The organism is Methylobacterium endophyticum, assembly GCF_050591105.1.
Lineage (GTDB): Bacteria > Pseudomonadota > Alphaproteobacteria > Rhizobiales > Beijerinckiaceae > Methylobacterium.
This window is the reverse complement of the sequence record NZ_JBNHES010000014.1, coordinates 1-57,671: the sequence shown is the minus strand read 5'-3', so window position 1 is coordinate 57,671 and position 57,671 is coordinate 1. Positions and strand designations below refer to the sequence as shown.

The window sequence follows — 57,671 nt, the reverse complement described above, 5'->3', positions numbered from 1 at the left end:
GGGGCGCGGCGGCGCTCGTCGGGCCGACGGGGGCGGGCAAGTCGACGATCTTCGATGCGGTCGGCACGGTGCTCGCCGGCAACAACGCCAGCCGGCTGGCGCTGAACGCGTCCGCCTCCGGCCGCAGCGCGCGCACCGTGCGCGACTACTGCCTCGGCTGGATCAGCGACCCCGCCGAGGGCGGCCGCCCGACGCGCGAGGCGTGCGAGACGGTCCTGGCGCTGGTCTTCGAGAACCCGGCGAGCGGGCGCGTGGTCTCCTTCGGGCTGGCGCTCGCCGCCCGCTCCGACGAGCAGAAGGAAGAGGTGCTCTCGCGCTTCCTCGCGGTCGGCCACCGCTTCGAGATCGCCGACTACGAGCGGGTGACGCCGGAGGGCAGCTTCACCGCCCCCTGGAGCGAGATCGCCGCCGATCTGCGCCGTAAGGCCGAGCGCTTCGAGGAGTTCCGCACCTCGGGCGAGCGTTTCACCGCCGAGGTGCTGGCGACCTTGCGCGAAGGCTCGCCGGTGCCCGATCCGCGCCATTTTCTCAGGAGCTTCGCCAACGCCGTCGCCTTCAAGCCGATCTTCGATTCGAGCGCCTTCGTGCGCACCTTCGTGCTCGACCCGGAGCCGCTGGACGTCGCCCGCATCCGCACCTCGGTGGAGAACTGGCGCCGGCTGGTGGAGACCATCGGCGAACTGGAGGGCAAGCTCGCGCGGCTGAAGCGCCTGGTGCAGCGCTACGAATCCTGGGGCGACGGCGTCATCGCTGCCGCGAGCCACGAGCTGCGCGCGGCGACCGCCGAATTGCGGCGCAAGATCCTCGACCTTGTCGCCATCCGTACCCGCCTGCGCGAGACCGCCGAGGCGCTGCGCATCGCCCGCGAGAGCGTGACGGCGAGCCAGGGCTTCGTGCGCGACATCGACACCGACATCGCCGAGCGCAAGGCGCTGATGGCGGGCAGCGGCACGCAAGGGCGGCTGGCGGCGGCCGACGCGGCGCTCGCCATGCTGGAGCGCGACCGGCGCGACCTCGCGACCCGCGTCTCCGATCTCGTCGGGTTGACGCAGGAGATGGGCAAGCTCCAGGCGGTGGCCGGCCACCTGCGCCAGATCGCCCCCGAAGCGGCGCGGCTTGCCGACCGCTGCGCCCGCTCGGGCCTGCGCAAGGACGCCCCCGCCGTCGAGACGCTGCGCGCCGACGGGCCGCTGGGCGGTCTCGTCGACGGGCTGCTGCGCCTCCCCGATGACGGCGACGCCCTCGACCGCGCCGCCGAGGACGTGGCGCTGAAGGCCCGCGCCCAGGAAGCGGAGGCCGAGCGCCTCAGCCCGACGCTCTCGGCAGGGCAGGCGGCCCGGCTCTCGCCGGACACCATCGCGTTCCGGGCGGAGCTGGCGCGGCTCGGCATCGACGCCGTGCCGGTCTGCGAGCTCGCCGACATCGCCGACCCGATGTGGGGCCCGGCGCTGGAGGGCCTGCTCGGGCGTGCCCGCGAGGCGCTCGTGGTGCCACCGGACCGGCTGGAGGAGGCGTTCTCCGTGCTCCAGGCCCGGCGCGCCCAGTTCTACCGCTGTCTCCTCGTCAAGACGACGGACACCGCCGGCCGTTCGTCCCGCCGCTTCGACGACGGCGCCATGTCGGTGATCGAGACCGACGACCGCCATGCGGAAGCCTTCCTCGCCGCCCGTCTCGGCGGTTTCGACCTCGCCCCGAACGACGCGGCGCTCTCGCGCATGAGCCGCGCCGTGGCGCCGAGCGGACGCTCGACCGCCGGCATGGCCTATTCCGTGGTCCGACCCGTCGACCTCATGATGACCCGCGGCCAGCGCGGCCCCACCGCCGAGAGCCGGCGCGGCCACGAGATCGCCGTCACCGAGGCGCGCCGCCTGCGCCAGGAGGCGACGCTGTTGCGGGAAGCCTCACGCGTCGCCGCCGGCATCCGCGCCCGCATCGCCCGCGACCCGCCCGATGTCGACGCGCTGCGGGCGGAGGCGGACGGCATCGAGGGCCGCCGCCGGACGCTGACCACCGAGCGCGAGGCCGTCGAGACGCGCGACACCGATGGAATCGCCGCAGAGATCAAGGAGCTCACCGCCGAGCGCATCGCCTATCTGCGCGAGCTCTCCGAGGTGCTCCAGCCCAAGCAGGACAAGCTCCTCAGCGAGGAAGCGCAGCTCGACGCAAGGCTGACATCGGCGCGGGAGGCGGTGCGCGCGGCGCTCGCCGGCCGGCGCGGCGCCCTGGCGCGGCTGCGCACGGGAGATGCCCAACGCATCCGCATGCTGCGCATGGTGGGTTTCGAGGCGGCGGAAGCGGCGGGCGGCCGGGCCGAGCTGCGCGGGCTGGAGCCGCGCGAGGTCTCGGCCGTCGCGGCGTCTGAAAAAATTCTCGCCCAGGAGGCCGCCTCCAACGCCCGCTCGCACGGGCGTGCCGCCGAGCGCGACCTCGCCGAATACTGCGCCCAGTGGCGGATCGAGAACCCCCTCGGCCGCGTCGATTCGGCCAAAGGCGAGGCGCCCGCGACCTTCGGCTACGACTGGGCAAGGCGCGAGCACGACGATGTCGAGGGCCATGCCCTGCGCCGGTATCGCGCCCAGGCCGAGCGGGCCGAGGCCGAGATGCGCCGTCTGATGACGGAGGACCTGCTGACGCGCCTCGCCGACAAGTTCGAGCGCGTCCATTCCCGGCTGGAGGCGTTGAACGAGCGTCTCGGCTCGCAGACCTTCACCGGCCAGACCTACGCCTTCGAGGCGACCGTCGACCGCCGCTACGCCGCCGTCCACGCGCTCGCCACCGAGGTGGCGCGCTCGCCCGACGCCGCGCAGTCGGTGCTGCCGGGAGAGGGAGAGGGCCCGATGGGCGCGGCGCTGGAGGAGATCTCGGCGCTCATCGCCGGCTCGGAGGACGCGGCGCGGCTCGCCGACTACCGCAACTACTTCTCCTACGAGATCGGCATGAAGGACGGGGCGGGCAACCGCACCACCATGTCGAGCCGGGCGCTGCGTGGCTCCGGCGGCGAGGCGCAGGCGCCGTTCTACGTCGCCATCGCCGCCTCGCTCGCGAGCGCCTACTATCCGGGCGACCGGCCGGGCGACGAGAATCCGGGGCTCGGCCTCTGCCTCCTCGACGAGGCGTTCTCCAAGCTCGACGTGAGGAACAGCCAGGCGCTGGTCGATCTCTACCGGGCCTGGGGTCTGCAACTTCTGATCGCGGCGCCCGAGGACAAGCGCACGACCCTCACCGAGGTGATGGACACCGTCGTCACCGTCTACAAGAGCCCGGACCTCGCCTCGGTGCGGATCGAATCGGAGCATCCGCTGGAGGCGGCCAAGCGCGCGCTCGCCGCCATCAACCCCGAGCGCGTGGGCATCGAGGGATTTCGCGGTCGCGACGCGGCGGAGTGAGAACGGGCCGTGATCGGCCGGATCGCGCGAAAAAGACGTCGCCGGCTGGCGCGATCGGGAAGACGCCAGCCGGCGAAGACGGCCGGAATGGGCGGAGGACCGCCGCTGGCCATGAGCCAGATTAGCGGGAGCAGAGCGCCGGGGCACTTGGACAAGCCGAAGATATGCGCGTCCGGCGGGGGATAGGGCGTTTTCGCCGGCCGAGCGTGGCATTCAGCACACGCTCCGCGAGCAGAGGGCCGGCGAGGAGCGGGGATCTCCGCGCGGGCTGTCCGCGCGATCCGTCCCCGCAATCCCCGCAATCGGCGTCAGTTGAGGTAGGTGCGGATCCAGTTCGGGGAGAGGATCTCGCCCTCTTCCGTGATGATCCAGGGTTGCTTGGCCGGATCGGTCAGCGCGCCGGCGGCGGCGGCGATCGCCTCGCGCAGGGTGTCGAACCGCGTGGGCTGGGCCAGCGGGGAGCTCGCCGGCACGGTGCGCCAGATCGTCAGATCGGCGGGACGTTCGAGAGCCTCGGTTTCCATAACGATATGTTCCTTCCGAACAGTGGTGGTCCGCTCAGGCGCGGCTCGCAGGCCGATATGCCGTGCGAGCTCGAGCGGCCCGTACTTGAAAGCGAATGGAAGCATCTCTGGGGCGGCTTTGCGATTTTTCCGGTCGCATCGCTGCGCTCGGACATGGTTTCGACGCAAACAATACGCGGTGCGCAGCGTGCCTGGGACACAAAGCGCCTCGCGGCCGCTCCGGGATGCTCTCCGTTGACGTACGAAGATTGTCTCCCTGAGGGATGACCATTTCGTTAGCTCGGCTACAGCTGCCCTACCGTGCGTTGCCGCACATCGGCCGGTCATCGCCTATACGGTTGCCGGTCTCATGCTGAACGACCAATTAAGAGCGGCGTCCGCATGCGGACGGGCGTGCCCGCCGTGTCGGGCGGATCACAGGGGGCGGGCGGACGTGAGGGGATCGAACCGGGCGGGCCGCCTCGCGGCCGGAGCGGCGGCGGGCATCGCCGCCTGTCTCGCGGTCGCCTGCGCGACGGCGGCCGAGGGGCCCCGCTCCCGCCTCTGTCCGCAGGACGCGCCAGAGGGCGTGCGCCTGCCGCCCCGTGCCGGCTGCGACACCGTGACCGATCGCCAGCGCGCCGAGGCGAGCGGCTTTCGCGACCTCGGCAACGGCGTGACGCTCCGGGTCGGCGGCCGCAGCCGACTCGACATTTATACCGGGCGCTAGGGCATGGCCCTGCTCGCCGGCCTCGCCGCCTGTTTCGCGCTGTGGTGGTATTGGACGCGGCGCGGCTTGGCGTTTCCCGCCGGGTTCGCGCGGCAGGCCCCCGGCTGGATCGCGCTCGCCCTCGCCGGAATCTGCCTGATGCGTGGGCGGCTCGATCTGGCCCTCGTCCTCGGGCTTGCCGGGGCCTGGCTCATCGACGAGCCGGCCGGGCTCGCCCGACGGGTGAAACGTCTGCTCGCCCCGCCCCCCGGCGTGATCGCCTGGTCGGCCGGGCCGCCGGGGGCGCCCCCGGCGGGGACGGTGAGGGCGGGTCCGTTCGCGGGAGCCCGGCTCGACGCGCTCGGCCTTCCCGCCCTGCGAGACCTGCTCGCCCTTTGCAGGTTGCGCGAGCCCGCCTCAGCGGGGCCCCTGGAGGCTTATCTCGACCGCCGGTACCCCGGCTGGCGTGTAGACGCTCAGCGAGATGCCGACCCGCGGCCGGGCCGTCCGGCGAAGCCAGGGGCGATGTCGGAGCAGGAGGCCTATGAGGTCCTGGGGCTTGAGCGCGGGGCGTCCCCAGAGGAGATCCGCGCGGCGCACCGGGCGCTGATGAAGCGCCTCCACCCCGACCAGGGGGGCAGCGCCGAACGGGCGGCGCGGGTCAACGCGGCTCGGGACAGGCTGACGGACCGACATCGCTGATACTCCACGCGCGTGCCAGGGGACGAATGCTGGTGACGGCGAAAGCGGGCGCTCTCGATGCCCTCCGCGTCACGGAGGAGCACCCGGCCTTCGTCGTGGTTCGTGCTTGTCGGATCGCCGGGGCGGGGACGGCCTGAACGAGGCCGACGCCGGACCGGCGGAGGGCGTCAACTCCGCGTGGCGAAGCAGTTGAAGCCGCGTCCTTTCAGGACCTTGCAGGCGTCCTGGGCGGAATCCTGCTCGGTGAAGCCGGAGAACCGCGCCCGGAACAGCGTGGCGCCGCCATGCTCGACCTTCACGGTGTAGGGGGCGGCCTTGGCCAGCGTTCCGCCGGCCTGCGAGCGGGCTTCCGCCAGCATCGACTTGGCCTTGCCCTCGTCGTCCATGGCGCCGAGCTGGATCACCCAGGGGGTCGGCACCACGCGCGGACCGCTGGCGGCGAGCGGCTTGGGGGCCTCCGCGCGGGCGGGCTGGCTGTCGACGGAGGCGAGCCGCGCCTCGGTCTTGCCGGAGGCGGAGGTCGGGAAGGGCGCCTGCGCCGGGGAGGGCGCGTAGGCCTGAGCGGTCTTCGGAAGCGAGGCGTTGCCGCGCTGGCCGGCGCTGCCCGGCGTCGTCGTCGCGGCGCGGGCGGGCATGATCTGGAGCGGCTGGCCTGCATCGGTCGAGTTCGTGGTCTCGACCTCGTCGTCCTCGGCCGAGGCGACCTGGGTGCGGGTGCGCGAGAGCCCGTCTGCGACGACGGCCGGGCGGGTGCGCTCGGCGATCTCCGTCGCAGGCGCCGTCTGGCGGGCGCCGGCATAGGCGCGCGGCAGGCTGGAGCGCACGAGATCGGCCATGATCCGGTCGCGGCTGGCGCCCGACTTGCCGCCGAGCACGATGGCGACGATCTGGCGGTCCTCGGATTTCGCCGCCGTCATCAGGTTGAAGCCGGAATCGCGCGTGTAGCCGGTCTTGATGCCGTCCACGCCCTCGACATTGCCGAGCAGGTGGTTGTGGTTGCCGATGACCCGGCCGCGGAAGGCGAAGGAGCGGGTCTGGAAGTAGCGGTAGTAGCGCGGGAAGCGGTCCTGGATGGCGCGGGCCAGGATGGTGAGGTCGCGCGCCGTGGTGATCTGCTCGGCATCCGGCAGGCCCGAGGCGTTGGCGTAATGCGTGCGGCTCATGCCGAGCGCGCGGGCCTTGGCGGTCATCATCTCCGCGAAGCGCTCCTCCGAGCCGGCGATGTTCTCGCCGATGGCGCAGGCCACGTCGTTGGCGGACTTGGTGACGATGGCCTTGATCGCGTCCTCGACCTCGATGGTCGAGCCGGGGCGAAGGCCGAGCTTCGAGGGCGCCTGCGCGGCGGCGTGCGCCGAGATCGTGAGCTCCGAATCGAGGGCGAGCTTGCCCCGCTCCATCTGCTCGAAGAGCATGTAGAGGGTCATCACCTTGGTGATCGAGGCCGGGTGGCGTAGCGCATCCTCGTTGACCGCGTGCAGGGTGCGGCCCGACTTCACGTCGACCACCATGGCGGCGTAGGGCGGGTTGTAGCCGCCGCTCGAACGGGCATGGCCGTGGCCGTGGTGCCGGCCGCGCCGGGCGTCGGCGGGGGAGGTGATCGCGGCGAGGATCGCGGCGGCCGCCAGCGCGGCGGGAAGAACGCGGGACGCGGCCTTGGAGCCCGGAGCGGCGTCGGAGCAGCTCGATACGCTACGCATCACCACAGACCGCCCCCGCCCGCCATTCCGACCTTCGCCGGACCGCATCGCACCATCCCGGCGGAGCGACGCATGAAGGGCGTCGTGGCCCCGCCACGTCTGTCAAATACCGTAGGTCGGCGCGGTTACGTGGGGGTTAACGGATCGCGGCGCTTTCGAGGCATGTCGGGGCCGGCGCCCCCTGGACAGGCGATGCTGCGCTGCACACATCTTGCATGGACGATGCGTGAGGGCCTCGCGGGCCCCGCCGCAGGCGTTCCAGCCCGGCTCCGAACGGAGAGCAGCCATGACCCGTCCCATCGCGACGACCGCCGACCCGATGAAGGCCGCAGGGGCCGGTATGCAGGCGATGCTGAAGAGCGCCGGCTCGGCCGCCCGCGTGAGCCAGGCCATCGGCATCGAATGGGTCTATTTCGTGCGGCAGTCCGTCGAGCAGTCGACGGCCGCCGCCAAGACGCTCGCCAAGGCCGACAGCCTCCCCAAGGTCCTGGAGATCCAGGCGGAATACGCGAAGGGCTCCTACGAGCGGTTCGTCGCGCAGGCGGCCACGTTCCAGGACCTCTTCACCGGGCTTGCCGCCGAGATGGCCAAGCCCTTCCAGATGGCATCCGCCAGGGCGGCGTGACACCGTCGCGGCGCCGGGCATGGGTGGCAGGGCATGGGCGTTTGCGCGCAGCCGACTGGCGAAGCGGCGGGGCGCCCTATAGATTGCCACGATGCGGACACGGCTCACGATTACGCCGAACGTGCGCCGCCGCGAAACGGGGTCGGTTCGATTAAGATGTCACAGGTTCCGATGCGGAGCGGGGCGGGCCTCGGTGAGGTTTCGCGTCACTCCGCCGAACGCAGGATGCCGCGAGGCCCGGTCCCGGTGACGGCGGCGGGGAACCCGCGCGTGCCCAACGGCGACGACCGCGCCAACACGGCGATCATCACCCGCACCAAGCCGCGCACCAAGCGGCCGAGCCTCTACCGGGTGCTGCTGCTCAACGACGACTACACGCCCATGGAGTTCGTGGTGCATGTGGTCGAGCGGTTCTTCAACAAGTCCCACGACGACGCCTACCAGATCATGATGCACGTCCATCAGAACGGCGTCGGCGAGTGCGGGGTCTTCACCTACGAGGTGGCGGAGACCAAGGTGACGCAGGTCATGGACTTTGCCCGCAAACATCAACATCCTCTCCAGTGCGTCATGGAAAAAAAGTAGGCCGCCCGCTCCGAACAGGCCCTCAAGCAAAGGCTCTTCGCATTGCCCAGCTTCTCCCGCAGCCTGGAACAAGCCCTTCACCGAGCCCTCGCGCTCGCCGGCGAGCGCCGGCATGAATACGCGACGCTCGAGCACCTGCTGCTCGCCCTCGTGGACGATCAGGACGCCGCGGCCGTCATGCGGGCCTGCAACGTCGAGATCGACGCGCTGAAGCGCAGCCTCGTCGAATACGTCGACACGGAACTCTCGAATCTCGCCGGAGACGGGCGCCAGGACGCCAAGCCCACGGCGGGCTTCCAGCGCGTGATCCAGCGCGCGGTCATCCACGTCCAGTCCTCGGGCCGCGAGGAGGTGACGGGCGCCAACGTGCTGGTGGCGATCTTCGCCGAGCGCGAGAGCCACGCCGCCTATTTCCTGCAAGAGCAGGACATGACCCGCTACGACGCGGTCAACTACATCAGCCACGGCATCGCCAAGCGGCCCGGCGCATCCGAGTCGAAGCCCGTGCGCGGCGCCGAGGAGGAGAGCGCCTCCGAGCGGCCGAGCGGCGAGGAGGGCGAGAACCGGCCCAAGAAAAAGGGCGACGCCCTCGATGCCTATTGCGTCAACCTCAACAAGAAGGCCCGCGACGGCAAGATCGACCCGCTGATCGGCCGTCACGCCGAGGTGGAGCGCACGATCCAGGTGCTCTGCCGCCGCCAGAAGAACAATCCGCTGCTCGTGGGCGATCCCGGCGTCGGCAAGACCGCCATCGCCGAGGGCCTGGCGCGCAAGATCATCCAGCACGAGGTGCCCGAGGTGCTGGAGGACGCCACCGTCTTCTCCCTCGACATGGGCACGCTGCTCGCCGGCACCCGCTACCGGGGCGATTTCGAGGAGCGCCTCAAGCAGGTGATGAAGGAGATCGAGGCCCACCCGAACGCGATCATGTTCATCGACGAGATCCACACCGTGATCGGCGCGGGGGCGACCTCGGGCGGTGCGATGGACGCCTCGAACCTGCTGAAGCCCGCGCTCGCGTCGGGCACGCTGCGCTGCATCGGCTCGACCACCTACAAGGAGTACCGCCAGTACTTCGAGAAGGACCGCGCCCTGGTGCGCCGCTTCCAGAAGATCGACGTCAACGAGCCGTCGGTGCCGGACGCCATCGAGATCGTGAAGGGCCTGCGCCCCTATTTCGAGGAGTTCCACAAGCTCAAGTACACCACCGATGCCGTGAAGGCGGCGGTGGAGCTGTCGGCGCGCTACATCAACGACCGCAAGCTGCCCGACAAGGCCATCGACGTCATCGACGAGACCGGCGCCTCGCAGATGCTGCTGCCTGAGAACAAGCGCAAGCGCACCATCGGGGTGAAGGAGATCGAGGCCACCATCGCGACGATGGCGCGCATCCCCCCGAAGACCGTCTCGAAGGACGACGCCGTCGTCCTCAAGAACCTCACCGAGAACCTCGAGCGGGTGGTCTACGGCCAGAACGGCGCCATCGAGGCCCTCACCTCGGCGATCAAGCTCGCCCGCGCCGGGCTTCGCGATCCCGACAAGCCCATCGGCTCCTACCTGTTCGCGGGTCCCACCGGCGTCGGCAAGACCGAGGCCGCCAAGCAGCTCGCCGCCTCGCTCGGCGTCGAGATGCTGCGCTTCGACATGTCGGAATACATGGAGCGCCATACCGTGAGCCGCCTCATCGGCGCGCCTCCCGGCTATGTCGGGTTCGACCAGGGCGGCCTGCTGACCGACGGCATCGACCAGCATCCGCATTGCGTGCTGTTGCTCGACGAGATCGAGAAGGCCCACCCGGACCTGTTCAACATCCTGTTGCAGGTGATGGACCACGGCAAGCTCACCGACCACAACGGCAAGTCGGTGGATTTCCGCAACGTGATCATCATCATGACCTCGAATGCCGGCGCTTCCGACATGGCGCGCTCGGCCTACGGGTTCACGCAGGCCAAGCGCTCGGGCGACGACGTCGAGGCGATCAACCGGCTGTTCGCGCCGGAATTCCGCAACCGCCTCGACGCGATCATCTCCTTCGGCCACCTGCCGAAGGAGGTCGTCGCCAAGGTGGTCGACAAGTTCGTGCTCCAGCTCGAGGCGCAGCTCGCCGACCGCAACGTCACCATCGAGCTCTCCGACGAGGCGCGCGACTGGCTCGTCGCCCATGGCTACGACGACGCCATGGGTGCCCGCCCCATGGCCCGGCTCATCCAGTCGACCATCAAGACGCCGCTTGCCGACGAGGTGCTGTTCGGCCGTCTCAAGGACGGCGGCGCGGTCAAGGTGGTCGTCCGCAAGCCCGAGGATGCCGAGGCCAAGGCCGGCAAGAAGGACACGCTGGCCTTCGAGTTCCCCGCCGGCCCCGTCACGCCGAAGCCCGAGAAGGATGTCGAGAACGCCGAGCGCAAGCGCAAGCGCGCCAAGCCCCGCACGGCCTCCCGCAAGAAGACGCCGAAGGACAAGGGCGGCGGCTCGGAGGGCAACGGGCCGGGCGGCGGTCCCTCGGGCGGCTCCGGCGGGGTGCGCACGGTGCCGAAGGTGCCGCTGGTCCGGGCCTGACGCGGGGGCAGGGCGGCTGCGTCGTCGGCGCCACGCCCGCGATGCAATCGACCGGGGGCGCTTTCGCCAGGGCTCTCCGGCGGTTAGACCGTGCGCCACATCGTCCTCTCGGCTCGCGCGGCGGGGAGGGCGCGGCGGCACGGTCCCCGCGGCGGCGCGCCGCCCGCGGGCTTGAGGGAGGGGCATCGTGATGAGCGAACTGCATGAGGGCCCCCTCACGCCCGTCGCCCAACATCAGAACGGCCCGCTGATCGCCCCGCCGCAGAAGCCGAGCCGGCGCGAGGAGCGTCGCCGCCGGCGCAGGCGGCGTAAGCGCGGCGAGGAGATCCTGGCCTGGGTGCTGGTGCCGTTGATCGTGTTCGGCATCTATCTGGCCGTCACCACCACCCTCGACTTCCTCGGCACCTCCCCCGGACAGGTCTGGGACCAGCTCATGCAGGTCAAGGCGATGATGGAGAAGCGCCGCCCCTCCTGAGCGTCGCGTCTTGATCTGGTCCCGTTGGCGGTTTGTTAAGCACCCTGCGGTTTAGTCGTCCCGATCAATCGGGAGATTTTTGGCGTGCGCGCGATCAGCTCATTCGGACTGCCCGTCCGCGGCCTGCGGGCTGCCCTCACCCTCTCGCTGCTGCTGGCAGCGGGCAGCCAGGGCGCGCTCGCCCGCGACGGCGCCAATGCCGCCCTGATCGGGGGCCTGGCGGGCGGCGTGCTCGGCGGCGTCGCGGCGGGCGCCATCATCAACGGCGCGCAGCCGGCCCCGCCGCCGCCGGTCTACCGTGCGCGCCCCGTCTATGTGGAGGAGCAGCCCGAGGTGATCGTGCGCCGTCCCCGCGAGCCGGTCTGCCACTACGAGCGCCGCAAGGTCTGGCTCGACGATCAGGAGTTCACCTTCAAGCGCGTCGAGGTCTGCGAGTAGGTTTTTCGCAGGCACCCGGAGAGTATCGGAGCCGTCCCCTGGGGACGGCTCTTTTCGTTCGGCGGTCCGCCTTCACACCGGCGGGCGCGCCGGGCTCCGTCCCTTCGCGGCGAGCAGGACGACGGCGCCGGCGAGTCCCGAGAGCAGCGAGCCCGCCAGCACCCCGAGCTTGGTCTCGGTCTCGTGCAGGCCCGGCGCGAAGGCCAGCCCGCCGATGAACAGGCTCATGGTGAAGCCGATCCCGCAGAGCAGGGCCACGCCGTAGACCTGCCCCCAGGAGGCGCCCGCCGGCCGCGCGGCGATGCCGGCCGCGACCGCGAGCCGCAGGCAGGCGAAGATGCCGATCTGCTTGCCGAGGAACAGGCCGGCCGCGACCCCGAGCGTCACCGGATCGCGCAGCGCGCTCGGCGAGAGCCCCCTCAGATCGACGCCGGCATTGGCGAAGCCGAAGACCGGCACGATCAGATACGTCACCCAGGGCGTCAGCCCGTGCTCGAGGATATGGAGCGGGGAGGCGGCATCGTCGGGCGCGCCGGGGCTCGGGCGGATCGGGACGGTGAGCGCCAGCAGCACCCCGGCGACGGTGGCGTGAATGCCGGAGCGCAGCACCAGCACCCACAGAATCACCCCGAGGATCAGGTAGGGGGCGAGCCGCGTCACTCCGAGGCGGTTCATCGCCACGAGGGCGGCGAGCACGGCGGCGGCGAGCCCGAGCATCAGCGGATCGAGCCCGCTCGTGTAGAACAGCGCGATGATGACGACCGCGCCGAGATCGTCGACGATGGCGACCGCGCTCAGAAAGATCTTGAGCGACACCGGTACCCGCCGGCCGAGCAGCGCCAGCACGCCGAGGGCGAAGGCGATGTCGGTCGCGGCCGGAATCGCCCAGCCGCGCAGCGTGTCGCCCCCCCGGTTGAGCGCGACATAGACCAGCGCCGGCACCGCCATGCCGCCGAAGGCCGCCAATCCCGGCAGGATGCGGTCGGGCCAGGTGCGCAGGCGCCCGTCGAGGGCCTCGCGCCTGATCTCCAGGCCGACCAGCAGGAAGAACGCCGCCATCAGGCCGTCGTTGATCCAGTGCAGCAGGCTCAGCGGGCCGAGAGACAGGTGGAGCGCGTGGGCATAGGCGCCCCCGAGCGGCGAGTTCGCCACGATCAGCGCCAGCGCCGCCGCCGCCATCAGCACGAGTCCGCCCCCCGCCTCGCTGACGAGGGCGGTGCGGATGGCGGAGAGCGGACGCTTCATGACCGCCCGGTTGCCCGGCTTTGCCGGGGAGTTCAAGCCCGGACGCGGGCCGCCGGATCGATCATGCCTGGAAGGAAGCGGTCAGGAGCCGGCTCCGAGCGCGGCGCGGATCAGGCGCTTGGCGTCCTCGCCCGACCATTCGGCCGGGCCCTTCATCACGCCGAGGGTGCAGCCCTTGGCGTCGACCAGCATCGTCGTCGGCAGGCCCGGCGAGCCGGTGTCGCGCTGGACGATGGGCAGCACGCGCCCGCCGGGGTCCGCGTAGAAGGCAAGCCGCGCGATGCCCGCCTCGGCCAGCCATCTCGGCGGCTTATCCAGATTGCGGGTGTCGACATTGATCGCGACGACGGCGAAGTCGCCGCCGCCGAGGGCGCCCTGGAGCCTGTCGAGGGCCGGCATCTCGGCCTTGCAGGGCGCGCACCACGTCGCCCACAGGTTCACCAGCAGCAGCTTGCCCTTCAGGTCGGCGAGCGCGATCTCGGCGCCCTCGCGGTCCTTGAAGGAGAGGGCGGGGGCGGGCCTCGGCTCGGCCAGCGCCTGCATCGCGGCGACCTCGCCGCGCGCGGCGGCGTCGACCCGGCGCGCGGCCTCCGCCGAGCCGGCGCAGGGGGCGGCGGCCTGCGGGGCGTTGCCGCCGGTCGGCCGTGTCCCGTATAGGGCGAGGCCGGTGCCGATGGCCGCGACGACGCAGGCCCCGGCGGCCAGGACGATCCTGCGGGACGGCATCATGGCTGCGGTTCCCGGAATGGATGCGGCGGAAGGGTTCGTGACGACATGAGCAACCGGATGTGGGGTGGCCGCTTCGCCAGCGGACCGGCCGAGATCATGGAGGAGATCAACGCCTCCATCGGCTTCGACAAGCGGCTCGCGCCCCAGGACATCCGCGGCTCACTGGCGCATGTGGCGATGCTCGGCAAGGCCGGCATCCTGCCTCCCGCCGACGTGGAGGCGATCACGGCCGGGCTGAAGGCGGTGGAACGGGAGATCGAATCCGGCACCTTCGCCTTCCGGCGCGATCTCGAAGACATCCACATGAACGTCGAGAGCCGGCTGACCGAGATCGTCGGGCCGGGGGCGGGACGTCTCCACACCGCGCGCTCGCGCAACGATCAGGTCGCCACCGACATGAAGCTGTGGGTGCGCGACACCCTCGACAGCCTCGACGCCCAGGTCGCCGACCTCCAGAAGGCGATGGCCGAGAAGGCGCTCCTGCACGCCGGCACGGTGATGCCGGGCTTCACCCATCTGCAATCGGCCCAGCCCGTCACCTTCGGCCATCACCTGATGGCCTATGTCGAGATGCTCGGGCGCGACCGGGGCCGGTTCCGCGATGCCCGCGCCCGCCTGAACGAGTGCCCGCTCGGCGCCGCCGCGCTCGCCGGCACCTCGTTTCCCATCGATCGGCATGCCACGGCGGCGGCGCTCGGCTTCGACCGGCCCACCGCCAACTCCCTCGATTCCGTCGCGGACCGCGATTTCGCGCTCGAATCCCTGTCGGCCGCCTCGATCTGCGCCGTGCATCTCTCGCGCTTCGCCGAGGAGCTGGTGGTCTGGACCTCGGCGCAGTTCGGCTTCGTGCGGCTGTCGGACGGCTACACCACCGGCTCCTCGATCATGCCGCAGAAGCGCAACCCCGACGCGGCGGAGCTCGTGCGCGCCAAGGCGGGCCGCGTCATCGGCGCGCTCACCGGGCTTCTCATCGTGATGAAGGGCCTGCCGCTCGCCTATTCGAAGGACATGCAGGAGGACAAGGAGGGCACCTTCGACGCGCTCCAGGCGCTCTCGCTGTGCCTCGCCGCCATGACGGGCATGGTGCGCGACCTCGAACCCGTGCCCGAGGTGCTCGCGCGCGCGGCCGGCTCCGGCTACGCCACCGCCACCGATCTCGCCGACTGGCTGGTGCGCGAACTCGGGTTGCCCTTCCGCGAGGCGCATCACGTCACCGGCCGTCTGGTAGGGGTCGCCTCGGCCAAGGGCGTGGGGCTGGAGGAGCTGTCGCTGGCCGAAATGCAGCAGGCGGAGCCGCGCATCACCGACGCGGTCTACGCGGTGCTCGGCGTCGGGAACTCGGTGGCGAGCCGCACCAGCTACGGCGGCACCGCACCCGGCAACGTCACGGCGCAAGCCGAGCGCTGGCTCGCCGCGCTCGCTGGGGACAAGCCCTGAAATCCTGCGGAGAAACTTTGGCCCGCATCGTGCGTTCATGGTCCAGCTAGGTGAGCTTGGCTAAAGCTCCGTTCCAGCACATCGGAGAGCACTGGGATGCCCGTCGAAAGTTGGATCGCGCCGGACGATGCGCCGGCCATGGCCGCCGCGGCCTCGGAGATGATCGACGCGGTTCTGGCGAACCGCGGCGCGCTCACGCAAGCCGTCTTCTGGTCCACCATCCGCAAGGCCTACAACACGCCCTACAACCCGCCGCCGCCGCGCAAGCGCCCGCAGCCGGCACCCGTCGCCCTGCCGGATGCCGTCGCGGTCGTCGTCGACGACACGCCGCCGCTGCCCATCGCGGCCATGGCGATGGCGGTCCAGGCCGGCCAGATCGAGTCCCACGCCGGCTGATCCCGGCGCCGGGTTTTCCGGCCGCGCCAGCCCCGAGCCTTGCGGAAGGGGCGCTCACGCTTCACACAGGGCGCGCCCGGCCCGGCCGTTCGCCGAGGATGCCGGAGTCGGGACTATTCGTCGCCCGGCGCCTTCAGGATGTGCCGATGCATCGCATCACCCGTCGCGGCCCCGCCGCGCTCGTCGCCCTGTCCGTCCTCGCTTCCGCCGGGCCCGTGACGATGGCCGGTGCCGGCTTGTGGCCGGGCCGTGCCGTCGCGCAGGAGGCCGAGCCGGAGGCGGCGCCCGCCGCCAAGTCCCGGCGCGGCCGCAGGCATGCCGAGCGCGCTTCGAAGACGCCCGCGACGCCCCCCGGCATGCAGCAGGCGACGCCCCTGGCGATCTTCGGAGACTGGAACGTCTTCGCCAGCGGCCAGGGCAGGACCCGGCTCTGCTACGCCATCGCGCAGCCGCAGACCCGCAGCCCCAAGACCCTGAAGCGCGACGGCGCCTATCTGTTCGTGACCGTCCGCAAGGCCGAGAACGTGCAGAACGAGGTGGCCGTGATGCTCGGCTTCCCCTCGAAGCCCTCGGCGGCGCAGGCGAAGCCCGGCTCGCCCTACAAGCCCACCGACCCGACGCTCAGCTTCGGCAACAGCCGCTATCCGCTGGTGATCAAGGACGGCAACGCCTGGCTCCAGAACCCGGCGGAGGAGGCGAAGGTGGTGGCCGAGATGAGCGCCGCCGCGCGCAACCCGAAGCTCTCGATCACCACCACCTCGATGCGCGGAAACCCGACCAGCGACGAATACGCGCTGGCCGGGTTCGCGGAGGCGATGAAGCGCACCCGCGAGGAGTGCAAGTAGACGAGGCGTACAAGTAGACGAGGCCCGCGCGTCAGACCGCTTCGAGCAGGCGCTGCGCCGGCACGTCGCGCCGCCGGTCCGTCCGGGCATGGTTCTGGAACCGGGCGCGCGCGGCCTTCGCCGCCTGCTCGACGCTGCGGAACATCGTCCCGTCGAGGATGTCGACCTCGCGGGTCGAGGAGAAGAAGCGCACGCCGCCATGCTCCGGCACGGCGATGCCCGCCGCGATCTCGCCGATCTCGATGATGCGCGCCGGCGGCGGCCCGGCGTGCGGGCGATCTTTCACGAGGCGGTTCTGGGCGCGCGCCTCCAGATGATCGCTGAAGAGGTCGGTTTCGGACGTGAGGGAGCCTCCGGCGAAGGCCGGTGCGAAGATGTCGAGACGGGGCATGGAAATTCTCCGAGGGGCCGCGCTCGGGCGGCCTTGAGCAGGTGTCGAGGAAGCTGGAAGGCGAGGGCCTGGGCGTCAGCGTCGACAGCAACGGCACAACCCGCGCGAGGAGCGGCGGGCGTTCGAAGAGATGAGCGTCAGGTCGATGGCGGTCACGGCAAGTCCTCCTTTCGGCGAAGGACCACGAGGCACGAACGCTTCGCGGCGCTTTAGCGTTTGGTGACGCGGCGCAAGCTACACACTTCAAATCACCGCGGGCGGAGGGCGCGAAAACATCCCGCCGACCCGTTCAAGATGGCGGCGAAGTGCTTCTCCGTCAACGGGAAACATCTTTCGAATGCGGCCGGAGGCATGGGAGAAAACCCGTTCCGGCTCAGCTTATCGGAGGCTCATCCTCCGATGGCCATGCCGAGCGCGGCCGGCAGGTCGGCATGGGCGGTCAGCACCCGCTCGGCCCCTGCCTCGAGCAGATCGGCGCCGGAGCGGTCATGCGCCCAGTGGCCACCGCCGCTGAAGCCGAGCACCCGCATCCCCGCCGCGCGGGCGGCGGTGACGCCGGGCACGCTGTCCTCGATCACGACGCAGGCGCCGGGCGCGACGCCCATGATCGCCGCCGCGTGGAGGAAGAGATCGGGAAACGGTTTTCCACGCGCCACCTCGCTCGACGAGAAGACGCGGCCCTCGAACAGCGGCAGCAACCCGGTGAGCGTGAGGGAATGCCGCAGCCGCACGGGATCGCTGCTCGACGCCACGCAGGTGGCGACTGGGAGCGCCCGCACCGCCTCGGCGATACCCGTCATCGCCTCGAGGTCGCGGTCGAAGGCGGCCAGCGTGTCGGCCTTCACCTCGGCGACGAACCCCTCGGGGGCGACGATGCCGGTCTGCGCCTCGATGGCGGCCATGATCGAGGTCATCGAGGTGCCGGCGAAGCGCGCCCGCACGGTCTCCACGTCGATGTCGACGCCGATGCGGTTCAGGCCGGCGGTAAGGCGGGCGAGGCTGATCGGCTCGCTGTCGATGAGCACGCCGTCGCAATCGAAGATCACGAGCGCCGGCCGCGTGGCCGTCGCGGTGGAATGCGCGCCGTCCGTGCCGCTCACGCCGTCGCTCCTCGCCATCCCCTGTGCGGGGCTGCTCTGGCACGGCTTGCCGCTGCGACGCAACATGCGTCGTGCTCCGCTTGCGAAGCCCGCCGGCCGCCCGTACTCCGGGCGTGACGCACCGCGGGTGCCTCGTTCCGAGCCCGTCACGATGGTCCGTTTCCTGTTTCGCCTCGTCGGGACGCTGCTGCTCGCGGGCGGGTTCGTCGCGCTCGTCTATGACGGCGCCCGCTCCGTCGCGAATAACGGCCTGCGGGTGACGCCGCTGAGCGAGCTGCTGTTCACGCTGTTCAAGGACAAGGCCGGGGCTCTGCAATCCACCGTCGAGTCCGTGGCGCCCTGGCTCTGGCAGGTTCTGGTGATGCCGCTGACCCTGGCGCCGGCCTCGGTGCTCGGGCTCGGGCTCGGCGCCTTCCTGCTCTGGCTCGGCCAGCCGGCGCGCGAGCCCATCGGCTTCCTGACGCGCCCCTGAGGAGGCTTCATTCGGGGGCGCCGCATCACCATATCGGGCGCAGACCCGGTTCTATCCGAGAGGCCGCCGATGTTCCTCTTCCGCAAGCGCCCCGTGATGCCCGCCGCCGCCGAGGCCCTGCCGGGCCGGCCGGTGCCGCTGCCCACCGCCGAGCGCCACTTCGTCAACGGCAACCCGCTCAAGGGACCCTATTCGCAGGGTCTGGAGACGATCGTGCTCGGGTTCGGCTGCTTCTGGGGGGCGGAGCGCAAGTTCTGGCAATTGCCCGAGGGCGTCTACGTGACGGCGGTGGGCTATGCCGGCGGCTTCACGCCGAACCCGACCTACGAGGAGGTCTGCTCGGGGCAGACCGGTCATAACGAGGTCGTGCTGGTGGTCTTCGATCCGGCCGTGCTGCCGCTCGCATCCGTGCTGAAGACCTTCTTCGAGAGCCACGACCCGACGCAGGGGATGCGTCAGGGCAACGACGTCGGCACGCAGTACCGCTCTGGCATCTACCTGACCGACCCGTCGCAGCGGGCGACCGCCGAGGCGGTGCGGGATGCCTATGGCGAGGCCCTGAAGGCTCGGGGCTACGAGGACATCACCACCGAGATCGTGCCGCTCCGGGAATTCTACTTCGCCGAGGACTATCACCAGCAGTATCTCGCCAAGAACCCGGCCGGATACTGCGGCCTCGGCGGCACCGGCGTGAGCTGCCCCATCGGTACGGGCGTGGCCGCGTAGGCGCGGCTTGCCGCTCCGCTTGGAGCGTGCCACACCCCGCCGCGTCTTGCGGCGGGGATGATGTCGAACATGCTGGAACGGGCCTTCGAACGGGTTCTCTTCGCGAGCCGGTGGCTGCTGGCGCCGTTCTACGCGGCGCTCGGCATCGGGCTGATCGTGCTGCTTGTGAAGCTCTTTCAGGAGCTCGCCCATTTCATCCTGCACGCGCTCGAATCGAACGAGTCGCAGACGATCCTCGGCGTGCTGACGCTGGTGGATCTGTCCTTCACCGCCTCGCTGCTGATTATCGTCATGTTCTCGGGCTACGAGAACTTCGTCTCGAAATTCGATCACGCGGACCACAAGGACTGGCCCGAGTGGATGGGGACGATCGACTTCACCGGCCTCAAGCTGAAGCTGATGTCGTCCATCGTCGCGATCTCGGCGATCCAGCTCCTCAAGGCATTCATGGAGGTGAAGTCGGCGAGCGACCGCGAGCTCGGCTGGTTGGTGGGCATCCACATGATCTTCGTGATCTCCGGCCTGCTGATGGCGCTGACGGACCGCATGGCGGCGGGTCATCACGATCACTGACGGGCTCGTCGGCGGGGCTCCGTAGACGGCCGGACGATTTGGCTCGGGACCGCGAGGCCGCCGGGGTGTAGCATCCTGCCCGGAGGACGGGTGCCATGAAATCGCCGGGCTGCGCGTCGAAGAGGCCGGCTCCCCCGTTTCGGCAGCGCCGAAGGATGCCCGCCGTGATCCGAGCCTTCCCGCTCCTGCCGCATGCCTGCCGGAGCCTCGCTCTCGCCGGCGTTCTCGGCCTTGCGGCGATCGGCCCGGCTTCCGCCGTCGAGACGGCGGCGGTTCCCGATGCCGCGACCCTCGCTCCCGTGGTGAGCGTGGTCCTGGCCGAATCGCGCGAGATCGTGGAGCGGGCGGTGGTCACGGGCACGCTGGTGCCGCGCGACGAGATCATGGTCTCGCCCGAGATCGAGGGCTACCGCATCACCGAGCTTCTGGTGGAGGAGGGCGACCGGGTCGCCAAGGGGCAGGTGCTGGCCCGCCTCTCGCGCGAGATGATCGAGACCCAGGAAGCCTCGAACGCCGCGGCCATCGCCCGCGCGGAAGCCGCCATCGTCCAGGCGCGGAGCCAGATCGTGCAGGCCGAGGCCGCCCAGGTCGAGGCGAAGCTCTCGCTGGAACGCACGCAGGCCCTCGTGAAGACCGGCAATGCCACCGCCGCCGTTCTGGAGCAGCGCGTCTCCACGGCCCAAGGAGCGGAGGGCAAGCTCGCCGCCGCGCGGGGCGGGTTGCAGGGCGCGGAAGCCGACCTCGCCACGGCCAAGGCGCAAGGCGCCGAGATCGCGCTGCGCCGCGCCCGCTCCGAGATCCGCGCGCCGGAGGCCGGCATCGTCAGCCGCCGCACCGCCCGTGTCGGCGCCACCGCGACCGCCATCGGCGAGCCGCTGTTCCGGCTGATCGCGCGCGGCGAGATCGAGCTCGAGGGCGACGTGCCCGAGACCGCGATGCCGCGCCTCAGCGTCGGCGATCCGGCCCGGCTCGACCTCGAGAACGGGCGCAAGCTCGAGGGCCGCGTCCGCCGGATCTACCCGGAGGTCGACCGCATGACCCGGCTCGGCAAGGTCCGCATCTCGCTGAAGGAGGACGCGTCCCTGCGCATCGGTGCCTTCGCGCGCGGAACCGTCGAGGTCGCCCGGCGCACGGGCGTGGCGGTGCCCGTCTCCTCGCTGCTCTTCGCGGGCGATGGCGGCGCCAGCGTGCTCGTCGCCAAGGACGGCCGGGTCGAGGCGCGCAAGGTCGTGACCGGCCTCTCCGCCGAGGGCGTCGCCGAGATCCGCGCCGGCGTCGCGGCCGGGGAGGCGGTGGTCGCCCGCTCGGGCAGCTTCCTGCGCGACGGCGACCGCATCCGCGCCGTGCCGGCGGCCGCGCGTGCCGCCGACGCCGCGACGCGCTGAGGGCGAGCGATGCGCCTCAACGTCTCCGCCTGGGCGATCCGCAACCCGCTGCCGCCCCTGGTGCTGTTCCTGGTGCTGATGGTGCTGGGCCTCGTCAGCTTCCGCAGCTTGCCGATCACGCGCTTCCCCAACATCGACATCCCCATCGTCTCTGTGACGATCACGCAGGCCGGCGCCGCGCCCTCCGAGTTGCAGACCCAGGTGACGAAATGGGTCGAGGATTCCGTGGCGGGCGTGAAGGGCGTCAAGCACATCCTCTCGACCATCACCGAGGGCTCCTCGATCACCACCATCGAGTTCCGGCTCGAGGTGAACACCGACCGCGCCGTCAACGACGTCAAGGACGCGGTCTCGAAGATCCGCCTCAACCTGCCGCGCACCATCGACGAGCCGATCATCAACCGCGTCGAGATCGCCGGCCTGCCGATCATGGTCTACGGCGCCTCCGCGCCCGCCATGACGCCCGAGGACCTGTCCTGGCTCGTGGACGACGTGATCGCGCGGCAGATCCAGGGGGTGAAGGGCGTCGGCGGCGTCGAGCGCCTCGGCGGCGTGGCGCGCGAGGTCCGTGTCACCCTCAAGCCCGACCGGCTGCTGGCGCTCGGCATCACGGCGGCGGACGTGAACCGTCAGCTCCGCCTCACCTCCGCCGACATGGCGGGCGGGCGCGCCGAGGTCGGCGGCCAGGAGCAGTCGATCCGCACGCTCGCGGCCTCGGCCAGCCTCGACACGCTGGCGGCGACCTCCATCGTCGTGCCGGGCAACCGCAAGGTGCGTCTGGACGAGTTGGCGACTCTCGCCGACACCTCGGAGGAACCGCGCACCTTCGCCCGGTTCAACGGCGAGCCCGTGGTCGCCTTCGCCATCTCGCGGGCCACGGGGGCCAGCGACGCCGAGGTGGCCACGGGCGTCGCGAAGAAGATCGCCGACCTGAGCAAGGCCAATCCCGGCGTCCATTTCGACCTGATCGACACCTCCGTCACCAACACGGTGGGGAATTACCACTCGGCTATGCTGGGGCTGCTCGAGGGCTCGGCGCTGGCCGTGATCGTGGTGCTGCTGTTCCTGAAGGACTGGCGCGCGACGCTGATCGCCTCCATCGCCCTGCCGCTCTCGGTGCTGCCGACCTTCTGGGTGATGAGCGCCCTCGGCTTCTCCCTGAACGCCGTGAGCCTGCTCGCCATCACGCTCGTCACGGGCATCCTCGTCGACGACGCCATCGTCGAGATCGAGAACATCGTCCGGCACATGCGCATGGGGAAATCGCCCTACCGCGCCGCGCTGGAGGCCGCCGACGAGATCGGGCTCGCGGTCATCGCCATCACCGCGACGATCATCGCGATCTTCTCGCCGGTGTCCTTCATGGGCGGCATCGCGGGCCAGTATTTCAAGCAGTTCGGGCTCACCATCGCCGCGGCGGTGTTCATGTCGCTGCTGGTGGCACGGCTCATCACGCCGCTGCTCGCCGCCTATTTCCTGCGCGACCACGGGCCGGACCATACCCGCGAGGGCCTGGTGATGCGGACCTATACCCGCGTCGTCGCCTGGTCGGTCCGGCACAAATACATCACGCTGGTGGCCGGGCTCGCCTGCTTTGCCGCCTCGATCATGTCCACGGGCCTGCTGCCGGCGGGCTTCCTGCCCGCGGAGGACGCGGCGCGCACGCTCTTCGTGGTGGAGCTGCCGCCGGGCGCCAAGCTTTCCGAGACGACCCGCGTCACCGACACGCTGGTCGAGAAGATCCGGGCGTTGCCGGAGGTACGCAGCGTCTTCGTGGATGGCGGCCGCCAGTTGCCGGGCAAGAAGGAGGTCCGTCTCGCGAGCCTCACCATCAACCTGACGCCCAAGAACGAGCGCCACCGCACCCAGAAGCAGGTCGATGTCGAGGTCGGCGAGATCCTGCGCCAGGAGCCGGACATCCGCTTCTGGGCGCTCCGCGAGGGCGGCCAGCGCGACCTCGCCCTCATCATTGCCGGGCCCGACAAGGCGGTGGTGGCCGATGTCGCGGCGCGTCTCCAGCGCGAGGCGGCCGGCGTGCCCCATCTCGTCAACGTCATCTCGACGGCGCCCCTCGACCGCACCGAGATCCGCATCACGCCGAAAGCCGGCGTCGCCGCCGATCTCGGTGTCTCGACGGACCTGATCGCGGAGACGGTCCGCGTCGGCACCATCGGCGACATCGGCGCCAACCTCGCCAAGTTCAACGCGCGCGACCGGCAGGTGCCGATCCGGGTGCAACTGCCGGAGAGCATGCGCGGGCATCTCTCCGAGATCGAGACCATGAAGGTCCCGGTGAAGGGGGGCGCCGCCGTGCCGCTCTCCACCGTCGCCGACCTCACCCTCGGCCAGGGCCCCACCGCCATCGACCGCTACGACCGCTCCGTGCGCGTCGCCATCGAGGCGGATATGCGGGGCTCGGACGCGCTGGGTTCGCTCATCGCCAGCGTGATGGCCCTGCCGGCTGCCAGGAACCTGCCCCCCGGCGTCACCATCAGCCAGACGGGCGATGCCGAGGTGATGGGCGAGGTCTTCGAGGGCTTCGCGCTCGCCATCGGCGCCGGGCTGATGATGGTCACGGGCGTGCTGGTGCTGCTCTTCGGCAACTTCCTCCAGCCGATGACGATCCTGTTCTCGCTGCCGCTCTCCATCGGCGGCGCCATCCTCGGCCTGCTGATCTTCAACAAGCCGATCTCGATGCCCGTCGTCATCGGCATCCTCATGCTCATGGGCGTGGTGACGAAGAACGCGATCATGCTGGTCGACTTCGCCGTGGAGGAGATGCGCGCCGGCGTCGACCGGGCCACGGCAATCGTGGATGCCGGCCGCAAACGCGCGCGGCCCATCGTGATGACCACCATCGCCATGGCCGCCGGCATGGTGCCCTCCGCCATGGCGCTCGGCATCGGCGGCGAGTTCCGCGCGCCCATGGCGATCGCGGTGATCGGCGGGCTGATCGTCTCGACGGGCCTGTCGCTGCTTTTCGTGCCGGCCTTCTTCGTGCTGATGGACGACCTCTCGCGCCTGTTCGTGCGGCTCTTTTCGCGCTTCGTCGGTGCCCGCGACGAGCCGGACGGCGAGCCGGATTTCACGCGCGTCGGCGATCCGGCCAATGACGAGCATCCCCCCGCCTATCGGCCGCCCCGCGTCGCGGCGGAGTAGGGAGCCGCCGGGGCGCGTGTTTCCCGATTGTGCTCGGCGCGCCACAACCCACGGCCGCGTGCTCGGGCCGATTGACGCGGCCGCCACCCGCCTCCTACCGTGAGGGCGACGGTTCCTCGCGAGAGGATCAAAAGGGAACGCGGTGAGGGGTTTTGCCCCGATGCCGCGGCTGCCCCCGCAACTGTAAGCGGCGAGCCCTCCGCCACCCGTGTCACTGGACGAGCCTCGTCCGGGAAGACGGTGAGAGGGCAGCGACCCGCGAGCCAGGAGACCTGCCGTCAGTCGTGGTCACACGCGAAACGCGTCGGGCGGGGTGTCCTGGCGGGTGTCGAAGCGCCCGGCTGCCTGCGTGCATCCCGTGTGATCCGGCCTCGTTCGCGGTGACGTGCCACTGCCGTTGCCCGAGGCCCATCCCGTGTCCCGCCTTTCGAACCTGTCGCACAGCGCGAGCCTGTGCGCGCTCTGCCTGCTCCTCCCCGCCGCCGCCCAGGCCGAGCCGGCCCAGGACGGCGTCGTCCTCGACCAGCTCTCCGTCGAGGGCCGTGGCGGCGGCGTCAGCCTCACCCGCGCCGATCCGGTCGGGCTCAACCTGCGCACCCCCGACCGGGGCGCGAGCCGCCTCGGCCTGACGCCGCTGGAGACCCCGGCCAGCGTCGACGTGATCGCCGGCGAGACCGCGCGGCTGCGCGGCCAGAACACCGTGCAGGAGGCCGTCACCGAGAACGCCACCGGCATCACCACCATCGCCGCTCCCGGCAACGGCAACGGCGCCTTTGCGAGCCGGGGCTTCGCCGGGCCGAACTCGATCCAGCAGCTCTACGACGGCACCCGCCTGTTCGTGGGCGCCGGCACCGTCACCTTCCCCTTCGACACCTGGAACATCGAGCGGATCGAGGTGCTGCGCGGGCCGGCCTCCGTGCTCTACGGGGACGGCGCCATCGGCGGCGTCGTCAACGTCGTGACCAAGAAGCCGAGCTTCATCCCCATCAACGCAGCGCGCGCCGCCATCGGCTCGGACGGCACCGCGCGGCTCGCCTTCGATTCCGGCGGCCCCATCGGCGAATCCATCGCCTATCGTCTCAATGTCAGCGGCAACCGCTCGGATGGCTGGATGCGGCCGGAGGGCGATTTCCGCAACCTCGCGGTCTCCGGCGCGCTGCTGCTCCAGGCGACCCCCGACCTCGCCTTCACCCTCTCGCACGATCTCGGCTACCAGGAGCCGGCCCGCTACTGGGGCTCGCCGCTGGTCGAGGGGCGCATCCTGAATGCGCTGCGCTTCAACAACTACAATGTCCGCGACGCCAAGGTGACATGGGCCGACAACTGGACCCAGCTCAAGGCCGAGTGGACGCCCACTGCCGATGTCACCATCCGCAACACCGCCTACCGCTTGCAGAGCCGACGCCACTGGCTCGACGTGGAGCAATACGCCTTCAATCGCGGCACGGGGCTGATCGACCGCTCGGACTATCTCGAGATCTACCACCAGCAGGAGCAGATCGGGAACCGCTTCGACGCGACCGTCAAGGGCAACGTCTTCGGCCTGCGCAACGAGTTCTCGGCCGGCTTCGACGTGAACCATGTCGATTTCCGCCACACCAACAACTTCTATTTCGATACCAGCACCAGCGTGCCGGCGATGGGCTACGATCCCGGCCTGTTTCCGCAGAACGGGCGCGCGATTCCGGCCTACGCGACGCAGACCAACCAGGCCTCCGTCTTCGCCGAGGACCGGCTGATCCTCACCGACCGGCTCTCCTTCCTCACGGGCGTGCGCTTCGACGCCTCGAATCTTCAGCGCAACAACCTCCAGACGGGCGCCGCCTTCGAGAAGTCGTTCCAGGGGCTAGGCTACCGCTTCGGGTTGGTCTTCGCCGCGACGCCCGATACCTCGCTCTACGTGCAATACGCCACCGCGACCGATCCGGTGGGCAGCCTGATCTCGCTGTCGCAATCGCTGTCGACCTTCAAGCTCTCGACCGGGCGTCAGGTCGAGGTCGGCGCCAAGGGGCTCGCCTTCTCGGGCGGCCTCGAATGGACAATTGCCGGCTACAGGATCGTGAAGGACAACCTGATCTCGGCCATTCCCGGCTCGCCGCAATTCTCGACCCAGGTCGGCCAGCAATCCTCCGAAGGCGTCGAGGCGGCGCTCTCGCTCCACCTGCCGGCAGGCTGGCGCATCGACGGCAACATCGCCCTGCTGCATGCGCAATACGATGCCTTCACCCAGAACGTGGGCGGCGTCGCGGTGTCCTATGCCGGCAACCAGCCCATCGACGTGCCGGAGCGCGTCGCCAATCTCTGGCTGAACTGGGCCTTCGCCCGCGACTGGGAGGCGCGCATCGGCCTCCAGAATATCGGGCAGGTCTATAGCGACTTCGGCAACGCCGCCCGGCGGCCGGGCTATACCCTGGTCAATCTCGGCCTCGACCATCAGGTGACGGCGAACTCGCGCCTGAGCCTGCGCGTCTACAACGTCTTCGACAAGGTCTACGCCATCAGCGGCAATGCCGTGGACGGGGTCGGCACGAACTGGCTGCTCGGCCGGCCGCGCTCCTTCGAGATCGCCTACAACGTGGCGTGGTGAGGGGGCGCGCGATCCTCAAGCGGGCGAAGCGGTGGCTGTTTCTCGGCCACCGCTGGCTCGGTATCGGCACCGGCTTGCTCTTCGTCGCCTGGTTCCTGTCGGGCCTCGTGATGATGTATGTCGGCTTCCCCTCGCTGACCGAGACGGAGCGGCGCGCCGGTCTGCCGCCCATCGCCTGGGACGAGGTCGCCATCGGCCCCGGCGCGGCGCTGGCGGCGGCCGGGATCGACGGTCTTCCCCGCGACCTGCGCCTCGGGATGCTCGCCGGCCGCCCGGTCTACCGGATCACTGGCTGGGATGGCCGCCGGAGCACCGTTGCGGCGCGCGACGGCACGAGGATCGATGCGGTCTCCACCGGGGAGGCCCTCGCCGTCGCCGCGCGCGACCCGCGTGCCGCCGCGCCCTCGCTCATCGGGGAGATCGGCCGCGACCAGTGGTCGGTGACGGCCCGCTTCGATCCGTTGCGTCCCTTCCACCTGATCGCTCTCGGCGACGCGGAGGATACGCGGCTCTACGTCTCCGCGCGCACGGGCGAGATCGCTCTCGACACCACCCGCTCGGAACGGATCTGGAACTGGCTCGGCGCCGTCACGCATTGGATCTATCCGACGCCGTTGCGGGCCGAGGCCGATCTCTGGCGCGACGTGGTGCTCTGGGTCTCGGGCGTCGCGGCCCTGAACGCGGGTGCCGGGCTCGTCGCCGGCATCCTCCGGCTGCGCCTGCGGCGGCGCTATCCGACAGGCGCCGCGACGCCCTATCGCGGTCTCGCCGCGTGGCATCACATCGGCGGCCTCGTCGGGGGCGTGAGCCTGCTCGCCTTCATCGTCAGCGGCTGGCTCTCCATGAACCCGAACCGCTGGTTCTCCTCGCCGAACCCGCCCCGCGACATGCTGGAGCGCTATGCCGGCACGCCGGAGCGGGGGCTCGCCCTCGATCCCTCCGCCCTGCGCGCCGCCGGCTCGGACGTCGTGGAGCTGCGCTTCGCCGCCGTCGGTGGCCGGCCGCAGGCGATCGCGCTGCATCGGGATCGCCGGAGCGAGCGCTGTTGCGCGCCGACATCCGATCTCGCGGCCGCGATCCGTGCCGCTGCGCCGCGCCTGCTGCCGAGCGCGTCCCCGGTCCGCTTCGAGACGCTCGCGGAGGAGGACGCCTATTGGTACTCCCACCATCGCGAGCGCGTCCTGCCGGTGATCCGCGTCGTCTTCGACGATGCCGACGCGACCTGGTTCCACGTCGATCCGGGCACGGGCGAGGTGTTGAACCGCCTCGACCGCTCCGGCCGCATCAACCGCTGGGTGTTCAACGGCCTGCACACCCTCGATTTCGGCCTGCTGCTGAGGCACCGTCCGGCCTGGGACATCGTGCTCTGGCTGCTCAGCGCGGCAGGGCTCGTCGTCTCCATCTCGGGCACGGTGATGGGCTGGCGCCGGCTTCGGACCCGCGCGGCACGGCGGCCCCGCCCGGCGTGAGCATTCTGCCGCAGGCGCGATCCGTGGAGGAGCACGACCGGCGGGCGGACGCTGTATGAATTCATGCTACCACTTGCCATTGCAGATTTCGTGGGAGCGGGCGGGCGATGGCGACAAGGAACGTGGAGCTTCTGGGCGTCCGAACGACAGTGTTCGCGAGCGGAAACCGGGCCGGGTTCGAGCTGTCCCTGCCCATCGGGGCCTTGCGCCGTCGCCGCCCCAGTGCGCCCGCACCGGCCGCTCCCGCCAACGCCGATGTAGAGCCGGCAAAGGACGAGTTGTCGCGGGCCGTATCGAAGCTCGATTGGTATCACACCCTCGATCTCGGCGGGGTGGTCACGCCGGGGTTCTACGACCATCGCGACATCCTGCCCCTCTACGGGCTGCCGGACCGGCTGGACGGAATGCGCGTGCTCGACATCGCCTGTTTCGACGGGTTCTGGTCCTTCGAGTTCGAGAAGCGCGGCGCGGCCGAGGTCGTCGCCCTCGATATCCGCACGGCGCGCGAGCTCGACCTGCCCTGGCGCCTGCGCGATTCCATGAGCGAGGCGGATCTGGATCGCCGCTTCGGCGACGGCTTCCGGCTCGCGCATGAGCGGCTCGGCTCCTCGGTGAGGCACGAGCACTGCAACGTCTACGACCTGTCGCCGGAACGGCTGGGGCAGTTCGATCTCGTGCATTGCGGAGACCTGCTGCTGCACCTGCGCGATCCCGCCCGCGCGCTCTACAACATGCGCCGCGTCACCAGGGGCAAGGCGCTGATCTCCGACTGTATCTATCCCGATCTCGACCGGCACGACGGCCTGCCGCTGATGCAGTATGACGGGGGCTTGAGCGAGAACATCTGGTGGCGCTTCGGCGCGAACGCGCTCTCCGCCATGATCCGCGATGCCGGGTTCGGCTCGGTGAGGGAGAAGACCCGCTTCCGCTACGGCCCGCGCGGAGAGCCGGCGACCATGTGGCACGCGGTCTACGACGCCGCCGCCTGAGCGGGCCGGAACCCTCCTCCTCCTCGTGGGCAGAAGGGTTCCGGCGCGGCGGTAATGTCCGAAGCACCCCGGACCTCGATCCCTCCCCGCGAGGAGAGGGACGAGCGCGCGATCAGTGCCCGGTGGTGTCCGCGCCTATTGCGCCAGACCCACCTGCACGAGGTTGTCGCTGAAGGTCGGCGAGTGGCCCATGCCCCCATAGGTGGACGAGCTGATGACGTTCACCGCCCCGCCCCGGTTGAGCGAGTGCCAGTAGCCGAGCGAGGCCACCACCATGCCCGGCGGCACGTCCTCCGTGACCTTGGCCTGCCCGTGGAAGGCGCCCCGATCGTTGAAGACCTTCACCTGCGAACCCTCGGTGATCTCGCGGGTCACGGCGTCCTTCGGGTTGATGAGGATCGCCTGCTCGCCCTGCGAGCGGATCTTGTGCGCCTCGTTCGCGTATTGCGAGTTGAGGAAGCCGTGGCTCTTGGGCGAGACGATGTTGAGCGGGTAGCGTTCGGCCTGGGCCGGGTTCGTCGCCGGGCTTTCGTTGGCCGGCACGTAGCCGGGCAGCGGGTCGAGGGGCTCGCCGCCCTGCTTGGCCTCGTACATCTGCCGGAAGGGCGGAGCGACGAAGTTGCCGTTGTCGACGGCGCTCTGCGAATAGAACTCGCACTTGCCCGAGGGCGTCGGGAAGTTGCCCTCGGCATGGGGCGTGCGCGTGCCGGGATCGCCGATGTTCAGGCGGTAATATCCGTGCTCGCGGAAATGGCTCATGTCGATGCCGCCGAGCTTCGGGCTCTCCCAATCGAGATACCACTCCATCAGCTCGGCCTCGGACATGGAGAACTGCGGCTCGGTGAAGCCGAATGTCCTGGCGAGCCGCCGGAAGAGCTCGGCATTGGAGACCGTCTCGCCCGGCGGCTCGATGGCCTTCTGGTTCAGTGTGAAGAAGAAGTGCCCCCAGGAGAACATCATGTCGTCGTGCTCGGCCGCCATGGTGGCCGGCAGCAGAATGTCGGCATAGCGGGCGGTGTCGGTGACGAAATGCTCGCTCACCACCGTGAACAGGTCCTCGCGCGCCAGCCCGCGCTTGATTTTTTCCGTTTCCGTGGAGTTCGAAACGGGGTTGGCGTTGTAGACCATGAGGGCGTGCACGCCGGGATCGATGCCGACCTCGCCGGTCAAAATCTCGCCGAGCTTGAGCACGTTGAGCGCCCGCGTGCCCTCGGGGATGAGGTCCGGCCGGCAGACGCGGTCCCAATGCACCGGGAACTCCCAGAGCGGCATCTGGTAGATGCCGCCGCCCGCGTCCTTCCAGGAGCCCGTCAGCGCGGGCAGGGAGAAGATCGCCCGCAGCGCCTGGGCGCCGCCGGCGCTGCGCTCCACAGCCACCCCCGGCCGCAGCGCGGCGTTGCGGGTGGTGGCGTATTCCCGCGCGAGCTTGCGGATGTCGTCGGCCGGAATGCCGCAGACGCTCTCGGCGTATTCCGGCGTGAAGGAGGCGGCTCGCTCCTTGAGCGGTTCGAAGCCCACCGTGTGGCGGGCGATGTAGTCGTCGTCGGTGAGCCCCTCGGCGATGATGACGTTGATGAGCGCCATGGCCAGCGCGCCGTCGGTGCCGGGCTTCGGCATCAGGTGCCAGTCGGCCTCCTTGGCGGTGCGCGAGCGGTAGGGATCGATCACCACCACCTTGGCGCCGCGGCGCTGGGCCTCCTTCACCACATGCCAGTGGTGGATGTTGGTCGAGATCGAGTTGCAGCCCCAGATGACGATGTATTTCGATTCCGTGAAGCTCATCGGGTCGGTGCCGTTGGTCGGGCCGACCGTCAGCAGCCACGCGGTGCACGAGCCCGAGCCGCAGAAGGTCTTTTCCGCCACCGTCGCGCCGAGCTTGTTGAAGAACGCGTCGCCCACGGTGAGGCCCTGCACGATGCCCTCGTTGCCGAGATAGTTGTAGGGCAGGATCGCCTCGCGGCCGTGGGTCTCGATCACGGCGGTGAAGCGGCGGTGGATCTCGGAGAGCGCCTCCTCCCAGGTGATGCGCTCGAACTGGCCGCTGCCCTTCGGGCCGCTGCGGCGCATCGGGTGGAGCACCCGGTCCGGGTTGTAGTGGTGCTTGTCGAAATCCTTGACCTTGGCGCAGAGGGCGCCGCGCGTCATCGGGTGGTCGGGGTTGCCGCGCACCTCCACGAGCTTGCCGCCCTCGACCGTGTAGATCATCGAGCAGGTATCGGGGCAGTCGTGGGGACAGGCGCCGAGTGTCTGGGTGGAGTCTTCGAGCATCGTCCTATCCCCTGAGCTGTCGCCGTGTTTTGGCGTTCGTTCTCTGTGACGCGCGGCGCGTGGCGTTCGGCCGGGCCCGAGGGGGCCTGCGTCGATTGCGCAAATGTGCACGAGTCTGGAATCGTTGCAATGCCGGCTCCTGTCGGCCGACAAGCGCGGACTGTCATGAGCGGCGGCCTGCCGCGGACTCGCTCAAGGATGGACTTCGAGCGGCTCCACATCCTGCGTCTCGCTGGCGAGGCGCACGAGGGTCTGGCGCAGCCAGCGATGGGCCGGATCCTCGTCGTGGGAAGCGTGCCAGAGCATCGTGATCGCCACGTCCTCCACCGCGACGGGCACGGGGCTCACGGTGAGCCCGAGGGCATGCGCGAAGTAATGCGCCAGCCGCGCATGCATGGTCGTGACGACCGGCGCCGCGCGCACCAGGAAGGGCACCGCCAGGAATCGCGGCGTCGTCACCGCCAGGGTCCGCTTCAGGCCGAGCTTGGCGAGGGCGTCGTCGACGATGCCGTGCGCCGTCTCGCGCAGGCTCGTGAGGACATGCGGGAAGCGCAGGTAATCCTCGAGCGAGATCGGCGGCTCCAGCCCCAGCTTCTCCGCGTCGAAGAGGCAGACATAGCTGTCGCGGTAGAGCAGCCGCTGCTTGTGGTGCGCCTGTCCCTCGAACAGGAGGCCGATGGCGAGATCGACCCGGCCGGCGTCGAGTTCCTCCACGATATGCGCCCGGTCGACGGAGCGCAGCAGCAGGCGGATGCCCGGCGCCTCCGCCCGCAGGAAGGCGAGCAGGCGCGGCCCGAGCAGCACCTCCGTGCTGTCCGGCAGGCTGATGGTGAAGCTGCGCTCGGCGGTGGCCGGATCGAAGACCTGCTCGCGATGCACGAGCGCCCGGATCTGCCGGAGCGTCGCCCGCAGCGGCTCGGCGAGCGCGAGCGCCCTCGGGGTCGGGCGCATCCCCTCCGGCGCGCGGGTCAGGAGCTCGTCCCCGAGGAGCCGCCTGAGTCGCGCGAGGCTCGAGCTCATGGCGGACTGGCCGACGCCGACCCGCGCCGCCGCGCGCGTGACGCTGCGCTCCGAGAGCAGCGCGTCGAGGGCGACGAGCAGGTTCAGATCGATCCGGCTGAGATCGATTTGATCAATAGTCATTACCGATACGACCTGTTTGATCCATGCCGCAGCGCAAAACATATTCGCGTCACAGGCAAGGGCATCGGGCCCTGCTCACCGGAAAGACGCAAGCATCATGAGCATTCGCACCCTTCTCCCGGCCGCCGCCTTCGTCACGGCGGCCACCCTCGGCTCCGCCACGGCCGCCGAGATCGGGCCCCTCCAGGCCGGCAGCGTCGATCTCGGCACGGTGTCGGGGATCGCCTACTACACCGCCGAGCCGAAGGGCTACCGCGTGGTCGTCACGCTGGCTCCCCGCGTGGCCGCTCCTGCGGTCCGCTTCGAGACGGTGCTGGCCGCCGAGCAGAGCGTGACCCTCTCGACGCCGCGCCAGCCCGGCGCGGAGCCGGAGACCGTCGAGATCCGCCGCGACGGCGACCGCGTCCTCGTCACGCGCTCCCGCGTCGGGAGCGCCACGCGGGAGGCGGCGGCGCTCGAATGAGGCGCGACCGGCCCAAGCCTGTGCCTGGGCCGGCCGCCGCCCGCCCGCGCTCAGGGGAGGGCGCTCTTCGGCATCAGCATGTGCACGCCCTTGTTGCCGTCCACCGTCTGCGTGATGCGCAGGTTCCCGGCGAGCGAGCACAGCATGTAGGCCTGGTTGCGGGTCAGGCTGGTGCGGGCGCAGATATGCCGGATCATCTCGCGCACCGCCTGCCGCATCGCCTCGTCCAGGCTCTCGTGCAGGCCGATGGACATAAGGTCGGTCGGCGTCTCGGCGAAGGGCCACTCGTAGCCGAGGTCCTTGCGCAGGGTGAGCCGGAAGGTGCCGGTGAGCCCGGTCTCCAGCGCCGTGATGCAGACCTCGCCGTCGCCCTGAACGCCGTGGCCGTCGCCGGCATAGAAGCCCGCGCCCGCGTTGTAGACCGGCAGGTACAGCGTCGTGCCGACCTTCAGCTCCTTGTTGTCCATGTTGCCGCCGAAGCCGCGCGGCACCGGCGTGCCGACGCGCCCCCAGGCGGCCGGCGGGGCGGTGCCGAGGATGCCGAAGAACGGATCGAGCTTCAGCTCCGTGCCCCAGGGCAGCACGCAGACGCCGCGCGCGACGTCGATGTCGGGGTGGATGGTCTCGTAGTCGGTGAACTCGTCCGGCAGGGTGCCCAGCAGCGGCAGGATCGCGACGAAGCCCCAGTCCTGACGGAACTTCAGATCGAGGATCTCGACCTGAAGCACGTCGCCGGGCTCGGCGCCCCGGACATGGACCGGGCCGGTGACGAAATGCGGGCCGGGGCCGGGCACGCAAGCCTCGAGCGCCGCCAGGAGATCGGCCGGCACCCGCGACGGGTCGGGATGGAGCGATTCCCGCCCGCCCGCCGGAAAGGAATGCATCGTGACGGTATCGCCCGAGTCGATCTCGAGCACGGGCGGAAGCGCGGCGTCGAAATAGCCCAGCACCATCTTGTCGGGCGTCGCGGGGATCTCGTGATGCGTCGGCATGGGCGCTCCTTCAGGGCCGGTCAGACGGCGATGTGACGGGTGAGGTCGGCTTGGCTGATGGCGCCGCGCTCGCTCCGCTCGACGACCGTGCCGCGCGAGAGGACGACGACGGAATCCGCGAGCCGGATCGCGAAATCGAGATACTGCTCCACCAGGAGCACGGTGATGCGGCCCTTGAGCCCAGCGATCACCGTCTCGATGGCGGAGACGATGGAGGGCTGGATGCCTTCCGTCGGCTCGTCGAGGAGGAGCAGGCGCGGGCGCGTCGCCAGCGCGCGGGCGATGGCGAGCTGCTGCTGCTGTCCGCCGGACAGGTTGCCGCCCGGCCGGTGCCAGAGATCGCGCAGCGCCGGAAACAGCGCCGCCGCCTCGTCGATGGCGCCGGTCCGTTCGAGCCCATGGGCGCGGGCTGCGACGCGCAGGTTCTCGGCGACGGTGAGGTCGGGAAAGATCTCGCGGCCCTGCGGCACCGTGGCGAGACCGGCGCGGGCGCGCCGGTCGGAGGGCCATGACGCGACGTCGGTGCCGTCGAAGGCGATGCGGCCGCCGCTCTCCGGGATCAGCCCGGCGAGGCAGCGCAGCAGAGTCGTCTTGCCGGCGCCGTTGCGGCCGAGGACCGCGAGGCAGGTGCCGGGCTCGATGGCGAGCGCCACGCCGCGCAGCACCTGGGCGCTGCCGTAATGCTGGTCGAGCCCCTCGACCGTGAGCCGCATCGGCGGCGTGTCCCGCATGCTCATCGGCCCAGGAAGACCTCGATGACGCGGGCGTCCTCGCGGGCGCCGCGCATGCCGCCCTCGTAGAGGGTGCGGCCCTCGTGCAGCACTGTCACCCGGTCGGCGATGGCCTCGACGAAGGCCATGTCGTGCTCGATCACCAGGATCGCGCGGTCCGGCCGGCGCAGGGACAGGATCAGCGCGGCGGTGCGCCCGGTCTCGTCGTCGGAGAGGCCCGCCACGGGCTCGTCGAGCAGGATGATTTTGGGGTCCGAGGCCAGCACCACGCCGATCTCGAGCCACTGCTTCTCGCCATGAGCGAGAGAGCCGGCAAGCGCGTCCTCGCGCCCGGAAAGGCCGATCTCGGCCAGCACCTCGGCGATGCGGGCGCTCCGCTCCGCCGGGCCAAGCCCCGCGCCGCAGCCGATATCGAGATTCTCCCGGATCGTGAGCGCCGGGAAGACGCTCGGCTTCTGGAACTTGCGGCGCACGCCGGCCCTGGCGATCTCGGCCTCCGAGCACCGGGTCAGGTCGAGGGTGTCGCCGAGCATCACCCGGCCGCCTCGGGGCTTGGTGATGCCGGAGACGACATCGAGCAGCGTGGTCTTGCCCGCGCCGTTCGGGCCGATGACCGCGCGGACCTCGCCGGGATCGACGGCGAGGGACAGCCCGTCGATGGCGCGGAAGCGCCCGAACACGACCTCGAGATTCTCGACGACGAGGGCGCTCATCGGCGTCCTCGCGCGCGCAGCCAGGTGGGTTTCGCGCGCAACGTGACGAGATCGAGCAGGCCGTTCGGCAGCGCCAGCACCACCACGAGCACCAGCCCCGACAGGATGAAGGGCCACGCCTCCGGCATCGCGGCGCTGAGCCAGAACTTGAGCGCGTTGATCGCGACCGCGCCGATCACCGCGCCGCCGAGCCGCCCCATCCCGCCGATCGCCACCCAGACGGCGATCTCGATGGAGAGATCCGGCGAGAGCACGCGCGGGTTGATGATGCCGACCTGCGGCACGTAGAGGATGCCGGCCAGCGCCGCGATCATGGCGGAGAGGCACCAGATCGCGAGCTTCAGCCGCGTGGTGCCGTAGCCGAGTGTGCGCAGGCGGGTCTCGTCGTCGCGGCAGGCGAGCATGCGCCGGCCGATCCGCCCGGCGACCAGCGCGCGGGTGCCGAGGAGGACGGCGGCGAGGGTGAGAAGCGAGGCGAGGGCGAGGCCGGTGGTCACGGCCGCGGAGCCCATCGCAAGGCCGAACAGCAGCGGGAACCCGGTCATGCCGTTGTTGCCGCCGAGCCCGGTATCGTTGCGGAACATCAGCAGCATGGCGACATAGACCAGCGCCTGGCTGATGATCGAGAAATAGACCCCGTTCACCCGCGAGCGGAACGAGGCGTAGCCGAACACGAAGGCGACGGTCGCGGCCAGCGCCAGCGCCAGGAACAGCGCGTAGGGCGCGCTGGTGAGCCCGGCCCAATAGGCCGGCAGCGTCTTCCAGCCCATGAACTGGACGAAATCGGGCGCGACCCCCGTCACGGAAAAAGCGTGCGCCAGCAGGTGCATGGCGCAGACATAGCCGCCGATGGCGAAGAACAGCCCGTGCCCGAGACTGAGGATTCCGAGATAGCCCCAGACCAGGTCGAGCGAGACCGCGAGGATCGCGAAGGCCGCGAGCTGTCCGACCGTGTTGACGAGGTAGGGAGCGGGCTTCAGCCCGACGAGCCCGATGCAGACCGCGAGGATCGCCGCCAGGATGCCTGCGAGGAGCGGATCGCGCAGCCAGACGGGGAGCGCCCGGCCGGGCGGAGCGGTCATCGGCGCTGGCACGGTCTCGGCGCTGCCGCTCATCGCCTGCGCCTCGCCGCGAACAGCCCCTCGGGCCGGCGTTGCAGGAAGACGATGATGCCGACGAGCACGATCACCTTGGCCGCCACCGCGCCGTAGAACGGCTCGATCAGGACATTGGCGCCGCCGATGCCGAGCGCCGCGACGAGGGTTCCGACCACGGTCCCGACCCCGCCGAGCACCACCACCATGAAGCTGTCGACGATGAAGTTCGCCCCCATGCCCGGATTCACGCTGTAGATCGGGCACAGAGCCACGCCCGCGAGCCCGGCGAGCCCCGAGCCGAAGCCGAAGGCGAGCCGGTCGACCCGCCGGGTGCGGATGCCGAGCGCGCCGGCCATGTCGCGGTTCTGCGTGACGGCGCGGATGTCGAGCCCCAGCGGCGTGCGCCGCAGGATCAGCAGCGTGGCGGCCAGCGTCACGGCGGCGAAAGCGATGGCGAAGAGCCGGTTCCAGGTGACGATGAAGTCCGCGTAGAGCGGCACGCCGCCGCTGACATAGGACGGCATCAGGAATTGCAGGTTCTGCGAGCCGAAGGCGACGCGCACGAGGTTGATCAGGAACAGGCTCACCGCCCAGGTCGCGAGCAGGCTCATCAGCGGACGCCGGTAGAGGTGGCGCAGGATCAGCGCCTCGGCCGCGATGCCGACGCAGGCCGCGGCCAGGAACGCGACGGGGATCGCGGCGAGCAGGTAGAGATCGACGAGGCCGGGGGCGAGCCTGCGGAACGCCTCCTGCACGCCGTAGGCGGCATAGGCGCCCACCATGATGAACTCGCCCTGCGCGAGGTTGATGACCCCCATCAGGCCGAAGATGATCGACAGGCCCGCCGCCGCCATGAACAGGATGCTGGCGAAGCTCAGGGAATTGTAGGCGAGGGCCAGCCCGTTCCCGATGGCGACCGCGCGCTCGACGCGCCCGATTCCGGCATCGAGAGCCGCCTTGAACGCCGGATCGGCGGCATAGGCCGGATCGGCCCTCAGGCTCACGAGCCGGGACAGCGCGGCGCTGGAAGGAGCATCGGCGATGGCGCCGATCGCCGCCCGGCGGCGGGCCGGATCGGGGGCGTTCAGGGCGGCGGCCTGCATCGCCTGGGCGATGGCGGCGCGCAAACCCGCCTCCGTCTCGGCGGCGCGGGCGCGCTCCAGAACGGCGTCGGCATCCGGCACGGTTCCGAGCCGCCGCTCCAGGGTCGCGAGCCCCGCCGCGCGGGCCTCGACGGTCGCGCCCGTGAGCAGCGCCACGATGCCCGAGCCCGTCTCGGCCAGCCCGCGCTGGCGCAGGCCGAGAACCGGCGAGCGCGCCCCCGCTGCCGGCGTCGTCGCGCCTGTCGCCGCGTCGCGACCCTGCGTGGCCCCGGCACGTTCGAGCAGGATGGCGGTGTCCCCGTTACAGGCGAGGCGACGCTCGCTCAGGGCGCGCAGCAGCTCGCCCGCGAAGACGAGATCGCCGGTCGATGCCGTCGCGGCGGACCGGATGATCTCCTCGGCCCCCCGGCCGAGGGCGGCCGCGTCGCCGCAGACCGATTTGGCGAGGGCGGCCCTGTCGATGCCCGCCGCCTGCGCCTGCGCCGCCGGAAGCAGCAGAGCCAAGCCGAGGGCGAACCGCGTCGCGAAGGCCCGGCCGGCGCACAGGGCCGCTTGGAGGACCGCGCCGATCATGCTCGGGGCGACGGGACCGCTGCCAGGGACATCTCAGCCATAGGGGCTGAACGGCACGGGCTTGGGCGCGTCGGGCGACTGCCACAGCACGTCGAAGCCGCGCTTCTCGTTGACCGAGCCGATGAAGACCCCGCGCGAGACGTAGTTGTTCTCGCCCGTCATGGTCAGCGTGTAGCCCGAGGGATCCTCGTAGCTGAGCCCGGCGAAGGCCTTGCGCACCTCGGGCACGGCGAAGCTCTTGGCCTTCGCGGCCGCCAGCGCCCAGAGCATGACGCTGTCATAGGCCGAGACCATCGGATCGATCACGGTGTCGGCGCTGAAGGGCACGTTCTTGGCCTTCACATAGCCCGCCCAGTCGGCGAGGAAGGTCTTGTTGCGCTCGCCCTTCGCGGCCTGGAGATAGGCCCAGCAATTGAGGTGGCCGACGAGCTTCGTGGTATCGAGACCTTCGAGATCGGCCTCCACCATGTCGAGGCCGAGGATCGGCACGTCGGTGGCGAGGATGCCCTGGTTGGCGAACTCGCGCAGGAAGTCGGGGATCGATGAGCCGACGACGGTGAGGACCACGATCGGCTGTCCGCCGGGCTGGGCCGCGAAGCTGCGGATCTGGTTCACGAGGGTCTGGAAGTTCGAGAAGCCGAGCGGCACGTATTCCTCGCGCCAGGCGCTCTCGGCGATGCCCTTCGACTTCCAGTAGCCCTTGAGCAGCTTGTTGATGGTGCGCGGCCAGACGTAATCAGAGCCGATCATGAAGAAGCGCTTGGCGCCGACCCCTTCGGACCCCATGAGGTAGTCGACCGCCGGCAGCACCGAGCTCGACGGGGGCGAGTTGACGTAAACGACGTTCTTCGAGTTCTCCTCGCCCTCGAAATGCAGCGGGTAGAACAGGAGCCCGTCGTTCTGCTCCACCACCGGCAGCACGGATTTGCGCGACACGGAGGTCCAGCAGCCGAACAGGGCCGCGACCTTCTCCTGCTGGAGCATCTGGCGGCCGATCTGCGCGTAGAGCGGCCAGTCGGAGGCGGGATCGGAGGTGATCACCTCGATCTGCTTGCCGTTGACGCCGCCCTTGGCGTTCAACTGGTCGGCGGCCATGCGCACGACGTGGTTGAGGCGTCCCTCGATATTGGCCATCGTGCCCGAGGACGAGAACAGGCAGCCGAGCTTCACCGTGTCCGCCGCCCAGGCCCGGCCCCCGATGGCGGGCATCGCGAGCGCCGCGGCGGTTCCGATCAAGCCCCGTCTCGTGAAATCTGCCATCGGACCCGTGCCTCTGCCTCGTCGCCGGATTGTCCGACCGGGAGCCGGACGGCGGAAGGTCAAAGTGGCCGCATCGGCGGGGGGAGCCTGCGCAAATTGCCGGCTGGCGGCTCGTCTCGTGGGCGTGGGCGAATCCAGAACGTCAAAATTGCCGTTCGGCCCCCGGTCCGGTTCTTGCTGCGGCTTGGATGTCCGAGGTGGCGCGCCCCGTCGGCGGTGCGCGGCATCCCGGTGGGGACATTCCGGACAGGGAAGCTGCGCATGCGTCGATCCCGGCATACGGACCAGGAAATGGCCTTCCTGCTGAAGGAGGCCGCCGATGGGGGCGCCATACCCGAGATCTGCGCGGCGGCCCATATCTCGATCGGCACCTTCTACCGCTGGCGGCGGCGCCTCGGCGGCCTCCCGCCCAAGGGCGTGGAGCGCCTCTCCCGGATCGAGCGCGAGAACGAGAGCCTGCGCGGGGAAGTCCTGCGTCTGCGCTCCGCCCTGCTGGCGCTCTCGGCCCCCGCCGCGGATTCGCGCCGCCCGCTGGCCGCGAAACCCGAGGCCCGCGCGACGGCATCGGTGCATCATCGGGGCGGGGCGGCCTGCGTCGGCCGCTTCGCCTTCGTGCGCACCGCGAACTGAGAGGATCCGCGCGGCTGCATCGACAAGTCTCGACCGACCGTCCCGCCGCACGCGCTCCGCGTCGACGCGGGCTGCACCGCCTTGAAGGCTCTCGCGCAGCGGACACGCTCCCGAAGGTGCGTGCTCCATGTTCCGAGAAAACCACGCCCCACTTCGCTCGAGCGCGGGCCGTTCGCGGCAATGCCCCGTTGCGCCGGGCGGGCCCATCCGCTACGGAGAGGCTGGCTCTGCACCCGTAGCTCAGCTGGATAGAGCGTTGCCCTCCGAAGGCAAAGGTCACACGTTCGAATCGTGTCGGGTGCGCCAATCTCTCTCTCGCGACATATAAAATGAAATTCGCCGCCACGTAGGTGAAATTCGAATTCGTAATGGTCGCGAAGATTATTCCGTAAATTAGCATATGTCCTCAGGGTGCAACTCTCTCTGAGAATTCTCCTGTTGGAAGCCGAATCGTACAAGACCAGGACCGTGCAATTCGATATCTGTGATATTGACGACCCCAATGCCCGCCGATACAGAGATAAAGTCTAGTAGGTGCTTCACGGGCCGTACAAGCTTGTTATTCGAGCTGCGTACTACCCTGTCACGCCAGTGAAGGCAAAACCTCACTATATCGAGCCGCCTTCCTGACTGAGGACGTCAGCGCCTTGAACTCAGGGATGTTGCGTCCTGCACGCGTGACGTTCTCGTACGTTCGTTTATCGACGGTGCAGAGTTCAACGTATGGTGCAAGGCAGGCCAATATAGTGTCGGTCCATTCGCTACCGTCATGCCGGTTCAGTTTTTGGAACCAGCGGGTCAAGCCTCTTTGAATATTCCATGACGGTATCTGCTCTGGCCGAACGGTGGCCTTCAGCGAATCGAATGGAATACCAATCATCGTCGATGCAATCTCCAAATGTTGCCGGAACTGAATAATATCGGTTGCATTCTCAACCGTCATATCTTTAGTAATTTCGGCAGGATGGAGACCCATCTTTTCGAGGAAACTTATGACAGGATTGCTTTCAGCGTTGTAGAATGCCTCGGCACCGCTTTTTACTAATTGAAAAAATTCCGTAGCTACCGATTCGGGATCAGCGATTTTCTTGTCGCCTCGCGCCTTCACATTTTCGGCGAGGTGCCCCTGCATCTTTTCTAAGAGGTGATTCGCCTTGGTAGGCGATCTGATCGGCCTGCGTGAGAGATCCACGATCCTCTCACGGGAGCCACCGAAGTCAGCTGTACGACTGATCGCTATGACTGAACGATGGCGTTCAGTTTGACGACGAAATTCCTCACGGAAGGCTGCCGGCGCAGCATCCAAACCAGCGAGCGCCTCCGCTGCAGGACCGAAGCGCACGACCGTGGCCTGCGTGGAGTTTCGAACGTGGAAGATATCGGCCTCGGGTTCACGAAAGGCGCTCTTCACCTCGGCGGCGATCAAATCGGTGATCGCACCAGCGATTCCCGACCCACTCGTAGACGCAATCCAGGCAGCGACTGGCAGTCGACGCAGGTAGCGAAGCGATCGCTCGACCACGCCGTCATCGTGATAACTCATCAACTCGGCGATATGATGGAGCGAGAGGAACAGAATAAAGCCCTCTTCGAGCATCGTACGCTCGAAGGCTTCTGCTTCAGATCGCTTCGATAAGCTCTCTGAATCCTTGTGACGGATCAGTTCGATCAAATGCGAGGTGTCAAGCGCTAGGAGCCGTAAGGATGAAAAAGTCATCAGTCGCTCGCACTTTCCGCAAAAAGGCCAAACGGAAGCGGACCTGCGCGCTCAGATGCCGGGATTAACACGCCTTCCCAGCGTTGCCACCGTAACCGAGCGTTCACGGCCTTTGATCCCATCGGGGAAGGCGGCATAGACCGCCGGGCGCGCATCCTGCTCTACGCCTGATTGCGTGCGCTAGATCCATTCTCGGTGCGAACGAGTCATTGCGCCGCACCGCCGAGAGCGATGTGTAAGGGCAGGCAAGCAGGGTGGGCTGCCTGCCCTTTTGCTTTTATGGTCCCGCCCACTCGAACGACGCAGCAAGGACGCCATGAACGCAGTTGAGATCGAAGAAGCGGTATCGGACCTCGCCCGAGCACCCTTCGACCCTGCGACCTTCCCTTTCGAATTTTTGACCGCCTTCGGTGTGAAGGAGACCACGATCGCTCGACTTCGAAAGGGCGACACTAACGCTTCCGACGTCGGCGGCGTGCTTCAGCGCAGCAACATCCATATCGCGGTGGCTGCGCCAGGGGACGTGAACGGAACTCTCAGAGCTCTCCGCGAGAGCCCAAAAACTGCGGCTGCGAAGGCCAAATTCATCCTTGCGGCAGACGGAGACGTCTTTGAGGCTGAGGATCTGACTTCAGGTGAAGTGCTCGCTTGCAGCTACAATGATTTCGCTGATCACTTCGGCTTCTTTCTACCGCTCGCTGGCATCTCCACCGTCAAAGAGATCAAGAATAATCCCATTGACGTAAAGGCCACAGGTCGGCTCAACAGGCTTTACGTCGAGTTGCTTAGAGAGAATGCCGACTGGGGAACGCCAGAACGACGTCACGATCTCAATCAGTTTATGGCCCGTCTTATATTCTGCTTTTTTGCGGAAGACACCGGTATTTTTAATGGGACAAATCTTTTCACGTCTACCGTCGAACGGATGAGTAGCACCGAACGCGGATCGGTCGAGTTCGTAATCACCGAACTATTCCGGGCAATGGATACATCACCAAGTCAACGAGAAAATGCTTGCCTCCGATCATGGGCGGATGAATTTCCATACGTAAACGGTGGACTTTTCGCAGGTGGTAAGCTCTGTCCACGCTTTTCTAAGGTTGCTCGCTCTTACTTACTAAGAGCTGGCGAGCTTAATTGGCAAGAAATCAACCCAGATATTTTTGGGTCGATGATTCAAGCTGTTGCTGACGAAGGCGAGCGCGGCTCGCTTGGAATGCATTATACGTCAGTGCCAAACATTATGAAGGTGCTTGGCCCTCTATTTCTAGACGACTTGCGCGCTCAGTTGGAAGCCGCAGGGGACAATAGCCGAAAGCTGCGCAATCTTAGGAAACGCCTAGCCAGTATCCGTGTGTTTGATCCAGCATGCGGCTCTGGCAATTTCCTTGTCATCGCGTATATTCGTATGCGCGAGATTGAACATGAAATTGTAAAGATCACAGGCGATGAGCCTAGATCTGTTATAAGTCTGTCAAATTTTTATGGTATTGAGATTAAGGATTTTGCCGTTGAAATAGCTCGGTTAGCGCTGCTCATAGCTGAGTTTCAGTGTGACGTTCGTTTCATAAGTCAACAAGTAGCGAGAACTCTCGTACTGCCACTGAAGCAGACCGGTGAGATAGTTTCTGGCAATGCATTGCGCGAAGACTGGCTCAAGTTGTGTAATTATTATTCGAAAGAAGAGTCAAATCGAAATGGCAGAGGCTTCCCGTCCATCGAAGCAGACCAATTATGTTCGGTAGAATCAAATACCGAAATTTATATATGCGGAAATCCTCCATATATTGGAGATAAAATGCAAGGTATAGAACATAAATCTGATGTGGAACATGTTTTATCGGGTCATATTGAGCGTTGGAGATCACTAGATTATGTTTGCGCATTCTTTTACAAGGCTGCGCAATACGTAAAATTGACGAATGCCCAGGCGGCCTTCGTCACGACAAAGTCCACCAATCAAGGTCAACAAGTATCACTCTTTTGGCCAGTTGTTCTTAGAGATTGCGTATTGAAGTTTGCGGTAAGGCCTTTTGATTGGCGAAATTTGGCATCACATAATGCTGGTGTTACTTGCGTAATTATAGGATTTGCAAGAAGCGATTATAATGGGAGCAGGTTTATTATCGATGGCGATCGGGTGAAGATAGTATCTAATATATCACCGTATCTTATCGAAGGCCCAGACGTTGTTATCGAAAAAGCGAGCAAACCAATCAGTCAACGTCCAAAGATGGGCTTGGGGAATGTCTTAAAGGACGACGGTATACTTACATTAGATGATGATGATTATGATATCTTGCGTAGTAATGGCGAAACTAGGCACACTAGAAAGATTGTAGGTTCGTACGAATTCATAAATGGTTCATATAGAAGGTGCTTATATTTAAAACCTGGCAAAAATGCGAAGACCGTTCATGATGGTATAATATCGTCAAAGCTTGAGCGGGTTTCGTCTTATAGACGCGAGAGTAGAGCAGAGGCGTTAAGGTCACTCGCAGACAAACCAAGCTTGTTCTATTTCCATCTAAAACCTGGAAAAAACCACACTCTAGTTGTGCCAAGAGTAACATCTGAGAATCGCGATTATCTACCAGTTGGTTTCTTGCCTGCGGACGTGCTAATAAGTGACCGTAATTATGGTATAGTTGATGGACCCATCTGGGTTATGTCTCTTATAGCTTCTAGAATGCACTGGGTCTGGATTGGAAGTGTTTGTGTAAGAATGAGATCAGATTTTTCTTACTCTAATACGCTCGGCTGGAATACATTTCCAATTCCTGAGCTTAGCGAAAAAAATAAATCTGATCTCGAAAATAGCGCAAATAATATTCTACTCGCAAGAGAAGAGTACTTTCCGGCAACTATCGCGGAATTATACGATCCAAGCAGGATGCCAGATGTTCTTCGCCGAGCGCATGAAAATAACGACGAAATAATAGAGAGAGTTTATAAGGGCAGGATGTTTAGAAATGACACAGAGCGGCTTGAGACTCTTTTGAGTTTATATGTAAGTACTGTAAAAAAATCTAACACGATATCAGAATCGTCTACAGTCAAGGTTGGGCGCGAACGGAATAATTCAAGAGGTATCTGAGATGATGTCTACTAACATGCCAGCGGTATCGTTGCACACTGCTCGAACAGGTGTGTCAACTAAAGCAAATCACGCTGGCATGCGACCGATGCAGGAACGCGCCTATTCGCGGCGCGGTGAACCATACCTGCTGATTAAATCACCCCCCGCTTCTGGCAAAAGCCGGGCTCTGATGTTCATTGCCCTGGACAAACTGGCCAATCAGGGCTTGCGCAAAGCGATCATCGTCGTACCTGAGAAATCCATCGGCGGCAGCTTCGCTGACGAGAAACTCACGTCTGGTGGCTTCTGGGCGGATTGGAAGGTCGTGCCACGGTGGAACCTCTGCAATGCGCCTGGGCCTGACGAGGGGAAGGCTGCGAAGAGCAAGGTCAAGGCTGTCGCTGAGTTTCTCGCCAGCCCCGACCAGATTCTGGTCTGCACGCACGCGACTTTCCGCTTCGCCGTGATCGAACTCGGGATCGCAGCCTTCGATGACTGCGTGATCGCAATCGACGAATTCCACCACGTTAGCGCCAACCCCGAGAACCGGCTCGGCAGTCAGCTTGCGGCGCTCGTTTCACGCGATAAGGTGCACGTCGTTGCCATGACGGGCTCATATTTTCGTGGAGATGCGGAAGCCGTCCTATCGCCTGAGGACGAAGCTAAGTTCGTCACGGTGACGTACACCTACCACGAGCAGCTAAACGGATATGAGCACCTAAAATCGCTGCTCATCGGATACTTCTTTTACTCCGGCCCATACGTCGACAAAATCGGCCTTGTGCTTGATCCAAGCCTCAAAACGATCGTGCACATTCCATCGGTGAATGCGAAGGAGAGCACGAAGGATAAGATCCAAGAGGCTGAGAAGGTCATGCACGCCCTCGGATCGTGGGAGGGCACGGATCCGCAGACTGGCTTCCATTTGGTCCGTGCGAAGGACGGTCGCATCCTACGGGTTGCGGATCTCGTGGACGACACGGCCGGTCGTCGAGATCGCGTCATTAACGCGCTGAAGGATCCCGCCCAGCGGCATAATCGTGACCACGTCGATGTCATCATCGCTCTCGGCATGGCCAAAGAGGGCTTCGACTGGATCTGGTGCGAGCACGCCCTAACCGTTGGCTACCGATCCAGCCTCACAGAGATCATTCAGATCATTGGTCGAGCGACCCGTGATGCACCCGGCAAGGAAGTGACGCGGTTCACCAATCTCATCGCCGAACCCGATGCCTCGGAAGAGATGGTTGCAGACGCAATCAACGACACGCTGAAAGCGATCGCGGCCAGCCTTCTCATGGAGCAGGTCTTGGCCCCTCGGTTCAATTTCACCCCTAAGGCCGCCGGGCCTATCGACGGGTTCGACTACGGCGAGGAAGGCTACAACGCCGAGAAGCCGGTCATCGGGGTGCATCCCAAGACCGGCGACATCCATGTCGAAATTAACGGTCTCGCTACCCCAAAAAGCCCTGAGGCGCAGCGCATCTGCAAGGAAGATCTCCTGGAGATCATCACCGCCTTCGTTCAAGATAAGAGCGTTGTCGAACGAGGCCTCTTCGACAGCGAGACGGTCCCCGAGGAGCTCACTGTCGCGAAGATGGGAAAGATCGTCCGCGATAAATATCCGGAGCTCGATGAGGGTGACCAGGAAGCTCTGCGGCAACACGCTGTGGCAGCGTTCTCACTGACTCAGAAGGCCAAGGCGCAGGGCATCGTGACCCTTCCCCTAGATGGCAACGATGGATCCGATCCCAAGGCCAACACCGCCCTCCTAGATGGAGTTCGGCAGTTCGCTATGAACGTGCGCGACCTCGACATCGACCTTATCGATTCCATCAATCCGTTTGAGTCGGCCTATTCCATCCTCGCACGGTCGATGGACGAGACCGTTCTCAAACAGGTCGCTGAGACGATCGCCTCTCGACGGATCAATCTCACCATGGATGAGGCAAGAGAGCTCGCGCAGCGCGCGCTCAAGTTCAAGCTGCAGCACGGGAAGCTGCCGCAGATCCTCTCCACCGATCCGTGGGAAAAGAGGATGGCCGAAGGCGTCGCCTTCCTTCAGCGCAAGACTGCGGAGGCTAAGCGTGGCTGATCAGACCGACGACGAACTGCTGCTGGCCGAGCTTGGCGTCGACGTCGAGGTCAGGAAGACCGGGGGACGCACGGCCCGCGAAGAACGGATCATCGCCGGCTTCGAGGACATCCAAAAATTCTACCAGGAGCAGGGTCGCCTGCCCGAGCATGGTGATGATCGGGACATCTTCGAGCGCCTTTACGCCGTCAGACTGGATCGCCTCCGAGACCAGCCCGACTGCCGCGCGATCCTAGAACCATATGATCGCGATGGCCTTCTCGGGGCCGCACCAGCTATCGATGAGGCAGCCATCGGAGAGATGGACAACGACGCCCTGTTGGCCGAACTCGGCATCGATGTAGAGCCCGAACCTGGCAGCATCGCCGATCTCCGACACGTCCGATCTCAGACTGAGAAGCGAGCAGCCGAGGAGATTGCAGAACGCACACCCTGCGCCGATTTCGAGCTATTCGAGCCTCTCTTCGCCGCTGTGAAGACCGATATGGAGCAAGGCATCCGCGAGACGCGCCGCTTCGGGAATAATGCAGAGATCAGCCAGGGCGAATTCTTTATCGTCGGCGGCCAAATGGCATACGTCGCGGTCCTTGGCGAAGGATTTACGGCCGAGCACGGTCGCCGCGACAACCGCCTTCGCGTGATCTATGACAACGGTACGGAGAGCGACATTCTGCGACGCTCCCTTCAGCGAGCTCTCTATAAGGATGAGGCCGGCCGGCGGATCACGACCCCTGATGCCGGTCCGTTGTTTGGTAGCGAAGCTGAGGAAGACGATATCGCGAGCGGTACAATTTATGTCGCTCAAAGCGAGTCCGAACATCCCGTCTTCGCTGAAAATCGTAACATCTTGCACAAAATCGGAGTGACGAGCGGCGACGCGAAAAAGAGAATTGCATCCGCCAAGGATGACGCAACATTCCTTTTCGCTAAAGCACGGATTGTCGCCGAATATAAGGCACATAATATCAATCGCACTAAGCTTGAGAGCATTTTACATCGAGTATTCTCTGCGGCCCAGCTCGATATAGAAGTTCCTGATCGGTTTGGAAAACCATTCAAGCCGCGTGAGTGGTTTATGGTACCGCTGCCGGTGATCGACGAGGTTATCAAACGCATACGCGATGGATCGATAACATCCTTCACCTACGATCCTAGCCAGGCAAAGTTGGTGCGAAATTCAGTCAAGCCTAGTTGAGGCAATCAGTGGTAGGTCGACCCGCAACCACCTGTGGAAAACGTGGAAAAAATAGGAACGCTGGCTCAGCTCCTGTTCGGAGCTACAGGCCATAAATTCACGAGTCGCCGACTCGGCTTAGGGTCTGCAATCAATCGCTTAAATGGTTAACAGTGCCTATCTTGTGCGTAGTTTATACGCGGTTCCATGTTCGCGTTCTGTTCTCAATCTGGCTCTGCATCGGACGGCTTTATAGGCATTCTGTCTTAGCGCTCGTCCGGCCTGAGCCAGGAGCACGCTCGTGGACCGTTTTGAGGCTGAGATGCATGCGGCCGCCCTCGCGGCATCGCCCTACTACCGAATCCTGCGCAAGCTTGAACGGCGCGAGATGTATTCATGGCCCCTCCCTGAGGGAGTGAAGTTCGGCCTGATTGTAGATGTCGAGACGACAGGGCTCGATCCTGCCAAGGATGAGGTCATCGAACTCGGCATGTTGCGTTTCGCGTACAACGCAACCGGAACGATCCTCGGACCCGTTGCCGAATACCAGTCCTTTCAGGAGCCATCGAAGCCGATCCCGGACCACATCACCCGCCTGACCGGGATCTCGAACGCGATGGTCACCGGGCATCAAATCCACGGACTGTCGGTTGAGGCATTTGCACAGAGCGTCGATCTCGTGATCGCGCACAATGCCGGGTTCGACCGGCGCTTCTGTGAGCGGCTCGCAAGCTCGTTCGTTTACCGGCCCTGGGCTTGCACACAGACACAGATACCTTGGCGTTCGGAAGGTATCGAAGGCAGCAAGCTGCTTTACATCACCACTCAACAGTCGTTCTGGCACGAAGGCCACCGAGCACTCGACGACTGCTACGCTGTGCTCGAACTTCTCGAGATGCCGCTGCCTAAGACCCATCGCATCACGATGTCGGTCCTACTCGAATCTGCCGACAAGCCCACAGTGAAGGTGTGGGCACTGAATGCGCCGTTTGCCATCAAAGACCGCCTGAAGGAACGCGGCTATCGCTGGAACGTCGGTGACGACGGCCGACCGCGGGCGTGGCACCGAGAGATCGACCCGACCCAGGTCAACGACGAAATCGCGTTCCTCGACGGGCTTGGCTTTGAGGATCAGTTGGAGCCCCTCGTAACCGAGGTGGATGCCCTGATCCGATTCAGTGATCGCCTCTTTTAGGCGGACGGCGATGATTGGGCGTCCCAACAAACCTCCGCAGGTGACCTTGGAGGCGGTCCTTAGAGTGCCTTCACGGAGCTCAGATCAGCCGACGATCAGCACGATTCGAAAGTTAAAATCGCGTAAAGCCCTACGATTCACAATCGTGCCGGGGTGGGACAAAGGCCACTTCCATCGCCGCAAAGGCCCTGCTGGCAAGAATCTTTGCCTCAGACAAACCTTTGATTCTCCTGCGATTCGCGCAGATTCCTCGATCGCCGGGGCGCACGAACGGCCACGCTCCACTAGCGTGAGTTTTCAACATCTGCCTATTTCAGAGGGCGCGCGGCGATCGCGCGGCAAGCACAGGAGACCCGTGATGCCCAAACCCTAAACAAAGGGCGGATCACCCAGCGGACGTTCGGTTGGAGCCGAACGCCCGCCTCGGTGAGAACCGATCCCCGACGTCCACAGCCCTAGAAAGCTGACGTCGGACACCCGCTAGGATGATGTGACACCAGGGCGATTCATCGCCCTGGCGGCACGTGCCGGAAACTCGCACGCCGAGTCCGCCGGGGCAAGGGGTGTGCCTTTACGGGCCGACCAAACCCCGCTCCGTCACATCATCCTCCAACGACATCGCGATCACCCGGTCGCCCTCACAGACACGCCTCGGCGTGAACGAGGGCGGCTGTCCGGAAGCCATGAATCGTTTCGAGGACAGTGAGATGAGCAGAGAGGACACAGCCGAGAGACCGGTCGAACAAGCGCCGAAATCAGGCGACGGCAGCCGATCACAGACGTCATCGCGCAAGCGATCGCAAGTGAACCCTGCAAGCCTCGGGTTGGCACGCGGGTGTAAGCCGGTAAGGAAAATCGCGAAGAAGTCTCGGCGCATCTCACGCCCCGGGATCTTCGCCTCCACCAAAACGCTCAACGGGCGCGCAGTCCGGACCGAAAGCATCCTCGAGATGGAGGGGCTCGCGCATATAGAGGTCAATTCGGCTTACGTACGCGTCGCACCCCAACCGCATAGGCTGACCTTCCATGTGGAGGCAGCGGATGGCTCGACAGCAGTACACACCTACGTCCCTGACGTCGCGGTAGAGACCCGCGACGGGGAGATCATCGTCGTCGATTTCAAATGGTCCTGGCTTCGTCAGCGCGACAGCTGGGCCGACGTCGAACCCGTCATTCGCACGGCCTACGCCCTGGACCATGGCGTCACGTACCGCGTCCTGACCGAGGAGCACCTGCTCGTCGAACCGCGGCGGACCAATGTCGCGATTATGCTGATGCACCGCCCGATGGTCGCTGACCCGGCCGCCATCACCGCCGTCCGATCCGCGATCGCCGAACTTGGGTTGCCTCGATCGGTAGGCGACCTCCGCTCGGCGTCGGGTCTCAGCCAAGACGGCCCGACGGATCGGGCTTTCTCGGCGATGATAGAACTCGCGATCGCCGGCGAGATCCGCATCGAGATGAGCCGACCCTTCGGCGACGAATCTCTCGTCAGCCAGGGGGCGCGGCAATGACCAGTCTGCCCCAGATCGGATCGGAAGGGCCCGTCACGCCGTGTCCTCGGTGGGATCTCCACAAAGGCGATATCGCCAGCATCGGGGCGATCGAGGATCGCACACTCCGACGCATCACCTTCGAGCGCGCTATTCCCGGCCGATCCGCCGGTCCGAATGCGCCCGCTCAGGGTCGCCTGCTGCAGTTCATCGAGATCCCGGAGGGCGGCCCGCTCTTCCTCAGCGACGCTGAGATTGCACAGCTGTCGAAGGAGGGGCGGTTTCGCCTCGAGATGCTGGATAGCAGCGACGGCAAAGCCAGAGCCGATCTCCCGACGGCACTGAGCCTGACTGATGCGGAACGCGCGCGCATCGACGGGCGCATGAAATACGTGAGCGCCTGCCTGGCGCTCGGCGACGAATTTCGGTTTAACCACGACAAGATCCGACCGGTGATCCAGGCGGTTGCGGACGCACACGGAGAGACGCCGCCACACACCTCCACCGTCTTCCGGGGTATCCACCTCTTCCGAAAAATGGGTGACCGGCTCGGTTCGGCGGCGCTCGCCCGGAAGCGGGGACGCGAAAAGAGAGGGTCACGGTTCTCTCCGGCTATCGAGTGCGAACTCTACCGGTGCATGACGCGCAGTCTCGCCCTTCCAAAGGGCAATGCGGAAGACGCGCTCGCCCTACTGACGGACTGGTCTCACGAGACATACCCGGATCAGACGATCAAGCTGCCGGGTCTGCGCACGGTCCAGCGGCGGTACAAGGAATGGTTCGACCAATACACGCGTGACGAAATCCGCCATGGCCCGCTCTACGCCGAACGGAAGCACGCGGCGTATTACGAGCGTCGCCTGCCGAAGCTTCCGCTCGAAGAGTGCGAAACCGACCACACGCTGTTTGACGTCATTCTGATCGACGAGGAGTCGGGCACGATCTTCGGTCGGCCCGACGTCGTGGCGATCCGCGATCGGTGCACGGGCGTCTGCCTCGGATACGGCATCGGCTGGGAAGTGCCGAGCTACACGGCGTTCCTGGAGGCCGTGCGCCACGCGATGTACCCGAAAGATCTGTCCGCGTGGCCGTCCTTGGAGAAGGACTGGCCGTGCTTCGGCCGCTGGAAGCGATTGTTCGTTGACAACGCGATGCACTTCATCGGCGCGAATATCGCGCACGCCGCACAGGAACTGAAGTTCGAAATCGTCGAGCTCCGCCCGGGTGAACCGTGGATGAAGGGCGCACAGGAACGTCTTTTCGGTTTGTTGAACCAGAAAGTCGTCCATAATCTCCCTGGCGCGACGATGTCGAATACGCGGGAGCGAAAAGAATTCGAGGAACGCCTTCAGCAGCCTAAACTCAGCCTGCGGCGGTTCGAGGCCTTCCTCGTCAAATATCTCGTCGATGAACATCAATGGCGGCCGCACGAGGGACTGGGTCCGCTGCGGACGCTCCCAGACGTACCGATGCGGCTCTGGAACCGCGACATCGAGAAAGTCAAAATCCGGGAGTTGCCGCATCCGGACACGTTCACGGCGCTCGCCGGCGACACAGCCATGCGGACCATCCAGCGCTCGGGCATCGAGTGGGATTACATCGTCTATCAATCCGAAGCTCTGGTCGCGATCCGAGTTCATCCGAACCATAAGCCCGGCAAAAGCCAGCATACCGGCACCCGCTACAGGGTCACGCGGGACCCTCAGGACCTCGGACGCATATGGGTTTTCGATCCCTACCGGCAGCAGCGGTTTGAAGTGCCGGCGGTCCGTCAGGATTACGCGGCCGGGTTACCCCTGCATCAACATCAGGTCCTGGTCGCGCGCCATCGCGAGACAATCAAGGGCGCGGTCGACATCGACAGCCTACGCCGCGTCCGGGCGACGATGCTGCGCCTGACCGAGAAAATCTTGAACGACAAGACCTTCAAGGAGGTCGACCGGAAGCTCGCCCGCTTTCTCGGCAAGCAGACCTCGAAGAGGATCCGCAGCCGCGTCCATCCCGAGAACTTCAGCGCAGCAGGGAGCGCCGACCTGCTCGATCTCGAGCAGCTCGTCGGCGTGGTCGGGCCTGAGCTTCGGAGCGCGCGGGCTCCGAACGGCACCCGGCGGGGCGCGCGGGCAAAACCGGGATCCGTCCGCCCGGTGATCGTCGAACCCGGGGAACTCCCCCGGGAGGGGGAGCGGCCCCTCATCCAGGACGATCAGCCCAGTCTTCCGGAAACGCCACAGAGCTCTGACGACTGTTCGTCGCTCGATGAGCTTCGGTCTCGCCACATAGACTGGGAGGACGAGTGATGCTCACGCCACCCAGCTTTCACGACAAGCGCCTTTCAAAAACGGAGAGGGCAGAGGTCGCGCTGAAGTCGCCGGCCGAACGGCAGCGCATGATTGAGACCTTGCTTGTGCGCTATCCGCGCCACCGGGCGATGTCGAAGTTCATCGCAAGCTTCCACCGCCCGGTGAAGGATGGAACCCACGATCACGGCCACATCGGTGTCCTTCTCGGCGCGACGCGATCGGGTAAATCGTGGGTCCTGCGCGATTATATGTCAGCGTTCCCGGCCGTGCAGACTGACGGGATCGTCGAGAAGCCCGTCCTCTTCATCACCGTCATGGATGATATGGCGGCACACGACGTGATCCGGTCGACTTTCCTGGCGCTCGGCTACCTGTCCGTACCGCACATTAAGACCGATGCCCTCATGGCGATGGTCATCGAGGCGTTGCCTGACCATGGCGTCGAGCTGATCATCTTCGATGATGTCGACAATGCGCTGAAGTCCCAACGCACCGGCTACGCGAAGAAGATCCTCGCATTTATCAAAGGTATCCTCGACAAGGATTGCTGCAACATCCTCTGTGCCGGTCGCAGCGAGCTCTACCGGATCCTGGCTGGCGCAGAGCAGATCAAGGGTCGCGGAGGACTCAAGCAAGCCGTCCTCGAACCCTATCGCTGGCAGTTTCGCGAGGAACGAGAGCAAGTTCGGTTGCTTCTGGACGAGATCGACGAGCGCCTGCCCTTCGCCCGGAAGTCCGGCCTCGCGGACCCTGATCTCGCCGCTCACCTCTACGCGGTGTCGGGCGGGGTCATCGGCCAGATGATGAACTACATCGAGCCGGCGGCCTACGAAGCGATGAATGATCGCGCCGACCGGATCGAACGGGATCACCTCATCCACGTGGCCAAGAGCCTGATGGCTCCAGGGACCTCCTTCGTCCCGTTCCGCGACAAGGTCGATCCGCAACGGCTGATCGACGAGGCGACCGAAAAGGAGATGCAGGCGCGTGAGGACAAGGTGGCCGGGCGTCTGAGAAATCCATTCTCGAAAACGCGAAAAGGGGGATTCCGGTGACCGAGCATCCCTCAACGCGCTTGCCCGTGAGGCGCAACTTCTTCTCGCGCTGGGATGAGCCAGCCGAATTCGAACCCGCCCATGCTTACTTCTCACGCATGGCCGGTCGAAATCTCCAGACCAGCGCTCGCGTGTTTGCCGAGGAAATGGGCCTCGACGGACGGCATCTGCCAGCGGCGGACTGCCTCGACGCCGTCAGGCATCTGCCACTCAAGGGCATGGACGGGCTCGTGGCAGCGACCCCCGTCGTCACGCCGTGGACGGTCCAGTTTCTCGGCCAGACCTTTCGGCGTCGGCACTGGTCCGGCGAAGAGCCGCGGTGGTGCCCCGGCTGCATCGCCGAAAGCGCGCACTATCGCGTCTATCACGGGCTGATCGACTTTACGGTCTGCCCGCTCCACGGCTGCCCGATCGAAGTCGCGACCGGGGGCGAAAACTCCCTGTCGTGGCGGCATCCGACGATGGCGCACACCCCAGACGGGACGCCCGTCGGCCGTCCCTCGCGTCGGCATGCCGAACCGTTGGAGAGTTTCGAGCGATGGCTCCTCGGCCAGCTCGGGGTTCTCCCACCTTTCACGGTGCCGATCCTCAAGGATGTTTCCCCCGCCAAAGCGATCGACACCGTCCTCCTCCTCGGTCGTGCCGCCGCCTGCGGATGGTCGAGGACCGCGCCGAGGATCGGGCAAGACGGACTGACCCGCCAATCGGTCGTCGCGGCTGGATTTGCCGTGCTGACCGGAGGTACTGCCGCCATCGAGGCCCTGTTCGAGCGACTGGCCGCCGAAGCGACCGGACGGACGGGGCCGGGGCATCGACGGTGGGGCCTCAACCACAGCTATGGCTGGCTGTTTCAAGCCGTCCTGTACGGCCACCGTTCGAGCACCGTCATCGGCGCGGTGAAATCCGCTGCGATGACCGTCGCCATGCGTCGCGGCGTGTTCGCGCGGTCGACCACCGCCACCAATGCCGTGACGCTCGAGCCGAACTTCCTCCATCGCGACGAAACGGCTCTCCTGGCCGGATTACAGCCGCGCTTGGTAGACAAGATCGCGGCACGCATCGGGATCTACCCCAACGTCCAGGGCGGGCGGTTCGTGATGTACGCGCGCCCCGATGCGGTGCGCCTCCAGCGTGAAATCGAAAAGTCTCTGCCCCGACAGGCCGCGATCGCATTCCTCGGGATCAAGCGCGCGGAGTTCGATGCGATCGAGGCTTGGGGATCCCTACGCCCCCTCTGTCGCCTGGGCGGAGGAACGAGGTCCCACGACCGCTTCCGCCCGGTCGAACTGGAAGCGCTCATCCCGATGACGCCAGATCTCGCTGCCGCGAAAGGGCCCATCCTGACGTGCGCCGCCTTCGCGACCGAAACCGGTCTGACGGTCACAGAGGTGATCCTCGCGATCGTACGCCGCATGATCGTGCCGGTCGCACGAGATACGACATCGCCGGGCTTCGTCGGTCTCCGCCTCGATCCACGGGACGTTCCCCGCTTCGCAGAAATCGAGATCCGCGTCCTGCGGCGCGGGGGGCGTGAGCGGAAGCCGAGCAAGGCTCAAGGCCTTCCCAATTGCGATGCCGCCACGATCCTCGGCGTCGGCATCATCACCATCCAATCGATGGTGCAACAAGGCATCCTGCGCGTGCTACCCGGTGCCGTTGGGTCACGGCCCCGGATCGACGCGGATTCGCTCGAGGCGTTCCGCACCACGTACGCGACGGCCGCCGAGTACGCGAGCGTCCTGGAATGCCCAAAGAGCGATGCCATGCGTCGCCTCCAGAGCCTCGGGATCGCGATCCATGTCCGACCTTTGGGCGAACGCAGCAGTGTGTCGGCCTTCGTCGAGCGTCGAGCGGTCATGAACGCGCTGGGCTTCGACATCGATCCGCTGGCTCAGGACGATGCAGGATGGAAGGGGTTCTGGCGGAACTTCAGTGAGGACCTCGCGCGCCGCAAATCGATCTTCCGCTTGGCGACGCTCTCGGACGGGCCCGAGGCCCGCCTCATGTCGGGAGATCGAAGAACCTCCTGCACCATCCGAGTCCAAGTGAAGGCACACTCGCAGCACGATCAGCAGCCTCCAGCCGATGGCGATGTGCTGCCAAACCGCGCAAGTTGGAAGGAGCTCTATCCGCGTATTGAGGCCTTAGCGTACAAACGGCGTGCTGGAGCGACCGATATCTCGGCAGATATCTGTCACGTCAAAAAACAGAATATCGAGCTTCTCTTAGTTTCATCCAAACACAGGGCGCAGAAACGCTACGACTAGCGATTCTTTTTGCCGCCATCATACCGCCTTTATTGCCAATATTGGCGGGCTAAATACTGTGTTTGCGACTGATGTACGTGGAAGCTCCATCATGAAACAAAAATGTATAAAGTGCCAAACCGTCCAAGTCGTGATGGCGAGCAAGCAGGTCTGCCTCGCCTGCTCTGTGTTCATCACACATGTCTGCCCGGGTTGCCATGAAACCGTGTCTGGAAGCGGTCGGGGTCCCTGCTACCCATGCCGCCATCGCCTGGGCTGTGAAAGCCAGATCGCCACAGAGACAGCTACGATCCCACACTTGTGGCTTCGCGATCTGTTCACCGCCTTCTGCAAGAATGAATGCGTTCCGGTGGTCGAGGATGGCTCCAGAGACCTCATCGCCCGCGCCGCAGCAGCATGCCGGCGCATCGCGGATGGACACCCTAACCCTGCAAGCCTGACGATAGAGACGGTCTATGCCGCTCTCGGCGTAGAAGATCTCCGCCGCGTCGCCCCCTTCATCACATACATGGCCGACCGAGGCATCGTGGATTGGGATCGCTCCCGGCTTCAGGCCCTGATCCAGTTTGACCGCGTCGCGGCGATCCTGCGCTCGCATGACGCGAGCCCCTATGCCGACTTGTTGCATCGGTATCGCGATAACCTGGCAATCCGCGACCGAAAGCCGATCACGCAGGGGAGGGCACTCACGGCTGCCATCGCTCTCCTCTCAGAACTCAAGGGCGCACCGCTCGCAGAGTTAAGCGGACGCCACATCACGAGCAGCCTTCGTCGTCATCCCAAGAACCGACCTTTGCTGGCCGACTTTCTCCGTTTCATCGCGGATCAAGGCGGTCCTCGTTTGAACCCGCGAAGATCGCGTGCCGGTGCTGTGATGGCCCCGGACCAGAAGCAGCAGATCGACACCGAAGCGTGGCGCACTCGCTTGGACAAGCCGAGAAGCAAGGTCGAAGCGATGGCGCTCATCGCAGCGCTCATCGCGCACACAGCAGATCTATCGGTTGGTTCCGTGCTGACGTGAGCTATGCGGGAGATTGGGTGACGACGGTGTGTTGAAGGCGGCGTATCGAGGCGGGTGTCGAAGCCTGCCAGAACCTCTCAGCGAGAGCGATACGCCATGGAGACACCTACCAACATCGTCCGG

General features: G+C 66.6%; 45 protein-coding genes, 1 tRNA gene and 1 riboswitch (1 of these 47 running past the window's edge). Of the genes, 31 read left to right on the top strand and 15 right to left on the bottom strand.

Annotated features, from left to right (window positions below):
- A protein-coding gene (locus tag ACP56T_RS15660) for an SbcC/MukB-like Walker B domain-containing protein (protein ID WP_430913065.1) crosses the window boundary here: on the top strand, window positions 1-3,386 show its 3' portion. It extends 67 nt beyond the left edge of the window; only the last 3,386 of its 3,453 coding nucleotides appear in the window; the start codon falls outside the window, past its left edge; the stop codon is at window positions 3,384-3,386.
- Window positions 3,387-3,694: 308 nt separating this feature from the next.
- Here ACP56T_RS15660 and ACP56T_RS15655 read toward each other — a convergent pair whose 3' ends face one another.
- The gene (locus ACP56T_RS15655) at window positions 3,695-3,910 is read right to left on the bottom strand and encodes a hypothetical protein (protein ID WP_430913064.1); all 216 of its coding nucleotides are present in this window, start codon (window positions 3,908-3,910) and stop codon (window positions 3,695-3,697) included.
- A gap of 433 nt (window positions 3,911-4,343) precedes the next feature.
- Here ACP56T_RS15655 and ACP56T_RS15650 point away from each other — a divergent pair, with 433 nt between their 5' ends.
- Window positions 4,344-4,619: a hypothetical protein gene (locus tag ACP56T_RS15650; RefSeq protein ID WP_430913063.1), complete on the top strand. Its 276-nt coding sequence runs from the start codon at window positions 4,344-4,346 to the stop codon at window positions 4,617-4,619.
- Between the two features lie 3 nt (window positions 4,620-4,622).
- Window positions 4,623-5,300, top strand: coding sequence for a J domain-containing protein (locus ACP56T_RS15645; protein ID WP_430913062.1), 678 nt, complete (start codon window positions 4,623-4,625; stop codon window positions 5,298-5,300).
- Window positions 5,301-5,467: 167 nt separating this feature from the next.
- On the opposite strand, the gene ACP56T_RS15640 is transcribed toward ACP56T_RS15645, so the two are convergent.
- A complete protein-coding gene (locus ACP56T_RS15640; RefSeq protein WP_430913061.1) occupies window positions 5,468-6,997 on the bottom strand; it encodes a serine hydrolase in 1,530 nt (509 codons plus the stop codon).
- A 286-nt stretch (window positions 6,998-7,283) separates the two neighbouring features.
- On the opposite strand from ACP56T_RS15640, the gene ACP56T_RS15635 reads away from it, so the two are divergent.
- From ACP56T_RS15635 to ACP56T_RS15615, 5 genes are all read left to right on the top strand, one after another.
- Complete coding sequence (locus ACP56T_RS15635) at window positions 7,284-7,622, top strand: phasin family protein (RefSeq protein WP_430913060.1); 339 nt, start codon at window positions 7,284-7,286, stop codon at window positions 7,620-7,622.
- Between the two features lie 225 nt (window positions 7,623-7,847).
- Entirely contained in the window at window positions 7,848-8,207 is a 360-nt protein-coding gene (clpS, locus tag ACP56T_RS15630; RefSeq protein WP_430913059.1) for an ATP-dependent Clp protease adapter ClpS, read from the top strand.
- A 42-nt stretch (window positions 8,208-8,249) separates the two neighbouring features.
- Window positions 8,250-10,763 carry an ATP-dependent Clp protease ATP-binding subunit ClpA gene (gene clpA / locus ACP56T_RS15625; RefSeq protein ID WP_430913058.1) on the top strand — a complete coding sequence of 838 codons (2,514 nt, stop codon included), beginning with the start codon at window positions 8,250-8,252 and terminating at the stop codon, window positions 10,761-10,763.
- 187 nt (window positions 10,764-10,950) lie between these two features.
- Window positions 10,951-11,238 (top strand): hypothetical protein, encoded by a 288-nt coding sequence (locus ACP56T_RS15620; protein ID WP_430913057.1) that lies wholly within the window; start codon window positions 10,951-10,953, stop codon window positions 11,236-11,238.
- An 84-nt stretch (window positions 11,239-11,322) separates the two neighbouring features.
- Window positions 11,323-11,676 (top strand): hypothetical protein, encoded by a 354-nt coding sequence (locus tag ACP56T_RS15615; protein ID WP_430913056.1) that lies wholly within the window; start codon window positions 11,323-11,325, stop codon window positions 11,674-11,676.
- Between the two features lie 72 nt (window positions 11,677-11,748).
- On the opposite strand, the gene nhaA is transcribed toward ACP56T_RS15615, so the two are convergent.
- Window positions 11,749-12,921, bottom strand: coding sequence for a Na+/H+ antiporter NhaA (nhaA, locus tag ACP56T_RS15610; RefSeq protein ID WP_430913055.1), 1,173 nt, complete (start codon window positions 12,919-12,921; stop codon window positions 11,749-11,751).
- Between the two features lie 81 nt (window positions 12,922-13,002).
- Window positions 13,003-13,647 carry a thiol:disulfide interchange protein TlpA gene (gene tlpA / locus ACP56T_RS15605; RefSeq protein WP_430913152.1) on the bottom strand — a complete coding sequence of 215 codons (645 nt, stop codon included), beginning with the start codon at window positions 13,645-13,647 and terminating at the stop codon, window positions 13,003-13,005.
- A 48-nt stretch (window positions 13,648-13,695) separates the two neighbouring features.
- On the opposite strand from tlpA, the gene argH reads away from it, so the two are divergent.
- The 3 genes from argH (at window position 13,696) to ACP56T_RS15590 (ending at window position 16,328) form a co-directional block, all read left to right on the top strand.
- A complete protein-coding gene (gene argH / locus ACP56T_RS15600; protein ID WP_430913054.1) occupies window positions 13,696-15,087 on the top strand; it encodes an argininosuccinate lyase in 1,392 nt (463 codons plus the stop codon).
- Window positions 15,088-15,183: 96 nt separating this feature from the next.
- On the top strand, window positions 15,184-15,483 hold the full coding sequence (locus ACP56T_RS15595; protein WP_430913053.1) for a hypothetical protein: 300 nt from the start codon (window positions 15,184-15,186) through the stop codon (window positions 15,481-15,483).
- A 146-nt stretch (window positions 15,484-15,629) separates the two neighbouring features.
- Complete coding sequence (locus tag ACP56T_RS15590) at window positions 15,630-16,328, top strand: invasion associated locus B family protein (RefSeq protein WP_430913052.1); 699 nt, start codon at window positions 15,630-15,632, stop codon at window positions 16,326-16,328.
- Between the two features lie 31 nt (window positions 16,329-16,359).
- Here the strand turns inward: ACP56T_RS15590 and ACP56T_RS15585 are convergent, their stop codons facing one another.
- Window positions 16,360-16,719 carry a hypothetical protein gene (locus tag ACP56T_RS15585; protein WP_430913051.1) on the bottom strand — a complete coding sequence of 120 codons (360 nt, stop codon included), beginning with the start codon at window positions 16,717-16,719 and terminating at the stop codon, window positions 16,360-16,362.
- A gap of 389 nt (window positions 16,720-17,108) precedes the next feature.
- Window positions 17,109-17,819 carry an HAD family hydrolase gene (locus ACP56T_RS15580; protein ID WP_430913050.1) on the bottom strand — a complete coding sequence of 237 codons (711 nt, stop codon included), beginning with the start codon at window positions 17,817-17,819 and terminating at the stop codon, window positions 17,109-17,111.
- A 151-nt stretch (window positions 17,820-17,970) separates the two neighbouring features.
- Here ACP56T_RS15580 and ACP56T_RS15575 point away from each other — a divergent pair, with 151 nt between their 5' ends.
- The 8 genes from ACP56T_RS15575 (at window position 17,971) to ACP56T_RS15540 (ending at window position 29,179) form a co-directional block, all read left to right on the top strand.
- Complete coding sequence (locus ACP56T_RS15575) at window positions 17,971-18,291, top strand: PetM family of cytochrome b6f complex subunit 7 (RefSeq protein WP_430913049.1); 321 nt, start codon at window positions 17,971-17,973, stop codon at window positions 18,289-18,291.
- Between the two features lie 69 nt (window positions 18,292-18,360).
- Window positions 18,361-19,017 carry a peptide-methionine (S)-S-oxide reductase MsrA gene (gene msrA, locus ACP56T_RS15570; protein WP_430913048.1) on the top strand — a complete coding sequence of 219 codons (657 nt, stop codon included), beginning with the start codon at window positions 18,361-18,363 and terminating at the stop codon, window positions 19,015-19,017.
- Window positions 19,018-19,086: 69 nt separating this feature from the next.
- Window positions 19,087-19,590: a TIGR00645 family protein gene (locus ACP56T_RS15565; RefSeq protein ID WP_430913047.1), complete on the top strand. Its 504-nt coding sequence runs from the start codon at window positions 19,087-19,089 to the stop codon at window positions 19,588-19,590.
- A gap of 155 nt (window positions 19,591-19,745) precedes the next feature.
- Window positions 19,746-20,975, top strand: coding sequence for an efflux RND transporter periplasmic adaptor subunit (locus ACP56T_RS15560; protein WP_430913046.1), 1,230 nt, complete (start codon window positions 19,746-19,748; stop codon window positions 20,973-20,975).
- A gap of 9 nt (window positions 20,976-20,984) precedes the next feature.
- On the top strand, window positions 20,985-24,134 hold the full coding sequence (locus tag ACP56T_RS15555) for an efflux RND transporter permease subunit (RefSeq protein ID WP_430913045.1): 3,150 nt from the start codon (window positions 20,985-20,987) through the stop codon (window positions 24,132-24,134).
- Between the two features lie 92 nt (window positions 24,135-24,226).
- Window positions 24,227-24,428: riboswitch (cobalamin riboswitch) on the top strand.
- Between the two features lie 121 nt (window positions 24,429-24,549).
- A complete protein-coding gene (locus ACP56T_RS15550; protein WP_430913044.1) occupies window positions 24,550-26,721 on the top strand; it encodes a TonB-dependent receptor in 2,172 nt (723 codons plus the stop codon).
- The gene (locus ACP56T_RS15545) at window positions 26,718-28,190 is read left to right on the top strand and encodes a PepSY domain-containing protein (RefSeq protein WP_430913043.1); all 1,473 of its coding nucleotides are present in this window, start codon (window positions 26,718-26,720) and stop codon (window positions 28,188-28,190) included. The genes ACP56T_RS15550 and ACP56T_RS15545 overlap by 4 nt, the downstream gene beginning before the upstream one ends.
- Window positions 28,191-28,297: 107 nt before the next feature.
- Complete coding sequence (locus tag ACP56T_RS15540) at window positions 28,298-29,179, top strand: class I SAM-dependent methyltransferase (RefSeq protein ID WP_430913042.1); 882 nt, start codon at window positions 28,298-28,300, stop codon at window positions 29,177-29,179.
- A 135-nt stretch (window positions 29,180-29,314) separates the two neighbouring features.
- Here ACP56T_RS15540 and ACP56T_RS15535 read toward each other — a convergent pair whose 3' ends face one another.
- Window positions 29,315-31,447, bottom strand: a complete 2,133-nt coding sequence (locus ACP56T_RS15535; protein ID WP_430913041.1) for a molybdopterin-containing oxidoreductase family protein — start codon at window positions 31,445-31,447, stop codon at window positions 29,315-29,317.
- Between the two features lie 192 nt (window positions 31,448-31,639).
- On the bottom strand, window positions 31,640-32,590 hold the full coding sequence (locus tag ACP56T_RS15530) for a LysR family transcriptional regulator (protein WP_430913040.1): 951 nt from the start codon (window positions 32,588-32,590) through the stop codon (window positions 31,640-31,642).
- A gap of 97 nt (window positions 32,591-32,687) precedes the next feature.
- On the opposite strand from ACP56T_RS15530, the gene ACP56T_RS15525 reads away from it, so the two are divergent.
- Window positions 32,688-33,053, top strand: coding sequence for a hypothetical protein (locus tag ACP56T_RS15525; RefSeq protein WP_430913039.1), 366 nt, complete (start codon window positions 32,688-32,690; stop codon window positions 33,051-33,053).
- 50 nt (window positions 33,054-33,103) lie between these two features.
- Here the strand turns inward: ACP56T_RS15525 and ACP56T_RS15520 are convergent, their stop codons facing one another.
- Genes ACP56T_RS15520 through ACP56T_RS15495 form a run of 6 tightly spaced genes read right to left on the bottom strand, consistent with a single transcriptional unit; the run spans window position 33,104 to window position 39,522 of the window.
- Window positions 33,104-34,045 carry an acetamidase/formamidase family protein gene (locus ACP56T_RS15520; protein ID WP_430913038.1) on the bottom strand — a complete coding sequence of 314 codons (942 nt, stop codon included), beginning with the start codon at window positions 34,043-34,045 and terminating at the stop codon, window positions 33,104-33,106.
- 20 nt (window positions 34,046-34,065) lie between these two features.
- Complete coding sequence (gene urtE, locus ACP56T_RS15515) at window positions 34,066-34,782, bottom strand: urea ABC transporter ATP-binding subunit UrtE (protein WP_430913037.1); 717 nt, start codon at window positions 34,780-34,782, stop codon at window positions 34,066-34,068.
- A complete protein-coding gene (locus ACP56T_RS15510; protein ID WP_430913036.1) occupies window positions 34,779-35,489 on the bottom strand; it encodes an ABC transporter ATP-binding protein in 711 nt (236 codons plus the stop codon). The genes urtE and ACP56T_RS15510 overlap by 4 nt, the downstream gene beginning before the upstream one ends.
- On the bottom strand, window positions 35,486-36,604 hold the full coding sequence (urtC, locus tag ACP56T_RS15505; RefSeq protein WP_430913035.1) for an urea ABC transporter permease subunit UrtC: 1,119 nt from the start codon (window positions 36,602-36,604) through the stop codon (window positions 35,486-35,488). The genes ACP56T_RS15510 and urtC overlap by 4 nt, the downstream gene beginning before the upstream one ends.
- Complete coding sequence (gene urtB / locus ACP56T_RS15500) at window positions 36,601-38,262, bottom strand: urea ABC transporter permease subunit UrtB (protein ID WP_430913034.1); 1,662 nt, start codon at window positions 38,260-38,262, stop codon at window positions 36,601-36,603. Before urtB ends, urtC begins: the two co-directional genes overlap by 4 nt.
- Window positions 38,263-38,295: 33 nt before the next feature.
- The gene (locus tag ACP56T_RS15495; RefSeq protein WP_430913033.1) at window positions 38,296-39,522 is read right to left on the bottom strand and encodes a transporter substrate-binding protein; all 1,227 of its coding nucleotides are present in this window, start codon (window positions 39,520-39,522) and stop codon (window positions 38,296-38,298) included.
- A gap of 261 nt (window positions 39,523-39,783) precedes the next feature.
- Between ACP56T_RS15495 and ACP56T_RS15490 the strand changes: the two genes are divergently transcribed.
- Together ACP56T_RS15490 and ACP56T_RS15485 are read left to right on the top strand one after the other, a co-directional pair.
- The gene (locus ACP56T_RS15490; protein ID WP_430913032.1) at window positions 39,784-40,152 is read left to right on the top strand and encodes a transposase; all 369 of its coding nucleotides are present in this window, start codon (window positions 39,784-39,786) and stop codon (window positions 40,150-40,152) included.
- Window positions 40,153-40,381: 229 nt separating this feature from the next.
- Window positions 40,382-40,458: transfer RNA gene (locus tag ACP56T_RS15485), tRNA-Arg, on the top strand.
- Window positions 40,459-40,735: 277 nt separating this feature from the next.
- On the opposite strand, the gene ACP56T_RS15480 is transcribed toward ACP56T_RS15485, so the two are convergent.
- Window positions 40,736-41,824: a hypothetical protein gene (locus ACP56T_RS15480; protein ID WP_430913031.1), complete on the bottom strand. Its 1,089-nt coding sequence runs from the start codon at window positions 41,822-41,824 to the stop codon at window positions 40,736-40,738.
- Window positions 41,825-42,185: 361 nt separating this feature from the next.
- Here ACP56T_RS15480 and ACP56T_RS15475 point away from each other — a divergent pair, with 361 nt between their 5' ends.
- The 9 genes from ACP56T_RS15475 to ACP56T_RS15435 all read left to right on the top strand — a co-directional run bounded on the left by ACP56T_RS15475 (window position 42,186) and on the right by ACP56T_RS15435 (window position 57,548).
- On the top strand, window positions 42,186-44,966 hold the full coding sequence (locus tag ACP56T_RS15475) for a class I SAM-dependent DNA methyltransferase (RefSeq protein WP_430913030.1): 2,781 nt from the start codon (window positions 42,186-42,188) through the stop codon (window positions 44,964-44,966).
- Window positions 44,967-44,970: 4 nt separating this feature from the next.
- Window positions 44,971-47,043 carry a DEAD/DEAH box helicase gene (locus ACP56T_RS15470; RefSeq protein WP_430913151.1) on the top strand — a complete coding sequence of 691 codons (2,073 nt, stop codon included), beginning with the start codon at window positions 44,971-44,973 and terminating at the stop codon, window positions 47,041-47,043.
- A complete protein-coding gene (locus tag ACP56T_RS15465; RefSeq protein ID WP_430913029.1) occupies window positions 47,036-48,238 on the top strand; it encodes a GIY-YIG nuclease family protein in 1,203 nt (400 codons plus the stop codon). The genes ACP56T_RS15470 and ACP56T_RS15465 overlap by 8 nt, the downstream gene beginning before the upstream one ends.
- 280 nt (window positions 48,239-48,518) lie before the next feature.
- Entirely contained in the window at window positions 48,519-49,412 is an 894-nt protein-coding gene (locus ACP56T_RS15460) for a 3'-5' exonuclease (protein ID WP_430913028.1), read from the top strand.
- Between the two features lie 683 nt (window positions 49,413-50,095).
- Window positions 50,096-50,926, top strand: a complete 831-nt coding sequence (locus ACP56T_RS15455) for a hypothetical protein (RefSeq protein ID WP_430913027.1) — start codon at window positions 50,096-50,098, stop codon at window positions 50,924-50,926.
- Window positions 50,923-53,202 carry a Mu transposase C-terminal domain-containing protein gene (locus ACP56T_RS15450; RefSeq protein ID WP_430913026.1) on the top strand — a complete coding sequence of 760 codons (2,280 nt, stop codon included), beginning with the start codon at window positions 50,923-50,925 and terminating at the stop codon, window positions 53,200-53,202. The genes ACP56T_RS15455 and ACP56T_RS15450 overlap by 4 nt, the downstream gene beginning before the upstream one ends.
- Entirely contained in the window at window positions 53,202-54,260 is a 1,059-nt protein-coding gene (locus ACP56T_RS15445) for an AAA family ATPase (protein WP_430913025.1), read from the top strand. The genes ACP56T_RS15450 and ACP56T_RS15445 overlap by 1 nt, the downstream gene beginning before the upstream one ends.
- The gene (locus ACP56T_RS15440; protein ID WP_430913024.1) at window positions 54,257-56,527 is read left to right on the top strand and encodes a TniQ family protein; all 2,271 of its coding nucleotides are present in this window, start codon (window positions 54,257-54,259) and stop codon (window positions 56,525-56,527) included. The genes ACP56T_RS15445 and ACP56T_RS15440 overlap by 4 nt, the downstream gene beginning before the upstream one ends.
- Before the next feature lie 298 nt (window positions 56,528-56,825).
- Entirely contained in the window at window positions 56,826-57,548 is a 723-nt protein-coding gene (locus ACP56T_RS15435; protein WP_430913023.1) for a hypothetical protein, read from the top strand.
- Window positions 57,549-57,671 lie beyond the last annotated feature (123 nt).

Bases quoted from the DNA above. Each gene is read 5' to 3' on its own strand.
- ACP56T_RS15655 (WP_430913064.1), bottom strand. From the start codon at position 3,910: ATGGAAACCGAGGCTCTCGAACGTCCCGCCGATCTGACGATCTGGCGC.
- ACP56T_RS15645 (WP_430913062.1), top strand. From the start codon at position 4,623: ATGGCCCTGCTCGCCGGCCTCGCCGCCTGTTTCGCGCTGTGGTGGTAT.
- ACP56T_RS15640 (WP_430913061.1), bottom strand. From the start codon at position 6,997: ATGCGTAGCGTATCGAGCTGCTCCGACGCCGCTCCGGGCTCCAAGGCC.
- ACP56T_RS15635 (WP_430913060.1), top strand. From the start codon at position 7,284: ATGACCCGTCCCATCGCGACGACCGCCGACCCGATGAAGGCCGCAGGG.
- clpS (WP_430913059.1), top strand. From the start codon at position 7,848: ATGCCGCGAGGCCCGGTCCCGGTGACGGCGGCGGGGAACCCGCGCGTG.
- nhaA (WP_430913055.1), bottom strand. From the start codon at position 12,921: ATGAAGCGTCCGCTCTCCGCCATCCGCACCGCCCTCGTCAGCGAGGCG.
- tlpA (WP_430913152.1), bottom strand. From the start codon at position 13,647: ATGCCGTCCCGCAGGATCGTCCTGGCCGCCGGGGCCTGCGTCGTCGCG.
- argH (WP_430913054.1), top strand. From the start codon at position 13,696: ATGAGCAACCGGATGTGGGGTGGCCGCTTCGCCAGCGGACCGGCCGAG.
- ACP56T_RS15595 (WP_430913053.1), top strand. From the start codon at position 15,184: ATGCCCGTCGAAAGTTGGATCGCGCCGGACGATGCGCCGGCCATGGCC.
- ACP56T_RS15590 (WP_430913052.1), top strand. From the start codon at position 15,630: ATGCATCGCATCACCCGTCGCGGCCCCGCCGCGCTCGTCGCCCTGTCC.
- ACP56T_RS15585 (WP_430913051.1), bottom strand. From the start codon at position 16,719: ATGCCCCGTCTCGACATCTTCGCACCGGCCTTCGCCGGAGGCTCCCTC.
- ACP56T_RS15575 (WP_430913049.1), top strand. From the start codon at position 17,971: ATGGTCCGTTTCCTGTTTCGCCTCGTCGGGACGCTGCTGCTCGCGGGC.
- msrA (WP_430913048.1), top strand. From the start codon at position 18,361: ATGTTCCTCTTCCGCAAGCGCCCCGTGATGCCCGCCGCCGCCGAGGCC.
- ACP56T_RS15565 (WP_430913047.1), top strand. From the start codon at position 19,087: ATGCTGGAACGGGCCTTCGAACGGGTTCTCTTCGCGAGCCGGTGGCTG.
- ACP56T_RS15560 (WP_430913046.1), top strand. From the start codon at position 19,746: ATGCCCGCCGTGATCCGAGCCTTCCCGCTCCTGCCGCATGCCTGCCGG.
- ACP56T_RS15555 (WP_430913045.1), top strand. From the start codon at position 20,985: ATGCGCCTCAACGTCTCCGCCTGGGCGATCCGCAACCCGCTGCCGCCC.
- ACP56T_RS15540 (WP_430913042.1), top strand. From the start codon at position 28,298: ATGGCGACAAGGAACGTGGAGCTTCTGGGCGTCCGAACGACAGTGTTC.
- ACP56T_RS15535 (WP_430913041.1), bottom strand. From the start codon at position 31,447: ATGCTCGAAGACTCCACCCAGACACTCGGCGCCTGTCCCCACGACTGC.
- ACP56T_RS15530 (WP_430913040.1), bottom strand. From the start codon at position 32,590: ATGACTATTGATCAAATCGATCTCAGCCGGATCGATCTGAACCTGCTC.
- ACP56T_RS15525 (WP_430913039.1), top strand. From the start codon at position 32,688: ATGAGCATTCGCACCCTTCTCCCGGCCGCCGCCTTCGTCACGGCGGCC.
- ACP56T_RS15520 (WP_430913038.1), bottom strand. From the start codon at position 34,045: ATGCCGACGCATCACGAGATCCCCGCGACGCCCGACAAGATGGTGCTG.
- urtE (WP_430913037.1), bottom strand. From the start codon at position 34,782: ATGAGCATGCGGGACACGCCGCCGATGCGGCTCACGGTCGAGGGGCTC.
- ACP56T_RS15510 (WP_430913036.1), bottom strand. From the start codon at position 35,489: ATGAGCGCCCTCGTCGTCGAGAATCTCGAGGTCGTGTTCGGGCGCTTC.
- urtC (WP_430913035.1), bottom strand. From the start codon at position 36,604: ATGAGCGGCAGCGCCGAGACCGTGCCAGCGCCGATGACCGCTCCGCCC.
- urtB (WP_430913034.1), bottom strand. From the start codon at position 38,262: ATGATCGGCGCGGTCCTCCAAGCGGCCCTGTGCGCCGGCCGGGCCTTC.
- ACP56T_RS15495 (WP_430913033.1), bottom strand. From the start codon at position 39,522: ATGGCAGATTTCACGAGACGGGGCTTGATCGGAACCGCCGCGGCGCTC.
- ACP56T_RS15490 (WP_430913032.1), top strand. From the start codon at position 39,784: ATGCGTCGATCCCGGCATACGGACCAGGAAATGGCCTTCCTGCTGAAG.
- ACP56T_RS15475 (WP_430913030.1), top strand. From the start codon at position 42,186: ATGAACGCAGTTGAGATCGAAGAAGCGGTATCGGACCTCGCCCGAGCA.
- ACP56T_RS15470 (WP_430913151.1), top strand. From the start codon at position 44,971: ATGTCTACTAACATGCCAGCGGTATCGTTGCACACTGCTCGAACAGGT.
- ACP56T_RS15455 (WP_430913027.1), top strand. From the start codon at position 50,096: ATGAATCGTTTCGAGGACAGTGAGATGAGCAGAGAGGACACAGCCGAG.
- ACP56T_RS15450 (WP_430913026.1), top strand. From the start codon at position 50,923: ATGACCAGTCTGCCCCAGATCGGATCGGAAGGGCCCGTCACGCCGTGT.
- ACP56T_RS15445 (WP_430913025.1), top strand. From the start codon at position 53,202: ATGCTCACGCCACCCAGCTTTCACGACAAGCGCCTTTCAAAAACGGAG.